The 57,671-nt window shown below is 35.8% G+C and carries 55 protein-coding genes (1 of these 55 running past the window's edge); 38 read left to right on the top strand and 17 right to left on the bottom strand.

Features of this window, described 5'->3' with window-relative positions; genetic code table 11:
* The first annotated feature begins 511 nt into the window (after positions 1-511).
* A complete protein-coding gene (locus RE409_RS17465; RefSeq protein WP_242485398.1) occupies positions 512-892 on the top strand; it encodes a hypothetical protein in 381 nt (126 codons plus the stop codon).
* On the top strand, positions 882-1,340 hold the full coding sequence (locus tag RE409_RS17460) for a hypothetical protein (protein ID WP_056524882.1): 459 nt from the start codon (positions 882-884) through the stop codon (positions 1,338-1,340). Before RE409_RS17465 ends, RE409_RS17460 begins: the two co-directional genes overlap by 11 nt.
* Before the next feature lie 167 nt (positions 1,341-1,507).
* On the opposite strand, the gene RE409_RS17455 is transcribed toward RE409_RS17460, so the two are convergent.
* Complete coding sequence (locus RE409_RS17455) at positions 1,508-2,866, bottom strand: IS1182 family transposase (protein WP_309557850.1); 1,359 nt, start codon at positions 2,864-2,866, stop codon at positions 1,508-1,510.
* A gap of 604 nt (positions 2,867-3,470) precedes the next feature.
* On the opposite strand from RE409_RS17455, the gene RE409_RS17450 reads away from it, so the two are divergent.
* Positions 3,471-3,854 carry a DinB family protein gene (locus RE409_RS17450; protein WP_242486914.1) on the top strand — a complete coding sequence of 128 codons (384 nt, stop codon included), beginning with the start codon at positions 3,471-3,473 and terminating at the stop codon, positions 3,852-3,854.
* A gap of 200 nt (positions 3,855-4,054) precedes the next feature.
* Here the strand turns inward: RE409_RS17450 and RE409_RS17445 are convergent, their stop codons facing one another.
* Entirely contained in the window at positions 4,055-4,258 is a 204-nt protein-coding gene (locus tag RE409_RS17445; protein WP_053346701.1) for a hypothetical protein, read from the bottom strand.
* Positions 4,259-4,948: 690 nt separating this feature from the next.
* Between RE409_RS17445 and RE409_RS17440 the strand changes: the two genes are divergently transcribed.
* Positions 4,949-5,413: a hypothetical protein gene (locus tag RE409_RS17440; protein ID WP_201185553.1), complete on the top strand. Its 465-nt coding sequence runs from the start codon at positions 4,949-4,951 to the stop codon at positions 5,411-5,413.
* A gap of 413 nt (positions 5,414-5,826) precedes the next feature.
* Here the strand turns inward: RE409_RS17440 and anmK are convergent, their stop codons facing one another.
* Positions 5,827-6,984: an anhydro-N-acetylmuramic acid kinase AnmK gene (gene anmK, locus RE409_RS17435; protein WP_201185551.1), complete on the bottom strand. Its 1,158-nt coding sequence runs from the start codon at positions 6,982-6,984 to the stop codon at positions 5,827-5,829.
* A gap of 210 nt (positions 6,985-7,194) precedes the next feature.
* Positions 7,195-8,805 carry a glycoside hydrolase family 10-like protein gene (locus tag RE409_RS17430; RefSeq protein ID WP_201185549.1) on the bottom strand — a complete coding sequence of 537 codons (1,611 nt, stop codon included), beginning with the start codon at positions 8,803-8,805 and terminating at the stop codon, positions 7,195-7,197.
* Between the two features lie 348 nt (positions 8,806-9,153).
* Between RE409_RS17430 and murQ the strand changes: the two genes are divergently transcribed.
* From murQ to RE409_RS17380, 10 genes are all read left to right on the top strand, one after another.
* Positions 9,154-10,038, top strand: a complete 885-nt coding sequence (gene murQ, locus RE409_RS17425; protein WP_309557849.1) for an N-acetylmuramic acid 6-phosphate etherase — start codon at positions 9,154-9,156, stop codon at positions 10,036-10,038.
* Positions 10,039-10,074: 36 nt separating this feature from the next.
* Entirely contained in the window at positions 10,075-10,383 is a 309-nt protein-coding gene (locus tag RE409_RS17420; RefSeq protein WP_056524858.1) for a PTS sugar transporter subunit IIB, read from the top strand.
* Between the two features lie 48 nt (positions 10,384-10,431).
* Positions 10,432-11,721 carry a PTS sugar transporter subunit IIC gene (locus tag RE409_RS17415; protein WP_201185545.1) on the top strand — a complete coding sequence of 430 codons (1,290 nt, stop codon included), beginning with the start codon at positions 10,432-10,434 and terminating at the stop codon, positions 11,719-11,721.
* Positions 11,722-11,795: 74 nt separating this feature from the next.
* Complete coding sequence (locus RE409_RS17410; protein WP_056524851.1) at positions 11,796-12,080, top strand: hypothetical protein; 285 nt, start codon at positions 11,796-11,798, stop codon at positions 12,078-12,080.
* A 57-nt stretch (positions 12,081-12,137) separates the two neighbouring features.
* Complete coding sequence (locus tag RE409_RS17405; RefSeq protein ID WP_309557848.1) at positions 12,138-13,481, top strand: 6-phospho-beta-glucosidase; 1,344 nt, start codon at positions 12,138-12,140, stop codon at positions 13,479-13,481.
* A 96-nt stretch (positions 13,482-13,577) separates the two neighbouring features.
* Positions 13,578-13,907 carry a PTS lactose/cellobiose transporter subunit IIA gene (locus RE409_RS17400; RefSeq protein ID WP_056524848.1) on the top strand — a complete coding sequence of 110 codons (330 nt, stop codon included), beginning with the start codon at positions 13,578-13,580 and terminating at the stop codon, positions 13,905-13,907.
* A gap of 21 nt (positions 13,908-13,928) precedes the next feature.
* Positions 13,929-15,014 (top strand): DUF871 domain-containing protein, encoded by a 1,086-nt coding sequence (locus RE409_RS17395; protein WP_201250724.1) that lies wholly within the window; start codon positions 13,929-13,931, stop codon positions 15,012-15,014.
* A gap of 68 nt (positions 15,015-15,082) precedes the next feature.
* A complete protein-coding gene (locus RE409_RS17390) occupies positions 15,083-15,979 on the top strand; it encodes an N-acetylglucosamine kinase (protein WP_201223839.1) in 897 nt (298 codons plus the stop codon).
* 24 nt (positions 15,980-16,003) lie between these two features.
* A complete protein-coding gene (locus RE409_RS17385) occupies positions 16,004-16,879 on the top strand; it encodes a MurR/RpiR family transcriptional regulator (protein WP_309557847.1) in 876 nt (291 codons plus the stop codon).
* 152 nt (positions 16,880-17,031) lie between these two features.
* The gene (locus RE409_RS17380; RefSeq protein ID WP_201223841.1) at positions 17,032-17,760 is read left to right on the top strand and encodes a GntR family transcriptional regulator; all 729 of its coding nucleotides are present in this window, start codon (positions 17,032-17,034) and stop codon (positions 17,758-17,760) included.
* 704 nt (positions 17,761-18,464) lie between these two features.
* Here the strand turns inward: RE409_RS17380 and RE409_RS17375 are convergent.
* Complete coding sequence (locus tag RE409_RS17375) at positions 18,465-18,695, bottom strand: hypothetical protein (RefSeq protein WP_242485400.1); 231 nt, start codon at positions 18,693-18,695, stop codon at positions 18,465-18,467.
* Positions 18,696-19,071: 376 nt separating this feature from the next.
* Between RE409_RS17375 and RE409_RS17370 the strand changes: the two genes are divergently transcribed.
* From RE409_RS17370 to RE409_RS17345, 6 genes are all read left to right on the top strand, one after another.
* Positions 19,072-20,520 carry a sensor histidine kinase gene (locus tag RE409_RS17370; protein ID WP_309557846.1) on the top strand — a complete coding sequence of 483 codons (1,449 nt, stop codon included), beginning with the start codon at positions 19,072-19,074 and terminating at the stop codon, positions 20,518-20,520.
* Entirely contained in the window at positions 20,517-21,203 is a 687-nt protein-coding gene (locus tag RE409_RS17365) for a response regulator transcription factor (RefSeq protein WP_309557845.1), read from the top strand. The genes RE409_RS17370 and RE409_RS17365 overlap by 4 nt, the downstream gene beginning before the upstream one ends.
* Positions 21,204-21,412: 209 nt before the next feature.
* Positions 21,413-21,655 (top strand): tRNA-specific adenosine deaminase, encoded by a 243-nt coding sequence (locus RE409_RS17360; protein ID WP_309559287.1) that lies wholly within the window; start codon positions 21,413-21,415, stop codon positions 21,653-21,655.
* An 87-nt stretch (positions 21,656-21,742) separates the two neighbouring features.
* Positions 21,743-22,441 carry an ankyrin repeat domain-containing protein gene (locus RE409_RS17355; RefSeq protein WP_309557844.1) on the top strand — a complete coding sequence of 233 codons (699 nt, stop codon included), beginning with the start codon at positions 21,743-21,745 and terminating at the stop codon, positions 22,439-22,441.
* A 199-nt stretch (positions 22,442-22,640) separates the two neighbouring features.
* Positions 22,641-22,865 (top strand): hypothetical protein, encoded by a 225-nt coding sequence (locus RE409_RS17350; protein WP_201253679.1) that lies wholly within the window; start codon positions 22,641-22,643, stop codon positions 22,863-22,865.
* Between the two features lie 203 nt (positions 22,866-23,068).
* Positions 23,069-24,151, top strand: a complete 1,083-nt coding sequence (locus tag RE409_RS17345; protein WP_309557843.1) for a hypothetical protein — start codon at positions 23,069-23,071, stop codon at positions 24,149-24,151.
* Between the two features lie 535 nt (positions 24,152-24,686).
* Here RE409_RS17345 and RE409_RS17340 read toward each other — a convergent pair.
* Complete coding sequence (locus RE409_RS17340) at positions 24,687-26,075, bottom strand: cytochrome P450 (protein ID WP_201223849.1); 1,389 nt, start codon at positions 26,073-26,075, stop codon at positions 24,687-24,689.
* A 1,614-nt stretch (positions 26,076-27,689) separates the two neighbouring features.
* On the opposite strand from RE409_RS17340, the gene RE409_RS17335 reads away from it, so the two are divergent.
* Both RE409_RS17335 and cdiI read left to right on the top strand, forming a co-directional pair.
* Positions 27,690-29,882 (top strand): PrsW family glutamic-type intramembrane protease, encoded by a 2,193-nt coding sequence (locus RE409_RS17335; protein ID WP_309557842.1) that lies wholly within the window; start codon positions 27,690-27,692, stop codon positions 29,880-29,882.
* A 22-nt stretch (positions 29,883-29,904) separates the two neighbouring features.
* A complete protein-coding gene (gene cdiI / locus RE409_RS17330) occupies positions 29,905-30,267 on the top strand; it encodes a ribonuclease toxin immunity protein CdiI (RefSeq protein WP_201223853.1) in 363 nt (120 codons plus the stop codon).
* A gap of 42 nt (positions 30,268-30,309) precedes the next feature.
* Here the strand turns inward: cdiI and RE409_RS30745 are convergent, their stop codons facing one another.
* A complete protein-coding gene (locus RE409_RS30745) occupies positions 30,310-30,399 on the bottom strand; it encodes a DUF2599 domain-containing protein (RefSeq protein ID WP_201225136.1) in 90 nt (29 codons plus the stop codon).
* Between the two features lie 431 nt (positions 30,400-30,830).
* Between RE409_RS30745 and RE409_RS17325 the strand changes: the two genes are divergently transcribed.
* Entirely contained in the window at positions 30,831-31,190 is a 360-nt protein-coding gene (locus RE409_RS17325; protein WP_201185523.1) for a winged helix-turn-helix transcriptional regulator, read from the top strand.
* Between the two features lie 72 nt (positions 31,191-31,262).
* On the opposite strand, the gene RE409_RS17320 is transcribed toward RE409_RS17325, so the two are convergent.
* Positions 31,263-31,793 carry an NAD(P)H-dependent oxidoreductase gene (locus RE409_RS17320; protein WP_201185521.1) on the bottom strand — a complete coding sequence of 177 codons (531 nt, stop codon included), beginning with the start codon at positions 31,791-31,793 and terminating at the stop codon, positions 31,263-31,265.
* Positions 31,794-32,304: 511 nt separating this feature from the next.
* Between RE409_RS17320 and RE409_RS17315 the strand changes: the two genes are divergently transcribed.
* Positions 32,305-32,763 carry a hypothetical protein gene (locus tag RE409_RS17315; RefSeq protein WP_201223855.1) on the top strand — a complete coding sequence of 153 codons (459 nt, stop codon included), beginning with the start codon at positions 32,305-32,307 and terminating at the stop codon, positions 32,761-32,763.
* 103 nt (positions 32,764-32,866) lie between these two features.
* Positions 32,867-33,307, top strand: a complete 441-nt coding sequence (locus tag RE409_RS17310; RefSeq protein WP_201223857.1) for an Imm44 family immunity protein — start codon at positions 32,867-32,869, stop codon at positions 33,305-33,307.
* Between the two features lie 311 nt (positions 33,308-33,618).
* On the opposite strand, the gene RE409_RS17305 is transcribed toward RE409_RS17310, so the two are convergent.
* Both RE409_RS17305 and RE409_RS17300 read right to left on the bottom strand, forming a co-directional pair.
* Complete coding sequence (locus tag RE409_RS17305) at positions 33,619-34,548, bottom strand: PhzF family phenazine biosynthesis protein (protein WP_201223858.1); 930 nt, start codon at positions 34,546-34,548, stop codon at positions 33,619-33,621.
* 507 nt (positions 34,549-35,055) lie between these two features.
* Positions 35,056-36,228: an MFS transporter gene (locus RE409_RS17300; RefSeq protein WP_309559285.1), complete on the bottom strand. Its 1,173-nt coding sequence runs from the start codon at positions 36,226-36,228 to the stop codon at positions 35,056-35,058.
* 302 nt (positions 36,229-36,530) lie between these two features.
* Between RE409_RS17300 and RE409_RS17295 the strand changes: the two genes are divergently transcribed.
* A complete protein-coding gene (locus RE409_RS17295) occupies positions 36,531-37,073 on the top strand; it encodes an ester cyclase (RefSeq protein WP_397444116.1) in 543 nt (180 codons plus the stop codon).
* A gap of 44 nt (positions 37,074-37,117) precedes the next feature.
* The gene (locus tag RE409_RS17290; protein ID WP_201223861.1) at positions 37,118-37,699 is read left to right on the top strand and encodes a TetR/AcrR family transcriptional regulator; all 582 of its coding nucleotides are present in this window, start codon (positions 37,118-37,120) and stop codon (positions 37,697-37,699) included.
* A 627-nt stretch (positions 37,700-38,326) separates the two neighbouring features.
* On the opposite strand, the gene RE409_RS17285 is transcribed toward RE409_RS17290, so the two are convergent.
* Positions 38,327-39,562, bottom strand: coding sequence for an IS110 family RNA-guided transposase (locus tag RE409_RS17285; RefSeq protein WP_309557757.1), 1,236 nt, complete (start codon positions 39,560-39,562; stop codon positions 38,327-38,329).
* A 367-nt stretch (positions 39,563-39,929) separates the two neighbouring features.
* Here RE409_RS17285 and RE409_RS17280 point away from each other — a divergent pair, with 367 nt between their 5' ends.
* The 7 genes from RE409_RS17280 to RE409_RS17250 all read left to right on the top strand — a co-directional run bounded on the left by RE409_RS17280 (position 39,930) and on the right by RE409_RS17250 (position 46,160).
* Entirely contained in the window at positions 39,930-40,118 is a 189-nt protein-coding gene (locus RE409_RS17280) for a hypothetical protein (protein ID WP_201223862.1), read from the top strand.
* Positions 40,119-40,294: 176 nt separating this feature from the next.
* Positions 40,295-40,843, top strand: a complete 549-nt coding sequence (lepB, locus tag RE409_RS17275; protein ID WP_201223864.1) for a signal peptidase I — start codon at positions 40,295-40,297, stop codon at positions 40,841-40,843.
* Between the two features lie 740 nt (positions 40,844-41,583).
* Positions 41,584-42,360, top strand: a complete 777-nt coding sequence (locus RE409_RS17270) for a CPBP family intramembrane glutamic endopeptidase (RefSeq protein WP_201253675.1) — start codon at positions 41,584-41,586, stop codon at positions 42,358-42,360.
* Positions 42,361-42,741: 381 nt separating this feature from the next.
* Entirely contained in the window at positions 42,742-43,128 is a 387-nt protein-coding gene (locus RE409_RS17265; protein WP_201223868.1) for a DUF192 domain-containing protein, read from the top strand.
* A 386-nt stretch (positions 43,129-43,514) separates the two neighbouring features.
* Positions 43,515-44,057, top strand: a complete 543-nt coding sequence (locus tag RE409_RS17260; protein WP_207196119.1) for a sigma-70 family RNA polymerase sigma factor — start codon at positions 43,515-43,517, stop codon at positions 44,055-44,057.
* Positions 44,050-45,465, top strand: a complete 1,416-nt coding sequence (locus RE409_RS17255; RefSeq protein WP_201223870.1) for a DUF4179 domain-containing protein — start codon at positions 44,050-44,052, stop codon at positions 45,463-45,465. Before RE409_RS17260 ends, RE409_RS17255 begins: the two co-directional genes overlap by 8 nt.
* A 320-nt stretch (positions 45,466-45,785) precedes the next feature.
* Positions 45,786-46,160, top strand: coding sequence for an STAS/SEC14 domain-containing protein (locus RE409_RS17250; protein WP_309557841.1), 375 nt, complete (start codon positions 45,786-45,788; stop codon positions 46,158-46,160).
* A 141-nt stretch (positions 46,161-46,301) separates the two neighbouring features.
* Here RE409_RS17250 and RE409_RS17245 read toward each other — a convergent pair whose 3' ends face one another.
* The 3 genes from RE409_RS17245 to RE409_RS17235 all read right to left on the bottom strand — a co-directional run bounded on the left by RE409_RS17245 (position 46,302) and on the right by RE409_RS17235 (position 48,629).
* Positions 46,302-46,403, bottom strand: a complete 102-nt coding sequence (locus RE409_RS17245; RefSeq protein WP_201223874.1) for a YjcZ family sporulation protein — start codon at positions 46,401-46,403, stop codon at positions 46,302-46,304.
* A gap of 457 nt (positions 46,404-46,860) precedes the next feature.
* Positions 46,861-47,346 (bottom strand): DUF2690 domain-containing protein, encoded by a 486-nt coding sequence (locus RE409_RS17240; RefSeq protein ID WP_309557840.1) that lies wholly within the window; start codon positions 47,344-47,346, stop codon positions 46,861-46,863.
* 671 nt (positions 47,347-48,017) lie between these two features.
* Positions 48,018-48,629, bottom strand: a complete 612-nt coding sequence (locus tag RE409_RS17235; protein ID WP_201253674.1) for a TetR/AcrR family transcriptional regulator — start codon at positions 48,627-48,629, stop codon at positions 48,018-48,020.
* A gap of 228 nt (positions 48,630-48,857) precedes the next feature.
* On the opposite strand from RE409_RS17235, the gene RE409_RS17230 reads away from it, so the two are divergent.
* The 3 genes from RE409_RS17230 (at position 48,858) to RE409_RS17220 (ending at position 50,845) form a co-directional block, all read left to right on the top strand.
* Positions 48,858-49,460 carry a hypothetical protein gene (locus RE409_RS17230; protein WP_201223878.1) on the top strand — a complete coding sequence of 201 codons (603 nt, stop codon included), beginning with the start codon at positions 48,858-48,860 and terminating at the stop codon, positions 49,458-49,460.
* A 326-nt stretch (positions 49,461-49,786) separates the two neighbouring features.
* On the top strand, positions 49,787-50,053 hold the full coding sequence (locus RE409_RS17225; protein WP_242489066.1) for a hypothetical protein: 267 nt from the start codon (positions 49,787-49,789) through the stop codon (positions 50,051-50,053).
* Between the two features lie 279 nt (positions 50,054-50,332).
* Positions 50,333-50,845, top strand: a complete 513-nt coding sequence (locus RE409_RS17220; RefSeq protein ID WP_309557839.1) for a hypothetical protein — start codon at positions 50,333-50,335, stop codon at positions 50,843-50,845.
* A gap of 310 nt (positions 50,846-51,155) precedes the next feature.
* Here RE409_RS17220 and RE409_RS17215 read toward each other — a convergent pair whose 3' ends face one another.
* Both RE409_RS17215 and RE409_RS17210 read right to left on the bottom strand, forming a co-directional pair.
* Positions 51,156-52,385 (bottom strand): IS110 family RNA-guided transposase, encoded by a 1,230-nt coding sequence (locus RE409_RS17215; protein ID WP_309557838.1) that lies wholly within the window; start codon positions 52,383-52,385, stop codon positions 51,156-51,158.
* Between the two features lie 615 nt (positions 52,386-53,000).
* The gene (locus RE409_RS17210; protein WP_201223882.1) at positions 53,001-54,794 is read right to left on the bottom strand and encodes a helix-turn-helix transcriptional regulator; all 1,794 of its coding nucleotides are present in this window, start codon (positions 54,792-54,794) and stop codon (positions 53,001-53,003) included.
* 297 nt (positions 54,795-55,091) lie between these two features.
* Here RE409_RS17210 and RE409_RS17205 point away from each other — a divergent pair, with 297 nt between their 5' ends.
* Positions 55,092-56,276: a serine hydrolase domain-containing protein gene (locus RE409_RS17205; RefSeq protein ID WP_309557837.1), complete on the top strand. Its 1,185-nt coding sequence runs from the start codon at positions 55,092-55,094 to the stop codon at positions 56,274-56,276.
* 645 nt (positions 56,277-56,921) lie between these two features.
* Here the strand turns inward: RE409_RS17205 and RE409_RS17200 are convergent.
* Positions 56,922-57,671, bottom strand: the 3' portion of a protein-coding gene (locus tag RE409_RS17200) for an IS110 family RNA-guided transposase (protein WP_309557836.1). Its footprint extends 486 nt past the window's final position; the window shows 750 of its 1,236 coding nt (coding positions 487-1,236); its start codon lies off the right edge, out of view; its stop codon occupies positions 56,922-56,924.

The following is a 57,671-nucleotide window of genomic DNA, read 5'->3' as shown; positions in this document are numbered from 1 at the left end:
CAGTGAATGGCTCCGGGAACGTGAGTGAAGTAAACTTTTTCACCAATTCCGTTAAGGCAATGTTAGCTTAAAAGGCGCAACGATACAGAAATGATTACCGTGTCCAAAAACAATATGAGGATTTAGATTACGGTGAATATCAAATTAATGAGCTCGTTCAAATACGTTTTCATCTTGATTAGCTGTTGCAAGTAGAGCTAATACAATTTGTTCTTTTTGTCAGAGTTTACCTCATATTAGAGTGGGCTAAAAACTAACATGATAAAAAATCTTCATCCTATTATTCTGATAGGCAACAAGTCTTTTTTTTATGGTAACATTGTCCTTATATGGTATGATAGATATGAGTGTGTTGGCTGTTGATAAACTTGGAAATAGGCTAATTATGTATTTTTCTGTATAAACTACGAGACTATTGTGGTGTTTTATTCATTTAAATCGAGTTTTCGTACGAATCAATATATAATTAGAAAGCGAGAAATTAGATTCAAAGATTAAGGAGGGACATAGAATGATGGAATGGGCGTTAGTCATTTTGTTTGGTGTAGCAGTTTTACTGTTCATTTTGTCGTTTATTAAAACGGATTCAATAAAAGTGGATAAACAATTAGAACAGTTTTCTAGTACTTTTGGAGATGAAGTAAATCAACTACAAGAAAAAATACGAAAAATCGAGATAGATGCTGAAATTACAGCACAAGAGACAGGCATTTTTGCAGGTTCTTCTGAACAGCGGCTCTTGTTACGTGAGGTTCTCGACTTACATAAGCGCGGGTATTCATTTGAAAGCATCGCATTGAAAACACAACAGTCAGAAAATGAGATAGAACGCTTGCTTACTCCTTACATAAAAACAAATAATGAAAGGAGTAATGTTGCCAATGACATCTAAATCAATGCGCAGCTTTGCAGGAGGTCTTATTGTTGCGGCGGGTTTGTGCGGTGCAGTATACTTCTTTGGTCCCAGTGAAGCGACCGGAACACAGACTTCAGAGAAGTTGTCAGAAGATGATATGAAAGATTTGCTATCTTCTGAAGGATATGTCATACATTCAGAAAAAGAGTGGGAAGATCAGATTGCTGAAACGAAATCCATTAAAGATAAAGCGAAAACAGAAACAACAGAAAAGGTCGTATACCGTACAGTTCTAAAAGTGTCTAAAGGTTCGACAAGTATTGACGTTGGTAAAACCCTTCAACGAGCAAAAGTCATTAAGAATGCAAAGGATTTTTCTGATGAAGTTGAAAAGAAAGGTAAGGCCAACGGATTACGTCCTGGAACATATGTGGTAGATAGTGAGATGACGACAGAAAAAATTATCTCTACCATTTTTAAATGAACAAATTTTAAATGCAATATTTTCACAAAAAACGACTATTTTATAAAGATAGTCGTTTCAGTTTGTAGACAAAAGGGGTTCGGAATGTTTTAATTCCGGACCCCTTTTGAAATTCCCTTTGAATTTTGCTCAAGATTAAGAGATTGGGCCTCTACGAGCCCACTTTATTAAGCCATTCTTGGACCTTGCCATGTCCAATTGGCTATCTTCTTTAAATTCATGGCAGCGAAAGTAAGCATCGCCTGCATCGACAATTTTTTAAGTCCCCTTAAAGTAGTCCAACGCATACCATGCTTTTCTTTTGCATCTGCGAATACACGCTCTATTGTTTCTTTACGTTTCGCATATATAGGTTTTACATCCTTGTGATGACGCAGATGATCTGCTTCTTCCATATAATTTTGCCAGATATGGCGTGTCACCACTTTTTGATGGTCTTTGCTTACTGTACACTGTGATAAAAATGAGCATGTCGCACAAGTGTGTTTGGGTGATTTGTACTCGCGATAGCCCTCTTTATTTGTTGTTGAGTACTTTAAAATCTCGCCCGATGGGCAGAGATAACAATCAAAATGTTCATCGTAAACATAGTCATGCTTGCGAAAGAACCCTTCTTTTGTTCGTGGACGTGTATAGGGTAAAGCTGGTGTGATTTCTTTCCCAAAAAGGTAGCTTGTAATGGCTGGTGTTTTGTAAGCTGCATCTGCGGCAACAGCTTCAGGTTTTCCAACTTTCTCAATCACTTGTTCAACAAGAGGCTCTAAGATATGACTATCATGCGTATTTCCCGGTGTTACAATCGTCCCCAGCACAAAACCGTTGCGGTCCGCAGCCGCATGAAATGAATAGGCAAACTGTTTTGTTCGTTCATCTTTTACATAGTAGCCACTCTCAGGGTCAGTTGTACTTTCTTTAATTTCTTTGGTTTCTTCTTTATCAAATTTATCCGGTGGAAAAGGCTTCTTTCCATTGTTTTCACGATCTTGATTTATTTCTTCTTGAAGGCGTCCTTGATATGCTCGTGTTTCCTTACGAACGATTTTCTTTTCGAATTTTCGCTTATTCGCACTGGCTTTCACATGTGTTGAATCAACGAATACGTGCTCTGCACTTATTAACTTTCTTTCTGAAGCTGTCATTAAGATACGATAAAAAATCCGTTCAAACAGGTCTGTATCTTTAAAGCGACGCTCATAATTTTTCCCGAACGTTGAGAAGTGAGGTACTTTATCATGGAAACCGTAACCTAAAAACCAACGGTAAGCCATATTCGTTTCAACTTCTTCAATCGTTTTACGCATCGAACGAATACCGAAGGTATATTGAATGAATGTCAATTTAACTAAAATAACTGGCTCAATACTTGGGCGCCCTATCTCTGAATACATATCTTTCACCAAGTCATAAATGAAAGTGAAGTCAATGGCTCCCTCAATTTTACGAACCAAATGGTTCGCTGGCACCAGTTGATCCAAAGTAATCATTTCAAGTTGATCTCGCTGAATAGAATTATGTTTCGAAAGCATCGTCATCACCTCAAGTTTTAATACTTCTATATTAAAACAAAAAGGACTGTAGGCAAAAGTGGCTATATCTAATTGTTAAAACAAAGTTGATTGGAACGGAAGGTGCGAGACTCCTGCGGGAAATGCGTGAAGGGAGACCCCACAGGCGCAAAGGCGCCGAGGAGGCTCCCTGACCGCCCGCAGAAAGCGAGTGCCTGGAGTGGAAATCAACGTCGAATTTTTACACCCCCTCAAAAAAACTGTAGACAAACTCGATTTTCATCGAGTTTGTCTACAGTCTGAAACGACTATTTTATAAAGATAGTCGTTTTTTATATTCCACTATAATAATATCCAGGTAAATAATTGGAATCAATATTAGGTATTTCCACTTGAATGCGAAAAGGGAGGTTGCTGCAGCACCCTTTATCTAGGGGATCTAATGGGTCAGGATACTTGAAGAAGGTAATGCATATATTCTGAATGATTTAAATGTTTATTCTTTTTATTAAAGAGGCTTGATAAAATGAAGAAATACTTTAAACAATGAGAGGAGAAAAATATGCAGAGCGTAGTTGATAAAATAAATAATTGGATAATTAAGGTCCCGAATGAGTTCAGTGGGATGTCTGAATTAGAGGTGTCACAAAGACCTATGCCAGATAAATGGTCAAAAAAAGAGATTTTGGGCCATTTATGTGATTCTGCTATTAATAATCTTGAAAGATTTATCAAAATTCAATATGAAGAACAACCATTTGCCCTTACCCCATATAATCAAGATCAGTGGGTGGATATACAGGATTATCAAGATATATCAATTGAAGAAATAATAAATCTATGGTGTGGCTTAAATAAAAAAATAATAAAAATTATTGCTAAGACGCCTTATGAAAAATTAGCGTATCAATGTGATATTGGTAATAATCAAATGAAGACTCTCGAGTGGCTTATTCAAGACTATCTTGAACATATGGAACACCATTTAAAAAATCAGGTTTTCAATTAAAGAACGATTCTTAATAATTCAACCTATATAGTTAACCCTCTTTGTAGGTGCAAGAGGGTTTTTTACGCAATAATTTGTTGTATTAAAGGGCGTGATAATTAAAGTACCGTTTTTTCTTATTCAAATAATGGAAGGATAATTGAATATAAAAGCATTAGGTGCTCCTTTAAAATAGGACATGTGTGACGACATTTCCTGCTCTAATATTCCCATTCTTCTTTCGATTCTAGAAAAGAATCGACTGATTCATCCAATAATCTTTCCCGATTTGGGTCTTCATTGACATCTGTATCCACTTCCATTGCTTGTTTAAGTATGTCGTATGTATCAATCTTTTTATTTAATCGATTAACTTGATTTTTATGTGGGACTGGATTAAGGCTATTATTTTCTTGATTTGGCATATATTCTCCTTTTTTAACAGGTATTTTATATTAGTATGAACAATTGATCCAAAATAAAATCCAATACTTTTTTAGATGGATTATATTTCATCTTCTTTCACGAACTAGTTCCTGAATCAATGAGAAAAGATTCATTAACAATCGGAGCTGTATATGTGGCAGCTTTTTCTTATTGTGCTAATTTGGCAGGTTAGCATTCCTATAGATCGTTATTTTTCGACTTTGAAAAAAATAGGGCTCCTAGTAAGGTATGAGTATAATCTAACTCAAAACTAAGGAGGAATTCTATGTAATTTTCCTGTTTATGAAGATGGCGAATTCTATTTTGTAAAAAAATAAGTGAACGTGGAAGAGGTACCAGCATCCGATCAATATTCAAAGGAAATCCGCGACCTTTTACAAAAAAATACACGGCAGGATGAAAGATTATAAGTTCATACCAAATATTCATCAAACGGGCAATAAAGCTCAATAAGACGTTTGTTAAAACTTTTTTTAAAGAATTGAATTTTTCATAAAGATATTACCTCCCTAATGAAGAGGTGTTTATAAAATGGGGAAGATGGAAATACCAACTGATGGAGAGGTTGCTATTGGCCCGCGTAAATCAAAATGGATTGAATGAAGGGTTCATTTTGTATACCGTTGTGGGAGGTACCTGTTATTTTACAGTATAAGGGAGGAAAAACATTGAAAATTTTTCGTTTATATGTAGTTGGATTCATTTTCGGAACGCTCTTTTTGGCTGGATGCAATAATACAGTCGAACCGGAAGAAACTGGGAGTACGCCAAAACAACAATTAGAGGAAGCAAATCCAGTTACTAATATGAAAGAAAATAATGGGACAAACAAGGCTATTAAAAATGGAGTCAATACTGTACTTAAATCGATAAGTACCTTGGATCAAGAAGTAAATGCGAGGGCTGACTCAGCTAAAATTCAGGAAATTGGCAAAGAAATTAGTTCTAGCTGGGATACGATTGAAAAGCAAGTAGAAGATCAGTACCCCGATTGGTATGAGAGAATTGAGAAAAACCTTTATCCTTTAATTGGTGAATCTGGAAACCCGGTTAAAAACGTAGAAAAAATCAAACAGTTCTCTAAAGCAACAAAAGCAGATTTGCAGTCCTTTATGGAAGACGTGAATAGGTAATTTCTAATATCAGGCTTATTTCCAAAGGAGAATTTATTTGCTATTTGGAAGTAAGTCCTTTTTTTATTGAAGGAATAAATATACGTAGTATATGAATAAGAAGGATGATCTTGTTCTCAATAGAAGTTCGGTATCCGGATAATGAGTTTTAAAGATTGTAGGTGGAGGACTGGATTATTTTAATCATTACTTTCTTTTTCTCCATTATCTTAGCGGGAATCATCAGATCATCATCTGGTGTATTCATAGTTCCGTCCATTCTTTGACCTTTGCAAAAAGTATCATAATAAAACGGTTATTTTCGATGTTTACTTATGGAAATCTTAATGAAAATTCCCCTAAGATATATCATCGAAGGGGAATATGAAACATCACATCTAACTATTTTACATTTTTTATAGGATGCTTTCTTCTTAATTCAATGATTTAGAAGGAGGGAAGGTTATGTTTCCAAGAATGACATCATTTTTAGCACCGGTAGCCTTAGGAACGTTACTAGGGTTACCATGAAAAGTCTCATTTGCAAGGAGAGCAAATGCCACAGCTTCTTTTGCTTCAGAAGAGTATCCCAATTCTTCTTGAGTCAAGACTTGAATAGAATTTCCAAGTAATGACTGGATCATTTCCAATAACGTTTTATTGTAGCTGCCACCACCACCAATAATTACTTCTTCTATTTTGGTTATTGGAAAGATGTAAGCGCGATAGTTCTCCACAATAGATTTTGCTGTAAACATCGTTACAGTTGCTAAAATATCTTGGCTGGGAAGTGATTCAAACATTTTTAATAGCTTTACTACATATTGCCTACCAAACAATTCTCTACCTGTTGATTTTGGTGGAGGGCTCATAATATATGGGTGGCTGAAACAATATGATAAAAGCTCTTCATTAATTAGTCCTTGTTTAGCGATTTTACCACCTTCATCATATCTTAAATTAAAAAGTTGGCGGCATACTTCATCAATAATCATATTTCCAGGTCCTGTATCAAAAGCATACATGTCATTCAGAGAAGCTTGCTTGGGTAAAACAGTTACATTTCCAATGCCTCCTATATTTTGAAGCAATCTTCCCTTCGTTTCACTTCTATAAAGAATATATTCAGTAAAAGGAACGAGAGGAGCTCCTTGTCCTCCTGCAGCCATGTCCATCGTACGAAAATTAGATATTACAATTGTGTTTGTATCGTGGGCAATTACTGCAGGTTCCCCAATTTGTAAAGTTGAAGGTACCCAGTTTTGTTCTTGCAAAGGCTGATGGTAAATAGTTTGTCCGTGGGATCCTATAAGATCCAACTGTTCAATAGGGAGTCCAGCTTTCTCGCAAACTTCCTTTGTTGCATCTGAAAATAATTTTCCTAGCTTAAAATTCAAACTACAAATTAACTGCACATTTGATGTTTCTACAGACAAAGACTGCATAATTTCTTTTTCAATATCTTTTGGAAAAGGATATGTTATGAACTCAATCATTTCTATTTCAGTTTTTAGTCCAGTATTATTCACACGAACAAGTGCTGCATCAATTCCATCTAATGATGTTCCAGACATTAATCCTACTATGTACATTGTCATTCCACCTACTTTTAATTGTCTATTAAAATCCTAGTTAATCAATAATTTTCAAGAATAAAATTATACTAAAGTTGAGGCCCCTTCTAGCATGGTTTTAAATGTATAAATTTCGTCTTTTGTAATGTCCTCAAGGATTTATACTTATTCTAAAACGCTTACAAGATTTTTTTTCATTTATTTCACACTTAAAATATATTTTGATGATTATTTTATTCTTATTTTAATCTGTTTTGTTTGTTTGCTTTCATTGTGAGTACGGTCTAAGGCAGTCACAACATATGTGTAAGTCTTTCCTTTTTGTACAGTGTGATCAATAAATAATTGACTTTTCTTTTCTTTATGAACTGTAGCCAGTAAGTTCGTTGAATCTTCTATGTTTCCTTTTTTCTTCCCATCAAAACGATAAATTGCATAATATGATGCATCTGAATGCTTGTGATCTTGAATTTCAAATTGGATTCCAGCACCTGTTTGTTTTGACCTGCTAACATTTGGAGCCTTTGGAGCATTATTATCTATCCAAGGCATTGGTGGAACTAATGCGGGATATTTATAAATGTCGTTGCTTAAACGATCTGCTACTCCAAGGGGATTTTTACGTAAATCTTTTGCACTGAAATGCATGCTTCCATCAAATTCTTTATATGTTCGATTTAATTTTAACTGGTTTGGCATTTCTTCTGGATTAAACCAGTTTTGTACACCGTTAGACTCTGTATTTATTTTATAATCAGCTTGTCCAATATAGAGCTGAACATTTTTACCTTTGACTTCTTTTGTCCACCAATTAAGTAGCTTTGCATAGTCAGCTACTGGCAATCCAATATTCCAATATAATTGTGGGGCAATATAATCAATGTATCCATTATTAATCCATGTTCTTGTATCCGCATATAAATCATCGTAATTTGTTTGTCCAGCAGCAGTGTCAGATCCAGTGGGATCTACTGCTTTGTTACGCCAAACTCCAAATGGACTAATACCAAACTTCACATATGATTTTTCTGCTTTGATTTCTTCATTAATATGCTTAACAAGATTGTTTACATTATCCCTCCGCCAATCTTCTACATTTGTAAATTTACTTGCACCATATTTTTTGTATGAAGCTTGATCAGGGAAAGGGACACCCTCAATTTTATAAGGGTAGAAATAATCGTCCATGTGAACTGCATCTATATCATAATTCTCAACAACTTCCATAATACCGTCAATCACAAATTGCTGTACCTCAGGAATACCCGGGTTAAAGTACAATTGTTGTCCATATGGTATGACCCAATCTGGGTGCTCTCTAGCAGGATGAGATTCTGGTAGTTTATCAAGGTCTGAGAGTTCAGCCGTTTTTCCTAAAGGCATAGTAATACGATACGGGTTGAACCAGGCGTGAAATTCCATATTTCGTTTGTGGGCTTCTTCAATCATGAATGAAAGAGGATTGTATCCTGGATTTTTCCCCTGAACTCCTGTTAAATATTGTGACCAAAGACCATATTCAGAAGGATAAAAAGCATCAGCAGTGGGTTTGATTTGCATAACGACAGCGTTCATACCCATTGCTTTTTGTTCATCCAAATATTTTATAAATTCTTCTTTCTGAGTTGAAACTGATAAACCGGGCTTTGAGGGCCAGTCAATGTTTAACACACTTGCAATCCAAGTTGCGCGCAGTTCCTGTTTTATATAAGCCGTTTGTTGAGGGATAGACTCGGATTCTGCACTTACAATCAAATTAGATGGCAGGAGAAGCGATCCCCCCACAAAAGCAGCTATTGCCAATGAACCTAATTTTCTCTTTGAAATTCTTTCATTCATCAATAGTACAACCTCATTTCTTAATATTTATTTATATATGATCATTTGTAAGCGGTAACAAATGATGAATATACTTACTTGTCATCTAAATGAATAGAGGATAATTTCTAAACTATAAAAAGGTCATTTAAAAATACAAAGGTTTGATTAATGAAATAGCTAGTAGCTTTTAGGATAGAACAACATATTTAGTAGAATATTAAAAATTATTAATTTATATTATGTTTATTTTAAAATTAATTTTTAGAAAAGTATACACATTATTGAAATTAATTTTTAATAGTGTTATATTCTCTATAGATTAAGAAATTTCGAAACTTTCACTAATGATAAAAAAGGATGATATGTATGCTAGAGCATTTAACGACAGAGTGTCGTAATGAAAAGACTATGTGCTTAGATGAAATGAAAACGATTGAATTTTTAGAGGTGATGAACGATGAAGACATAAAAGTTGCTCATTGTGTAAAAAAAGAACTTCCGCAAATTTCAAAAGCTGTGGAGATGATCGTTGCAGCAATGAATAAGAACGGAAGATTAATCTACATGGGTGCTGGAACAAGTGGACGAATTGGTTTATTGGATGCCGTAGAATGCCCGCCAACATTTAATACTGCTCCTAGTGAAGTAGTAGGTCTGATTGCTGGAGGAGAAAGCGCATTCATTAAGTCAGTTGAAGGTGCTGAAGACAGTTTTGAATTAGGTCCTGAAGATTTAAAGAAGATTCAATTAACAAACAAAGACGTTGTAGTAGGCATTGCGGCTAGTGGACGCACTCCATATGTTATTGCCGGTTTGGAATATGCCAATCAAGTTGGAGCAGGAACAGTATCGATAAGCTGCAACAAAGGTTCAGAGATAGGGAAAATTGCCAATGTTGCTATTGAAGTTGTAAACGGGCCTGAAGTACTGACTGGTTCTACACGGTTAAAAGCTGGAACATCGCAAAAGTTAGTATGCAACATGCTTTCTACAGCTTCAATGGTGGGAGTTGGAAAAGTTTATGGGAATTTAATGGTAGATTTACAACTGACTAATGAAAAGCTAGTTGAACGTGCAAAACGTATTATTATGGACGCTACTGACTGCAGTTATGAAGTTGCAAATAAATTTTTAGAAAAGGCACATTCCCAGCCCAAAATTGCAATTGTCATGATTTTAACGAATGTTTCATATGAAGAAGCATCAAATCGTTTAAAAATGGCACAAGGATTCATAAGAAAAGCTATTTAAAGCTTTTTTATAAAAAAATAATAGGAGGAACAAAAAATGAGAGTATTATTCGTATGTTCAGGTGGAATGTCAAGTGCAATTGTTGTAAACGCTTTAAAAAAAGAAGGGGAAAAACAGGGTGTAAATATAGATGTATTAGCAGTTGGCACTCAAGAATTTGATTCAGAGGTTCGAAACGGTTGGGATGTTGCAATGGTAGCTCCTCAAGTCAAACATCGTTTTGATGGCTTTAAGGCTTCTGCGGATGAAGCTGGAGTCCCATGTCAAGTCATTCCAGCTCAAGCATACAGTCCACTTGGTGGCCCTACGCTATTAAAACTAATAACCGAACTAGTAAAAAAATAATCTAACAAGTATGTCTTAACTATTAAAAATTAAAAGGGGATAACACGAATGGACAAGTTTGTTGCTTTTTTAGAAAACAATCTTTCAACACCCATGGCTAAATTGTCTGAACAAAAACATTTACGCGCAATTCGTGATGGTGTGGTTTCTGCTTTACCATTCATCATCTTTGGGAGTTTATTCCTTATCATTGCATTTCCACCAGTTGCAGCAGACACTGCATTAGGTGAATGGGCGGCAAAACATATAGCTGAAATTTTAATACCATATCGATTAACGATGTTTATTATGACGCTATATATTACTTTTGGTATAGGGTACAGTTTATCTCAAAGCTATAAATTGGATCCACTATCAGGAGGTTTACTGTCATTAGCGGCCTTTTTGTTCACAATAGGTGTAAAAATGATGGATGGTGTAGGGTTTGTTTTGCCAATGACAAATCTCGGAGGCCATGGCCTTTTTGTAGGAATGCTTGTATCCATTTTTGCTGTTGAAACTTTACGTCTATGTAAGACCAAAAATATTACAATAAAAATGCCGGATTCTGTTCCAACTTCAGTAGCCCGATCATTTGAAGCATTAATACCGGTTACAATTGTTCTGCTTGTTATGACCTTAATTACAGTCGTGTTTGCTGTTGATTTACATTCACTTGTTGATAAAGCGGTTGCACCACTTATTAGTGCAGGCGATACATTGCCAGGTGTATTAATCCCAGTGTTTTTGATTACATTCTTCTGGTCATTTGGTATTCATGGCGTATCAGTAGTAGGTGCCGTTGCTCGTCCAGTTTGGGAAGTTTACTTAGCTAATAACTCAGCAGCAGTCGCAGCTGGGACGGCAATTCCTCACGTAGCTCCTGAAACATTCTTCCAATGGTTTATTTGGATTGGTGGGTCTGGTGCAACCTTGGGGTTAGTAATTGCTATGCTCTTAACTGCAAAATCTACTTATAGTAAAGCCATGGGGAAAGCAACAATTGTTCCAAGCATTTTTAACATCAATGAACCAGTTATCTTTGGGATGCCAATTGTATTAAACCCAATATTGATTATTCCATTTATAATAACACCACTAATTGGTGCGACACTTGCATATATAGCAACGTCTATTGGGCTAGTAAACCCCACATATGTAATGGTTCCCTGGACATTACCAGCGCCAATAGGTGCCTATCTTTCAACAGGCGGTGATTGGAGAGCAATTATTCTCGTGCTGGTGAATTTAACAATCTCAGTTGTTATTTATCTGCCATTCTTTAAAATGTACGATAAAAAGCTTTTGGCACAGGAAAACATGGTAGAAACAACAGATAATAAAAATATCGCTTTATAAGGAATATCTGAAAGGGAGTTTGGGACTAAAAGCTCCAAACTCCTTTTAATATAATAGAGAGAGGGAGAATAAACATGAATTCAACAACCAGAATTCACTTTTTTAGTTACAAAAGTGCCTTTCTATTTTTTAGTTTTATTCTTGTTTTTAATTTTATCTTTAACACATTAATGAATGCCTTTGGGATAGATAAACAATTATCACTGTACTTAGGAAATACCTTTGCCATAAGCGCAGGATTGACGATTGTTATTATTTTGGTTGAAGGTAAGTTTAAAAACAAGAAACAAGCGACACTTTTGTTCTTGTCTTTATTAGCAGTAAGCGCACTGGTTTGTTATGCAATTATCTATGCGTAAATGAAAAATTGCAGGCTTTTTTTGTTAAATAAATGCTTACTATGAGGTGTTAGGAAAATGGAAATGAAAAAAGGATTAAAAATTGCCACAATTGGAGGCGGCTCTAGTTATACACCAGAATTAATAGAAGGTTTTATTAAACGTTTTGATGAGTTACCTATTAGAGAACTTTGGTTAGTGGATATCGAAGCAGGAAGAGAAAAACTTGAGATTGTAGGAACCTTAGCAAGGAGAATGGTAGAAAAAGCAGGAGTTCCAATGGAAATTCATCTAACATTAGACCGCCGTCAAGCATTGCATAATGCTGATTTTGTCACAACGCAAATGAGAATTGGTTTACTTGATGCACGAGTCAAAGACGAGCGTATCCCATTGGAATTAGGATTAATTGGTCAAGAAACCAATGGTGCAGGAGGTTTGTTTAAGGCACTACGAACCATACCTGTTCTTCTAGAAATCGCAGAAGAAATGCAAGAGCTTTGCCCCAATGCATGGTTAATTAACTTCACAAACCCAGCTGGAATGGTAACGGAAGCTCTTCTCCGTTACAGCAAGCATAAAAAGATCATTGGGGTATGCAATGTCCCATTTAATATGCATATGTCTATTTCTAAAATGTTGGGTGTTGAAATGGAGAGAGTACACATAGATTTCGCTGGGTTAAACCATATGGTATTCGGGATTCATGTGTTCGTTGATGATCAAGAAGTAACAGATAAAGTGCTTGAAATGCTGGGTAATCCAGAAATTCAGATGACGATGAAGAATATTGCTCCTCTGGCTTGGAACCGAAGATTTTTGAAATCATTAGGAGTTGTACCTTGTCCTTACCATCGCTATTATTACAAAACACAAACTATTTTAGATGATGAGTTAGAAGCATTCAAATCAGGAGAAACTCGAGCTGAAATTGTGAAAAAATTAGAAGTAGGTTTGTTTGACCTATACAAAGATGAAACTCTTGACATCAAGCCTCCACAATTAGAGCAACGCGGCGGTGCTTACTATAGCGATGCAGCGTGTAATGTAATTTCTTCTATTTATAATGATAAAAAAGACATTCAAGTTTTAAATGTACAAAACAAAGGATCGCTTACTGAAATTGATTATGATTCAGCAGTCGAAGTAAGCTGTATCGTCACCAAAAATGGACCAATTCCTATGACAATGGGTAAATTACCCGTACAAGTACATGGCTTAATTCAACAAATTAAATCATTTGAAAGAATAGGTGCAGAAGCAGCAGTTACAGGTTCTTATGATAAAGCATTATTAGCTTTAACTATTAACCCCCTTATTCCAAGTGATGATCTAGCTGAATTGGTTTTACAAAAACTGTTAAAAGCGCATGAAGAATACTTACCACAATTCTTCAATCAAAATGGTCTGCCTAACATTTAGTAAATTTTCTCCAGTAATTCAAACTGGAATACTATAATCCAATCTTTTTAATGAGAATATTACTTTCATAATATATTTAAATAGGAGTGTAATTATATGTCATCTGAAATTAACAATAACGAAATGGAAATTTTTGAAATAATATCACATAGTGGAAATGCGAGAGGATTAGCATTTGAAGCATTGGCAGAAGCGGAAGAATTTAATTTTGAAAAAGCTGTAGACCTAATTAAACAAGCTGAGGAAGAATTAAATTTGGCCCATAAGACACAAACCAAGTTAATTCAAGCTGAATTGAATGGAGTTCCCAGTGAAAAAACTTTATTAATGATTCATGCTCAGGATCACTTAATGACGGCAATGAGTGAACAAAAACTAATTGAACATATGATTCGTATTATAAAAAAACTAGCCCCACAACAGTAAAAAAATAGAGGTGATTAAACTATGGGGAAACTTGGTATTTCTATCTATCCAGAACATTCAACCGTTGATAAAGACATAGAATACATTGCGCTTGCACACAAATATGGATTCAGAAAAATTTTTACTTGCTTGCTTTCAGTTGAAGGCGATAAAGAGAAGATTTTAAAAGAATTTAAAGAAACGATTTTGTTTGCAAATCAATTGAATATGGAAGTGATGGTCGATATTGCTCCTCGAGTATTTGGGGCGCTAGGTATATCTTATAATGATTTATCATTCTTTGCAGAGTTAGGTGCGTATGGAATTAGGCTAGACATGGGTTTTACAGGAAATGAAGAGTCCATTATGACACATAATCCATATGATTTAAAAATTGAAATAAACATGAGCAATGCAACAAAATATTTAGAAAATATCATGGATTACAAACCTAAAAAAGAAAATTTAGTTGGATCACATAACTTCTATCCTCATCGCTATGCAGGATTGAGCTATCCACATTTTATAAAATGCTGTGAACAATTCAAAAAGCATAATATTCACACGGCAGCTTTCATTAGCTCACATGCAGCGACGTATGGACCTTGGCCTATAACTGAAGGATTATGTACATTAGAAATGCACCGGGAATTACCCATTACTACACAAGCGAAGCACTTATTTGCAACTGGATTAATTGATGATGTAATTATTGCAAATGCCTACGCATCTGAAGATGAATTAAAACATCTTAGTATGTTAAACAGTGGCTTGATAACATTTAATGTTAATCTTCACGACACTATAACAGATTTAGAGAAAAAAATAGTATTGGAAGAATTTCATTTTTACCGTGGAGACGTATCTGATTATCTTATTCGCTCCACACAATCACGCGTAAAATATAAGAATGAAGATTTTAAACCAACATTCACCCCTGATATTAGACGTGGTGATATTTTAATTGAAAATGAGCTCTATGGACAATATAAAGGTGAATTGCAGATTGCATTGAAAGAAATGAAGAACTCAGGGAAAACAAATGTAGTTGGCCGATTAGCAGAAGAGGAAATTTTTCTGCTAGATCATTTGGAACCATGGGGGAAATTCCAATTCAATATTAATTAGAATCTTCAAAGAAGATAAAGGGAAGGAACAGTGATACTCCTTCCTTTTTTACTGAATAGGAGAATGATATGAGTTATATTATCGGTGTTGACGGTGGTGGCTCTAAAACCGAAGCAGTTGCTTATGATTTAGAGGGTAATAAATTAAGTGAAGGCAAATCGGGTTATGGAAATTTGCTTATAAATGAAAAACAAGCCATTGCTAACATTATTCAGGCAATTGAACAATGCGTAGCTCCTATTAATAATGGAAATTGTCACTACATTTGCTTAGGATTAGCAGGGTATGGAGGAGTTGAAAATCCACAGGGGATAAAAAGTGCATTAAGCAAGGCATTTAATACCCCATTTACAATTGTAAATGATGGAATTATTGCTCATGCTGCTTTACTAAAAGGAAAAGATGGCATTTTGACAATTTCAGGAACAGGTTCTGTAAGTATTGGAATTCATAATAGTATTGAGAAATTGGCTGGTGGCTGGGGACACATTCTTGGGGATGAAGGAAGCGGCTATTGGATTGCCATGCAGACTTTTATAAAAATGACGAAAGAAGAAGATGAGGGATTAAATTATAGCCATTTAACTAAGTTAATACTTACAAAACTTGGCTATCACAGTGTATTAGAACTGAAGAAATTTATTTATACCGCAACGAAAGCCGAGATTGCTGCATTTGTTCCACTAATTGTCCAACATGCAGAAACTGGCGATGATTTCTCGCAAAATATTCTTAGACAGGCAGGATATCACCTTTCTAAGAATAGCCTTGATGTTTGCAAGAAGTTGAATTTTAGTGAGAATGTTACAATTGCAATTAAAGGTAGTATATTGGCTAATATACCATTGGTGCAAAGCTCTTTTATTAATCATATTAAACTTGAAAAACCGGAAGTAAAACTAGTTTTAGAAGACGTATCTTCTACATTAGGTTGTTATTACATAGCATTGAAGCATATAAGTTAATTAAAGATCAAGGGAGAAAATAATATGCACGTTGAAAATGTTTTATTAAGAATTGAAAGTTTATTAAATCAATTGCCTAAATCAGAAAGAAAAATTGCACAATATATCTTAGAAAATCCAAAGGATATTATAAGAATGACTATACATGAATTAGCTTCTCAAGCCAATGCCAGCAGTTCGGCTGTAACAAGATTTTGTCATTCTATAAAAGTTAACAGCTTTTCAGAACTAAAGGTATCTTTATCATCTCTTATTTCGCAACCAGAGAAAAAAGGTTTCTATGACATTGAACCTAATGAAACAATAGCGTCCATTAAAGATAAAATAGTTTCTAACTCTGTACAAGCTATACAAGAAACCGCACATTATTTGGATGAAGCCGTTCTAGACAATATAATTGAAACCATGAAAAGTGCAGATGTAATTTACGTCTATGGAATAGGAGCTTCATGGCTCATTGCTGAAGATATTACACAGAAATGGTTACGGTTAGGAAAGATTGTAAGTGCAAATCAAGACCCTCATATTACTGCCACAGCGCTTGCTGCATCATCAAAGAATACCGTTTTTTTCTGTATATCTAATAGTGGAGAAACTGAAGAAGTTCTGCAACTTGTTGATATTGCTAAAGCATATGGTATTAAAACAATTGGTTTATCGCGATTGGGGAACAATGGATTAACTAAAAAAGTCGATATGTCTTTACACCATGTACGTGCACCAGAGGCTAAATTTCGAAGCGCAGCAACAAGTTCCCTGTTTGCACAATTTCTAACGGTTAGTATTATTTTCTATGCGTATGTTTCAAAGTTCTATAATGAGAATAAAAATGAAATTGAACGTTCAAGAGAATCTGTATTAAAATTCACAAAAAGAAATCTAGATACTTTAGAAAAGTGAATCTAATCTGCCGAAATTTTTTATCGTGTGTTTTTTACTTTCAAAAAGCATTGGTAGGATCAGGAATGATTTTACGCTATTTTAGCTTGAGATGATCCCGATCAGGATGCCTTTTCAAAATTACATCACGATGAAAGGAAGATGTACGCTAAATGATCCAAAAGAATTCTCCGCTTCCGATTTATTATCAACTTGAAGAGGCGATTAAAGAAGCGATTCAAAACCATGAATTAGAGCCAGGCGAGATGATACCTTCAGAAAGAGAATACACTGAAAAATATGAAATAAGCAGGATGACGGTGAGACAAGCCATTTCTAATCTTGTGAATGAGGGTTATTTATACAGGCAGCGCGGAAAAGGAACATTCGTTGCCCACAATAAAATCGAGCAACCCCTGCAAGGATTAACAAGCTTTTCAGAGGATATGCGTTCAAGAGGACTTGAACCAAGTACACGTGTTATCAGTTTTACAGAGGTCAACGCAGATCATGATCTCGCTGCAAAGCTTGAGGTTGAAGCAGGAACTCCTATTTTCGAGCTGAAACGTGTAAGGCTTGCTGATCAGCAGCCGATGGCATATGAGATGCTATATATTTCAAAAGATCTTGCCCTGGGTCTAACGAAAGAAATAGCCGTAACCTCCATTTATAGCTATGTAGAAAAAACGTTTGGCCTGAAAATTCAGCATGGCAGACAGGTGATTGAAGCATCAATTGCTCAAAAAAAAGAGGCGGAAATGCTAGAGATAGCTGAAGGGGCCCCGGTATTGCTAATTGAACGAATAAGCACGCTTGATACAAAAAAACCACTTGAGGTTGTAAGATCCGTCTACCGTGCAGATCGATATAAATTCACAATGAATATGGAGCGACTATCATAATTAGTAAAAGGCGATAGAAGCAAAAAGTGAGAGGACTACGATATTAACAGGTATGTTGTCTTCACCTCTAATTGGGTACATTTAAATCCACGCTAATTCTTTTTAGTATTAAAAAGGATGATATGGACTCTAAGTAGTTATCCTAAAACGTACTTCTCAAAAAATAGTGTTAATTTGTTTTGGGGAAGTTTGGGAGTGAAAATACGACGAATTAAGTAGTTTGATAGTCAATCATATAACTTCCTATAACAACCAATTAAGGGGATACCCTTAATTATCAAAGGTGCCAGCTATAGAATAAACTCGTTGACGATAATCGCTTAATTATTTTCTCAAGCCTAATAAAAATTGTTAGTGAAAAATGAATAGGTACAATAATTTGTAAGTGATATATTTGATTCCTGAAAATCAAATATAAAGAGGGCGATTCTATATTAAGAAGGATCGCCTTTTCGTGTGTCAGCATGTTAGTAATGATTGTTAAATAACCCGATCTGAGTGGACAGAAAAGTTAGAAAAACCGTAGTGTTTTCGTATTTCTTCCATATCATCTTGTGTAAGGGTATAGTCGTATGCTGATTCTCAATTGCTTAAAGTAGAAGGGATTGTCAAGAAATCCTTTCTTTTATCAGTTGCAAGTAGTTCCGTTGCTCTTATGTCCACAGGATAATCCCTCTATTCTAACCCCAAGGTTAAATTTTTTCCTAATCTCGATATAATACTAATCTACTAACACCCGTCATATCCGTAATTTCTTTGATGTTATATTGATGAGAAGTATGTAGTTTTAAAGCACCTTCTACCATCTTATGGTCTTTGGAAGGTCTTCTTCTATATCGACCCATTCTTGCAGAGTGTAATCCTGATAGGGTAAGCTCACTGATAATATCCCGTTTTTTAGAAAATTTTAGAGAAGTGGCATTTACCTGACTCATCCTATTCATCCTTTTTAATTCCCTGAAAAAATACTTCTGCCTTTTCATGAAAAAATAAGAAGACCTAGCGCAGTCAATCGGTTGGAATTATCCCATTTTGAAATCGACCAAGTTCGGTCTGATGTGATATTTCAACAAAATATTTTAAGATGTTTAGGGATATTTCATACATATTTTAGAAAGTTTTAAGGTTTGTATGTTATTGTTCTTTTAGTTTCTTTGTAAATGGTAAATCTCCATGTTAAGCACAAGCTAGTGATAAGGTGTTTAATACACCATACTGAATAAAAAACAAAAATTCTAAGGAAAATGGTTTATATGGTGCCAAATATACTTTTAAGAAGCAGAGTGAAAAGTAAGTACTGAGGTGATTAACATGTCAATTAAAACGAGATTTCTGTTGTCTTACGTTGGAGTGATAATTTTTTCTATCACTTTATTGTTAGCGGCTGGGTTTTTAATTATTATTGCGATAACGGGCGATATAAAATCTATAGAGTATTTTTACAAAAAATCTTATGTCCAAAAACCATTGACTACAATAGAAGAAAGTGCGTTTCTCGATTTAAAGCTATTGGCTAAAAATAATCCTACACAGCTTCTAAACGAAGAGCAGCTGAAGAAAATTGAACAGAAGGATATCGAGATTGTCGTTAGAAAAGATACGAACATCGAGTATGCTTCCCCCTCTTTGGATAAGCAGGTATTGGTTAAGTCGCTTCCTGGATTTGAAGAAACAAACATCAATACGCGAGATACGATTAAAATCGAAGACTTTTTTTTCACGTATGTGAAGTTTGATTTTTATTTTTTGGATAAAAGCAAAGGAAGTATTTTTGTATTGAGAAAGGCGAGTTCCTATGCCGAGTTGGCTCGAGAGTTGTTTCCAATTTTATTTGGTCTATTGCTATTTTTGTTTATTATGATTATTGGGCTTTTAAACTATTTAGTTTCACGAAGCATCATCAAGCCCATCTCAGTTCTTAAAGAAGGTGCCAAACGAATAAAATCAGGAGATTTAAACTTTGAAATCAAAGCTACTTCGAATGATGAAATCGGACAATTAAATAGAACGTTTGATGAAATGAGAATAAAATTAAAAGAGTCCGTTACTATCCAGCTTCAGTATGAGGAAAATCGAAAAGAACTTCTATCAAATATTTCACATGATTTGAAAACGCCAATTACTTCGATTATTGGATATGTTGAGGGTATAAAAGACGGTGTAGCAAACACCCCGCAGAAAATGGAAAAGTATTTATCAACTGTATACTTAAAAGCTAAAGATATGGATTCATTGATAGATGAACTGTTCTTATTTTCTAAGCTGGATTTAAAAAAAGAACCATTCACTTTTGAAACTGTCGAACTGGATAAATATATGAGAGACTACGTAGACGAGCTTCATTTGGATTTACTTCAACAAGGGATCCAGATTGAACTTCATATTATGTATAAACTGATAAACGTGACAGCAGATAGAGAGAAATTAAAACGCGTATTGGCTAACCTGATCAGTAATTGTGTGAAGTATACGAATAAAGAAAAAAAGAACATTGCCATTTCTCTGCATGAAGGACCATATGATGTAGTCGTTCAAGTAGCAGATAACGGGCAAGGAATAGAACCATCTGCTTTACCTTACATTTTTGATCGCTTTTACCGTGCAGAACAATCAAGAAATTCTCAGACAGGCGGAAGTGGCTTAGGACTTGCGATTGCAAAACAAATTATTCACGAGCATGGAGGGGATATTTGGGCTACTAGCGAAATAGGAAAAGGCACAAGTGTCTTCTTTTCCCTAAAGAAAGGTGAGGAAATATGAAAAAAATATTACTTATTGAAGACGATGTTAGCATTGCAGAATTGCAGAGAGATTATTTAGAAATTAATGATTTTAGTGTCAATGTTCAACATACAGGTGATGCTGGACTTCAACAGGCACTTCAAGAAAATAATGATTTAATTATTCTAGATATCATGCTTCCAGGAGTAAATGGATTTGAGATATGCAAACAAATACGTGCTGTCAAAGACATTCCAATTTTGCTTGTGTCCGCCAAAAATGAAGATATTGATAAAATTCGAGGTCTTGGTTTAGGGGCAGACGATTATATTACAAAGCCTTTTAGTCCAAATGAACTGGTTGCTAGAGTGAAAGCGCATTTAGCCCGTTATGAACGTTTAGCAGGAAGTCAAGCCAAAACAAATACAGTTTTCGTTCATGGAATTTCGATCGATAAGTCGGCGCGAAAAGTTCATGTTAATGGAGAGGAAATTCCGTTTACTACAAAGGAATTCGATTTGTTACTGTTTCTTGTGATGCACCCGAACCAAGTGTTGAGCAAAGAGCAACTTTATGAAAGAATTTGGGGGATGGAGTCAGCTGCGGATGTTTCAACTGTGACCGTCCATATCAGAAAATTACGTGAAAAAATCGAAAGAGATCCTGCACATCCAAAATTCTTGGAAACCGTTTGGGGAGCCGGATATCGCTTTAATGTTTAAATAATGTGTTTTGACCCGTCACATAGGTGGCGGGTATTTTTTATAAACATTAATAAATTTTATTAATAAGTTTATCTTTTTTTAAGAAATTGTTTAGAGGGAGTTTAGGATTAAGTACTAACATAATTTAAGACGGAATAAAAAAGTTTAACTGAAAATTTATAAGGGAGGAATATTTCATGGAACCTCAATAATTACTAGAATAAGACATTTTTCAGGCACATCAGAATGTACCTGAAAAAGGAGAACTTCCCTTTGGGGCTGTTATTGTACAAAACGGGAAAATCATTGCTATTGGTATTAATGATGCATTGGAAACAAGGAAACCGACAATTCACACCGAAATGAAAGCAATTCGGGAAGCGAATTTCTCTCCGTTTGAGAGATTTAAGCCAGTGGTGAACCTTGCCGTATGTGTCTTGGAGAGATTAGAAAGAAGGACGCTTTCATAATATTGAGATGAAAAGTGCATCTAGGCCTTTGATTTATGGGTCAAGAAAAACAGTGATAATAACAAATTTTAAAGGAACGTGTATTTTATGTGGAAGTGGCTGGCAGTAATCATAGGATGCATTCTCTTGCTTCAAGGGTGTGTCTCAGATGACAAGGAAGACCTGAAAATACAGGGAAAGGAGAGAGAAGGAGTGAATGAACAACTAATTCAAGCAGCAGAACGGAAAGAAACAGAAACGATAAGCAGGTTGATTGAGGTAGGTGCAGATATTAATACACAGGACTCCGAAGGGCGAACTGCCACTATGATTGCGACTTATAACAATGATGTTGAGACTGCAAAAATCCTAATTACAGCAGGTGCAGATGTTAATATCCAAGATGACATGAAAAACAATCCCTTCCTATATGCGGGTGCAGAAGGTTACCTTGAAATCCTGAAGCTTACAATTAATGCAGGTGTGGATCCCAAGATTACCAATCGTTATGGAGGAACTGCTTTGATCCCTGCTTCGGAACATGGCTATGTGAATGTGATAAAAGAACTTCTTACCAATACTGATATTGATATAAATCATGCTAATAACCTAGGTTGGACGGCTCTAATGGAGGCAATTATATTGAGTAATGGAGATGAAAAACAGCAGCAAACAGTACAATTACTGATAGATCATGGGGCAGATGTGAACATAGCTGATCATAATAATGTGACTCCTTTGCAACATGCCCGCGAGAAAGGCTTTAAAGAGATTGAACAGATTTTGACAAAAGAAGGGGCAAAATAACCAGATGTTCTAAGCCTTCCTACTGGTGAAATCAAACTGTTGCGTTTACCAGTAGGTCAAAATTTAACATCTTATACGACATATACCGTAATGTTTGATTGGGCAAAAATCAAAAATCCACGCTTTATTACTGAAGCGATTGCCTCACCTCCACTCAAGTCTGCAGAAGCAATCGACAACAAATCGTTCCAGATAACTTTTGATAAAGATCTCTGGGTATGGAGCTATTTCCGGTCGTAAAGTGGAATTAAAGGGTGATGACTGCAGAAATATAGAAGCTCAATACCGCTTCTCCCCCTGCAAAGGACCATATGGAATCGTTGATGTGTTAAACGATAATACATTTCAATCAGGCGTCAAATACTCAGTAGTAACTATGGGTAACTGGGCAAGCCCAGATACAGTCACTTTAACAGCAAAATAAGAAGAGAATCTATAAGAACTCAATAATATATCAAGTTGAAAAGAGGGATCCTATTCGTCCAGAGTTCCCTATTTTATGTAGTTTTCATAGTAAAAGAAATTAATAAATTTAATATTTTATTAAGAATTTTTTTATAGCCAGTTTAGATGTTACTTGTATTATAAATTTTATAACAAATAACAAAATAAAGGAGATAGAGAAAAATGAATATAAAAAAACGTATAGTACCAGCTGTATTAGTTGTATCTGTAATATCGTCTGGAATAGCGACATATAACCAAACATTAAACGTAGAGGCTTCAAGTAACCACCTAGTAGAACAAGAGAAGAAACAACAAGAAGCAAGGATTACGAACATAAACGTATTGAATACGATGACTTTACAGGTCACTTTTAATAAACCGTTAGTTGCAGAAGATGTGGATCCAAACAATTTGGAGAATATTAAGAAACAATTCGAATTTAATCATGGCATGAGCATAGTCAATGTACCACGTTTGAAAACAGGAGCAAAAAGCACATACATCGTGCCAGTTGAAATTCAAAAGGATGACACCAAATACTCAATAAGCTACAAAGGGCAACGAGTAAAAACCTTTGAAGGAACAGATGAGAAAATAAATATTCGTAACACCCAACAAGTAACAAATGACACATTTGAATTGGAATCATTTTTAGAAGATGGTGTAACAGACTACGCAAATATTATCGAAGCGTATCGGGCAGGTCGAGGTGATTTAGCATTTGAATTAGATAACAGAAACAAAGACGAAAATGGGAAACGTTTCGAAATTATTTCGTCCTTACGTGATCGTGTTGTAACGATTACAGGCAGAAACGGAGAACGTTTTGTTGCGAATTACGTTCCTTTTACACAAGCAACAGATGGAAGACAAGCTCCAAAATTTCGATTACCAGCAGGACAACAATTGAAACCAGGTGTAACCTATACAGTGAAATCAAAATGGGCAGATCTTGAAAATAAAAGGTTTAAGGCACAATACATCGCTCCACTTAAACTTCAATCGGCAGAAGCTATTGATAACAAGACTATTAAAATTGTATTAGATAAAGACCCAGGCATGGAGTTATTTGCAGGCAGAAGCATACAATTGCAAGGCGAAGATGGAAGCACGGTACAAGCACAATATCGTTTCTCTTCTCGTAAAGGTTCGGTTGGTATTTTCGATGTTACAAATAACACATTGAAGACTGGTGTAAAATATAAAGTAGTACCCATGAACAATGGGGCAACTGCAGATTATATACCTTTAATAGTTAAGTGAAATTTAGTAAAAAGGAAGAGAGACAATTAATGTTCTCTCTCTTTTTCTTGTAAGGGAATTGGCTTTTATTGACATAAAATGTCGTAGCCTAGGTTTTATGTCAAAATGTTGGCGGAACCCCATGCAATTAAGCTAACAACATAATTTACTAGATTCGAAATGATCCTTGTTTCAAAACCAGCAAGTGTAAAAAATAGCCATACAATCTTTCATGCCGGTGATATAAATTCATGTGTCCAATAATTTAATAGCTATCCTGAAGCTTTAAATATATGTATCTATCATTTTGGCATAATGCCTAGAAACATGAAAAGACCGCAATGCTTTCTTGAAGAAGAACATTGCAGCCTTTTGTTTCTTTGTTTCAGAGGTGAAAATAAATAGTGTTTTCTTAGAAATCTATAACGTGATATTATGTCTCCTACGAAAAATCTGCTAAAAATGGTTACTGAAAGAATAGGATCTTCTAAAATGGCCAACACACCCAAATACTTCAAAGTCAAATGGCCGCCTCAAGTCATTTAAATCTATATTACTATTCATCAACTAAGGGTTCACGAAAAGACTCTTTTCTATCTTCGACTATCATGCGCAATCCACGCCTTGGTCTAAGTGTAATAGACGGAAGTGGTTTTACTTCATGATGGTCCGGCGCAAGCCTTATCCGATATCGTTGAGCAATGCACGCTAGGACAAGCACAGCTTCCATCATTGCGAAATGATTACCGATACAAACTCTCGCACCTCCGCCAAACGGAAAGTAAGCGAACTGAGGTAGAGTTTTCACAAAGTTGTTTTCAAATCGCTCAGGATTAAAAGAATCTGGATTATCAAAATACTCAGGCTTGTGGTGCATAACATACTGACTTATCAAGATCATATCGCCTTTTTTAAAATGATATCCTCCTATTACTACATCCTCCTCCGCTTTCCGTGATACGATATAGCCAGGCGGGTATATACGCATTGATTCCATGATAATATTTTGTGTGTACGTTAATTTCATATAATCGCCAGGTGTAGGGTTACGATTACCGATTACGCTATCTATTTCATTGAAAAGTTTAGTTTCCACATCAGGATGTTGTGAAAGCAAGTATAAGGTCCAGGAAAGTACGTTTGCAGTTGTTTCGTGACCGGCAAGGAAAATGGTCATTAGCTCATCACGTACCTGCTGGTTTGTCATAGCTAAACCATCCTCATCATCTCGAGCATCCATTAGAATCCCAAGCATATCCTCATGTCTCTCTGCATCTGCCCTACGTTTTTCAATAAAGTTATAAATCACTGTATCAAGTCTGTGTATCGAATTTTTAAATTCACGGTTATTTTTAGTTGGAACCCATAGTGGCAATTGAAGAAGTGTTCTCATCCTTTTAACAGCAATTCTCATAGATGATTCTATAGGTTCCCCGAGCTCGTCATATCCTTCCTTGAGGTTCATACTGAACATGGTCTTGCTGATAATACCGAGAGCAAGGCTCATCATATCCTCCGTCATAATCCGTTCTTCCCTGTTTTTCCAAGTGGAAATATAGTTCATTGTTATATCAATCATATCCTGTGCATAATTGCTAATATGAGACTTTTTGAAAGCAGGTTGAATAAGCCTTCTTTGGCGCATGTGAATTTCTTTTTCACTTGTAAGAAGGCCTTCTCCAAGTAATGGTTTTAAAGCATGGAAGTCCTTAGATTTCAAGAAGGATTTTTGTTTTGTTACAAGTACCTGCTTAATTAAATCTGGATTTGAAATGAAGTAAACATTTTGGAAAGGTCCAAAACGAATTTTAGCAACATCTCCATATTCTTTTGCTAAGTGGGTAAGAAAGCCAAGTGTATCTGAAATAAACTCCTTTGAATGGCCAGTAATTAGTCTTCCTTTTGGGCCCTTGGGAGAATCATGTAATAAATCTGTGTCACTCAATGGTTTGTTTCCTCCATTTCGATATAAGTACTTTTAATCATTCTATGAGGAAAGTATTAATTGGTTTGGACAGGTTGTTAAAAAGAAGACTAACAAATATTTTTTTTAAAAAAAAGTTTAAACAAATTGAATGAAATTACAAATGTGGATAATGGAATACAGTTTAAAACCGAGGCTAAAATGTTTAAGAAATTGTAAAGTAAAACACAATGGAAGATAAATTTATTTTAATAAACGAGTGGTATTGGGTAAATTGCTTAATCTCCTTTCTTATTCAGCTAACTTCAATAAAGTTTTTTCGATAAGTTAAACATAGAAAATAACAATTTTTAGAAAAGATAAGAGAGTTAATCAATTTTGTAGAATGATAATTGGAGTTAGTATAGTTTCATGGGCACATTTTAGTTAAGTTGATCGTCATGGAACGAAAGAATACAGGTGAAAAATATAATAATAAATTCAAGAAAATCATAGTAAATCTTGATCACTCGGGTAATTCGGTACGAGAACTAAGCAGCGAATAGGGTATATCAGAAGTTCCTATTAATATATGGGTTAAAGAATTTACTTCTATGCGAGAGCTTGTGCAGACTGGGTTGTGGTATGAATGCATCAAGAGCGTATAGTATTTTATAGAAACAAAGGCGCGTGTCGGATGTATTTACAGCTGGCAGGATTCAGACGCATACCCTCGCTTTGAGCTCAAGTCTGAACTGTTTTAGGAAGTGTTTGCTGACTTCAAGATGGATGGAAAGAAATATCAAGGAAAGTGGAAGTTGAACAGCGATTTCTAGAATCAAGACAAAAGAAACTGCTGATAAAATAGCCGCCTTTTCAAGGGGAAAGAAGCTGAAATACTAAGAATTATTCATATATAAAAAGCTGATTGGCAACTAACACCAATCAGCTTTTTTGAAATATTACATCTTTCTAAATGTTTTATAGCCTGTAATTGCATTAAAGCCTCTTTCTAAAAAAAACTACATCCTTGAACAGCAAGGATCGTAGGCTTTTTAGTTATTATTTAAATTCACTTTTCACAACGCCATTTCCTTCTATAAATTCTTTATTCAGTGCATAGTAAACTTTTACCTCATCTATATTCCATAGTTTAGAATTTTCATTATAAGTTAAAAACGATGTACCAATTGAGAAATGGTTCTATTTAGAGTAATCAAAGTGGAAATATCTATAAAAATCCAAAAGTTATAAGACTGTTATTTGGGCTGGTGTTATTGGATGTATGATGATAGTTGGATTCTTAGGTGTATAAATAAGGGGTGAAGAAACTGGTTAATACTGTTTACGAACTAGGTACTTGTAAAAAGGGCTATGGTATCCATTCTTGTCACAACCAAGGTATCTATCAACAAATAATTTATTCATAGCTCAGGTTTTTATCCGCTAAAACCCTGATGTTGTTGCCTTTAGGTTTTTTGAGTTCCTATTCTTACCATCCAATTATGTATATGTCCTTTTCTAGATATTAACATAGGAATAATGAATTAAAAATATTTGTAAAATTCGACCTATTCCAATTTTTAGTAAATTAGAGTATAGTATGAAATCGTAAGAAGCGGTTATCATCATAAATTTTATTTAAATCATGTAGGAATGAAAATAACTGCATCGGAGTGGTGCAATATGACGAGTCAGGTTGAAAAGTTTAGAGTTACTTTAAGGGAGAAGCTCGAGTCTATCTTTCACCTTTGGAATGTATGGACTCAGAACCATCCATACATTTTAAGAATCTTTACGATTTTTTCTTGGATATCGCTATGTGCCTTGGTATTAAGCTTAATTTTTATGGAAGACTCCCGAAAAATGTTCGTCCAGTTTTTGTGGTCATTTTACGTCATTTTGCAATTTTGGTTTTTATGTCGTAGTAAAACTTTAACATGGAAGAAGTACACCTATTTCTTTTTGGTGGGGGCATGGATAATCGTACCGTTGAATTCTTTTATCGTTAGTTTCATTACAGCTATTTTCGGTGGGATGGAACAAGATGTATGGAGTCAAGCATTTATAACCCCGATTGCTGAAGAAGTTTTAAAACTGATCCCCATTGGAGTTTATCTATTTTTGTCACGACGTGCATCCAGTTTAAGTTTAAGCGATTATGCCCTTATTGGTGCGGCAACGGGAGCTGGTTTTCAATTTTTGGAGGAAACCACACGTCGATTGGTTTCTGGAGGTATTTTCGATTATGGTGTGACACTATTTGGGGGGAAAGTGCTCCATTGGGATTTATTCACACTATTTCCTGGCTACTTTGAGGAGGGCTTTTTACCTGACAAAATGTCTGCTGGGCATTCGTTGCTAACCGCTATGGTAACGTTAGGAATCGGGTTAGCAGTGAGGTTTAAAAGTAAATTAAAGAGATCTTCTTATATTTTTCCTGTTATCCTTTTAGTTTGGGCCATTTTTGATCACTCAATATGGAATGCTAGTTATCGAGCTCCGGATTGGTTAACCGGAATTCATGATTTATTAGGAAGCGGCTATGCCGCAAAACCGGTGTTTTTAATGATGCTCGGTGCTGCGGTAATCATCGATTATTGGGAATTGAACCGAGTAAGAGAGAAGATTCTTCTGCTGGATGGGGAAACCATTATCAATCCTGTTTCTGAATTGTGGAATCTATTCAGAAGTGTTTTTGAGGAAAGACAGCGTTTTGGATACTTGCTACTATTTTATCGAGAACGGAGAGAACTAGGATTTACACTGTTACACGGTAAAACAGAAGCCAAGGTACTTTTATCAGGCTTAGAAGCCAATATTCAGAAGTACTACAAAGCTTTAATCGTTGTGTTTGTAGCATTATTCACATCTATGTTTCTATCTAACTGGGGAGTTACAGCCAATGGCCCCGAGGCTTGTATTGCCTGTTTATTTGATAATCTGCAAAACTGGTGGGATGGTTTATCTGCTTGGGAAAAAGGGTTGATTGTACTTGGAGCATTTGCCTTAACGTTCCCGTTATTAGGATTCTGGTCGGCAATAGGTGCTGTATCGACTGGAATCGGAATTGCTGCAGGTGGTCGGCAGACTGCAGACATCATCCGCAATCCTAAAAAATTACTTACGCCAGAAACGGCTCTTGCACTGGGAATTAGTGCACTGGTAAGTCGAATTCCGTTTGGGAAAGCCCTTGTAAAACTAGGTGACTCCGTTTCACCGAGAATAAAACCCTATCTAAAAAGGATCTTGGAATCGTTCACTGGAAAGAAAAGTAATAGTAACAAACAACACCATGACCAGAATTCCTCTGGGAAAAAAGCTCACCAGGAAGAAGATCCTCAGAATAAGAACGATAATAGTAAAGACGATTCTAAAGAAACTAAGGAACTGAATAAAAATATTACGTTTAAACCAGGATATGAAAAACATTTAGCGCAAGTAGTAGATATTGTTAGGAAAAAAGGCAAGGGTGTAGTTGGAGGACATAATCTCAATAATTTCGAAAAGGCATTTAAAGAGAAGGGGTGGGATTTAGAGGAATGTATCATATCAAAAAGAAAGCACCCATCTATAGAGGGAGTATATGAAATAGAATATGGCTTACCTAAACTAGACATGGAGGGGAAGTTAATACCTGGAGAGCTTAAGAAAGTTTCCCATCCAAAAACAGTTTACGATCCTAACATAATATCAGACAAACAGATACTAAAATGGGGAGAAGAAGCTATGAAAAATGGGAAGATCGTTGGGAGAGAGATAACAGGTGTTTCCCCTAACGGACTACAATTTAGAGGATTTATTAATGAATCCGGAGAAATATCAAATTTCTTCCCTACACTAGATTAATTATTAAGGAGTTGGAAGCATCGTGGAAGATAAAAAGAGAAAATTGATAAGGTACTTCTATCACCATATGGGAGACGGTAAATTTTTAAGAATCTTAAGAAGTTATGCGGATGGTGAAGGATATGGAACCGAATATGCAAGGTTTGTGTTTGCCGACTATTATGAAGAGTGGGAAGAAGATTATTTTGGTAAAGAAGGAATAGCCTATTACATTGATCGTCCTGCAGTAGAGGAAGACGAAGAAATTATTTTAGATTATCTGACATTCTATAGATATCTAAGAGAAGATTGCGTTAGTTATCTTGGAGACTATCCCCAAGATAAATCAGAAGTAGAAGAACAATTAGAAAGGATTAAAGAAAGATTTAATATACAAGAACCTTGATTAGCTTTATCCTACTACTAAAAAAGAAAGTTAGGTCAAGATTTAAAATGGAGGATTACATGCGCAACCAAGTGTTGTCGCATAACTTACATTATTTCTAGCAGGTTCTAAATTCCAAGGGTTTTTCTTTATATCTGATGGTAAAAGTTTTTATCGTACATTCTAACTAAAAAAAATCCAATGGTATTATGTCGCTTGTTGAACTAACAGGTGCGTTAGTTCATTAAGGATCACTAAAAATAATCAAACTTTTTTATAAAAAATGTATAATAATTTACAAGAAAAGACTCCATTTAGATCAATCTTTTTTCAAAATGGAGTCTTTTTATTTACGCTAATATGGGGGACAGGAGGACCTTTTGATCCCTCTTTATTTCAAAGCTACAACAGATGCTTTAGCACGATAAGAGAAGATGAAAAAAGTCAATTCCTAACGTGAACTGACCCCATATAGCAAAGTTTTATAGAGATCTTATTTTACATCCTTTCAATAAGATTGATAATGATCTATTGTAAAGTATGAACATTTATTTCATATACTTATCTAAAGGAGAGTGTAACTTATGCGCGAAACCTGTGTTCCGACTGGCGTGAAACTAAATGACACTGGCTTTGGATATACGTTGTCCTTAATAGGCGGTAAATATAAAATGATCATTATGTATTGGCTGTCTGAAAATAAGGTTATGCGGCATAATCAGCTGAAGCGAAGTATCGGTACCATTTCCTTTAAAACGCTAAGCATTATGTTAAAAGAGCTGGAGGCAGACGGCCTTATTATACGCAAGGAATTTCCCCAAATACCTCCAAAAGTAGAATATTCATTAACTGAACGAGGTCTTTCTCTCATTCCATTGTTAAATATGATGTGCGATTGGGGAGAGAAAAACAGTTTGCCGGCTCAGGAGGCTGTACAGCCGTAGGCGTAGCTATTTTGTTTAAATCAAAAGAAGTATCTCCTAAACAAGGAAATACTTCTTTAATAAAGCCATCTATTACAGGTTGTCAACAAAATTCAAATAATCTTGTGCGCTTTTTTCCAATTCGCTTGCAGACGACTTATTTTCTGTACCATAAAACGCAAAGAATGAACGATAATCTGCATTGCAGTATAGGAAGGTAGTTTCAAAGGGAGATAATAAATGTTCAAGTGTATAGCGATATCTTCCCTCTTTACTATAATCTTCTTTTTTAATTCCGGCAGATACAGCTAAAGCAGCTTTGCGATTCTTTAATTTATCACCTCCATTTGAACCATAAGCCCAACCATAAGCAAAAACATCGTCAAGCCATTTTTTTAGGAGAGGCGGACAATTAAACCAATAAACAGGGAACTGTAAAACAAGATTACTATGCGATTCAATTAATAACTGTTCTTTTTCCACATCAATGTTTCCGTCAGGGTAAACCTTATTCAATTCGTGTACAGTATACTTTTCCGGGTATTTCTTGAGTTCTTCTACCCATCGCTTATTTAAGACGGATGTTTCTAGACTTGGGTGTGTTACGATAACAAGAGTTTTCAAAGATTTGTCCTCCTTAAGTATAATTTATCTTAAGTATAAAGTGCACACTGCAAATATGTAAGTATGCACTTTTAGTATAGGTACTTACCTAAAGGAGAGTGTTAAATCAGGCAAAAAATATCTTGTCTATATTAAATTATGCGTGATACTATACGCCACGATATAATACGTACCAGCACTCATCAATGATGGTGTAAAGAACCGAATCGGTCAACTGAGCTGGGGGTTGTTCCAATATAAAAACACCATTTTCCTTATCCTAATAGGACCGTCACGTATATGAATTAAATTGTATAGATGATTTCATAGAGCAACCGGACACTCTCTTCTTTATTTCTCCAAGACAAGGATACATTTGTTGAAAAGATATAAAAGGATCATAGGCCAGGTCTGTTAGTTGAGATCCGGGGCTGCCATTTGGTGGTCTTTTTGCTTAATGAATTAAAGGGACAGGTTAGTGCAATAAGAATGTCGAAATCTATATAAACGCTTTTGGATGGGAGGGAAAAGAATGTTTGATAAATTTAAAAGGTACTATAAGAAAGATAAAAAAGAAGAAATTGATGATAAATATCTTTTCATTCCAAAAGATGAAATAAACGAAGGGTTAAAAAGAAATATAATCAAGCTAGAAAGGTTAGGAAACGAATTAAGTAAGGTTCTTCAAGTAGAGTATTCAAATGAATTTGAAAGACAAGGAAAATCAAATCTTAAAATATGGGTATGTAGGGATATTGATGGAGATGAAATAAACGAATTAACTTCTGATAGTTGTCTAGAATTGGAGTATCGTTCTCAAATAGCAATAGACTATGAAGGTCCAAAAAATGACGAGGATTTTTATGCGGATGCACTTCCGTTATGGAGTTACGGTTGTTGTAAAGCTTCAGGAACTTTATATGATATCTCAAAAGATGACCTAGAAACTTATATTGAAGAAACTTTAATAGAGTTACTTGAATTTAAATAGAATCCAGTTTCTTATTTCACTAAAGGAGCAGTTTAGTTGAACAAGGAACAGTAGTTTATAACGTCGAATTATTACAAAGTTTTTAAAAAAAGTAGGTCGATTAATGGAAAAGGACGATAACTCTTATATATCTTTTGGTGCTGAAATGGGAGATGTAAATACAGATAAAGCAGTTGCACCGCATCTCAGAAAATTAAGGAGATTACTGGATAAGTTTTGTAATAAAATTTACTGTAAAGAAGTAGATGAATTTGCTCCAATTCTGCGAGTAGACGGAGTTTTAGGGTACTGGGAGTTTGAGGGCTGTGAAAAATTAAGACTTAGCAAAAAATATCGATATATTACAATTGATGTAGGTATGCCACGTTCAAGGTGGGAAGGTATCACTGCAATAGATATTAGAAAATATCTTATTAATCAGCTTAATAATGCACTAGAGTTCATTTTATCGCTGCTAGAATTTTTTAAGCGTATCCAGTTATTCTTTTCCTCAACCATTTTTAATATTGGGCTAGCGAGGAAAGATAGTAAAATTGTGAAGTAACATACTTAAACTAACGGGTGCGTTAGTAGTATAAGAAAGCCACCAATTTGGTGGCTTTTGTAGGTTTGGAATAAAGTTTGATTAAAAGTATCGTGAAAAGCCTTACTTAGAAACAAATAAAAACGAACCGGTTTGGAAAAATTCGAGAAAAACCTTTTATGATTTTCGGATAATAACATTTCTGTTTGTAAAAAAGTTTAATCATTTCGGTAGACGAATCTTCCATTTTCGCCTCAAAGGAAAATAAAAAAAGCGTAGATATCATCTAACCTATACCTTATCTACGCCAGTTATATCATGTTTAAATTTGCTTATACTTCGTCATGTAAATAAATTTGACCCGAACCGATGATTATTGCTGGCCCGCCAACCTTAATTTGTTGAATTGTATTTTGAGTTTTTTGAATGGTCATGTCGATATAGCTTCGGCGTCCCATTTCAAATCCTTGCTCACCGCGAATATGGTATACTCCTTCTTCTGTACTAGGTATAACACCATATTCTATTAAATAAGCACCTAATGGTCCACTTGCTCCACCTGTTGCTGGATCTTCTGCAATTCCCATGGCAGGTGCAAACATACGGCTATGTACATGCGAGGTTTTCTCAACTGTTTCTGTCGTAAAAGTAAAAATATGCTGGCGTTCTAGATTTGCGCTAAAATGCTCTTTCCAAATATCCGTGCGGAAGCGAATTTTTTCCATTGCCTCTAAAGAACAAATTGGGATAAGTAAAAATGGGACACCCGTCGAAACCGTTTGTATAGGTAGTGTTGTATCAATATCATCAGTATGGAGTGATAATAGCTGTGCGACCACTTCTGCATCCAAAAACTTTTCGCCAAACTCCGCAAGGGGCTGTTCCATTTCAATTTTTTTAATAACATCCTTCTCTTTATGTACAGTTAGTGGAATATCGCCTACTCCTTCTTCAAAAATCCATTCATTGCGACCTTCTTCTGTAGCAACGATTCCCTTTGCTGCTAATACGGTGGCTGTTCCTATTGTCGGATGCCCTGCCATTGGAAGTTCTAACTTCGGTGTAAAAATGCGCACCTTTTTCGTCTTGTGCGGTTCACTTGCTGAAAATACAAAGGCAGTCTCAGATAAATTCAATTCATTTGCAAGTACTTGCATCATTTCTGTAGTAAGACCTTCTGCATCTTCAAAAACGGCAAGTTGATTGCCTCCGAATGATTCAGTCGTAAATACATCGACCAATGTATACTCGTATTTTTTCATAAGCCTTTCTCCTTGTCTAATACTACTGTCCGAATAATAAATATCTAAATATTCAATATTCTTATTTTAACTGTAACATAAATAACAAAAAAGACACTATTTCTAGTATCGGATCTCATATTTTATTGAACCTACAGCGAGAAAACGGCCGAAATTTTTTATAAACCTCGCGAATTTATAACAGTAGCCACAACATGAAAAATACCTTATATTACTGTTGTTAAATGGAAATAAAGATGTTTAAACCAGTAAATAAAGTTGCTGCATTTATTAATGTTGTTTAAAAACGTTAGTTATGTTATTCCATTAAAGGGCCATTTAAATGAATAAGTGTATATTGAAATAAAGCTGCACTGCTTTGAAAAAACTCTGTATATAAACGTGCATTTGTTGAACAAGAAGTAAAAGGGTGATACATATTATACATGACTAAAATGTATCACCCTTTTTTGTAACTTTGTATGATTTTAGGTCTTGAAAAACTTCAAACCAACATAAAAATCGGTATTATTTCTCTCTAATCTGCTCCGTTAGACGGTAGGTTATTACCCAATACAAAAGGGCCAAAGCGCTGACAGAGGCACCAAATAGACATACTCCGATCCATCCATAGTTTGCGTATATATTGGTTGAAACAATTGAACCCATGGCACTGCCGATGGAATAAAAAATCATGTAAGCAGCAGTAAGTCGGCTTCTCGCCTCAGGACGCACTGTGAAAATCATACTCTGATTGGTGACATGTACTGCTTGCACAGCCAGGTCAAGAAAGATAACGCCAATAACTAATGCGATCAGTGAGTGTTCGGTAAAGCTGATTAGGAACCATGATGCTAGCGATAAAACTAGGGCTATGCAGGTTGTTCGCTGCCCTAAACCTCGATCAGCCAGACCCCCAGCACGAGCAGCAGCTAATGCTCCGGCAACTCCAGCGAGACCAAACGCTCCAATAGCGGTATGTGAAAGAGAGTATGGTGGAGCACTGAGAGGTAGCACCAGCGAAGTCCACAATGTACTAAACGCGGTAAAAATCAGCAGAGCCAGTACTCCGCGGATGCGTAGGATTCGTTCTTGCATGAACAATGTGAGCACCGAACGAAGCAGCTGCGGATAGGATAGTGACTCTCTTTCGCTTTCATCACGCGGGAGTACTCGGAACAACACGCCAGTCATGATGAGCATCATCGCGGCAGAAACTAGATAGACCGAACGCCAACCGGCGAGATCGGTTAGTACACCAGCGAATGTTCGTGCGAGCAGAATGCCGATCACGACTCCGCTTTGCACCAAGCCGACTATACGTCCACGATCGGCTGGGGTAGCCAAAGTCGATGCGAACGCTACGAGCACCTGAGTCACCACGGCAAGCAGTCCGACCGCAGCTAACCCCGTGAACAGCACTGTGATGATGGGGGCGATGCCAACCACAATCAGGGACAACACGGATAAAAGCATCTGACCGACGATTAGCCGACGTCGATTCAGTAGATCACCGAGCGGTACCAGCAGTAGCAGTCCTAGCGCGTAACAAAGCTGAGTAATGGTAATGACAATGCCGATGGATGAATGGGCGATACCGAACTCGGTCGCCAGTGAGTCTAGCAACGGTTGTGCATAGTATATGTTGGCGACAGCCATCCCACAGGCTGTTGCAAACAATAGTGCCGTATAGCGAGTCATGGTTGATCCGGATACTATTTGTAACTGATCCGTTGTCGTATCATGATCTTCAACTATAATTGTTGTTTTTTCTTTAACCTTTACCATTACTTACATCCCCTTTTTGTACTTAACAGTATAATATATCGTTCGGTATAAAATAATTCCTAATAAGGATAACCAACAAAACGTTTTGATGTCAAGTAAGTTATGCAGTTATTTGAATACTCTTCTTGAAAGAATCATCACAATTTGACAATAGTACTTTAATTAAATAAAATCATAATATACCGATTGGTAATTAAAAGGAGGATTAATTTTCCATGAATCGAATTCGGCAACTTGATAAGGAAAGGACATTAGATGAATTGAATCAATTACCGGGGAATATCGGAATAACTGAAATATCTGGGGGCGATTCACCATCTCCAAAATTCCTACAAACAAACGAACAGATTATAAAAAGCTTCTTTGAAGTTGTCAGATCAGGTTGCACTCCCGAACAAGCTAAGGTTTTTATGGCTAAAGAGGTAAGAGCACATCAAGTGAATTCAGAAAGCATGGTGACAATTATAAGGTCACCTGAGAATTATGCCGATCATATAAGAGAAATGATAGATTCATGGGGGAAATTTAAAATAGAAATTCAAGAATTAATTTCTCAAAATCAAAAAGTTCATGTCAGATGGAAGCAGACAGGAATGCATATTGGAGAGTATGAGGATTATCTGCCTACAAATAAAGAGGTTATTGAAATAGGTAGTGCCGTATACCGATTAGAGGATCGAAAAATAGTGGAATACTGGATTCAAGTGGACAGATTCGGAATCATTGAGCAAATAAAAAAGAATCAAGAACAAGATTAATTATCTAGTGAAGAAATTTTGTTTTTTGAAATGAGGGATTTATTATGGTTCGACAACGTGAATTTGATGAGGAAAAAGCGTTGGATGATGCTATGTGGCTTTTTTGGGAAAAGGGGTACAAGGCTACTTCGCTAAGCGATTTGACTGCCAAAATGGGGATACAACGACCAAGCTTATACTCAGCTTTTGGAGACAAAGAGGAATTGTTTGAAGCTGCATTACGCAAATATACAAAGCTACATGCTTCCCATGTTCGAACAAAACTTCAAAACAATCTATCTGTAAAGGAAGCATTTCACACATTTTTTGAAGATTTGGTGGAAGAGGAATATAAAGAAAGTACGAACAAGGGATGTTTTTGCATTAATACAATGGTGGAACTTGCCCCTCACGATGAAAAATTTGAAATCCTTACAAGGGAGCATCAGATGTATCTTTCGATCATATTTCAAGAAACGATTGTCCGAGGTATTCGCTCAGGTGAGCTCGAAAGCAGCCTTAATGCTAAAGTTTTAGCACAGACACTAGTCGTTTCATTAATCGGACTTACTGTGTTAATGAAATCTCGTCCAGAGCGTTCATTTGTAGATAATTCTGTAGCGATGATATTATCATTATTAAAATAAATTTATCAATATTCCAGTTTTATCAATCATGTCAGTCTCCGTGAATAAAGGGGTTTGTATAAAGCCCAATCTATAAAATCAATTGCAGCTGTAATTCTAATTTTTATTAATCAAGTTACGGCAAGTTTTTTTAATAAAAGAATGATTCATTGATTATATTAAAAGCGTATTTTGATCAATCTTTTTTCAAAACACGCTTTTTCTTTTTGTTCGTTTATCAAGGTTATTAGTATCAATTTGATCAAACTTTATTTAAAGCAACAATGCCATTGAGTTTTCACCTGATATTTTTGCAATTAGTTAGCGGCAATACTAACTAATATTAGTAAAGTATTCTTCAATTAAAGGGCGCAATTGGTGAATAATTCCCAATTTCTCATTTATATCACTGAGAGATTGGGATTTTTTAATACTGGAATATCTTTAACGTTATAAATCCGCGGTTTGCTGGCGGTACCCCATTAAGAAGGATTGCTTTTTCTTATGCAACTAAACCAGCTAATAGTTAGTCAACATTTTTCAATGAAAACTTAAAATATTTCATGCTATACTAAATTTGTGCATGCTAAATAACCTTCCAATGAACTATATTTGGAAAGTTTTGTGCTATTTAGTTATACTTTTAAACTAGGTTAGATCTTGGAAAGTCGAGTTATTTTGTAATAGTGCATAAATCCATTGTAGAAGCTTATTGGCACATGCTATCACAGCTACTTTAAAGGGCTTTCCTTCTTCACGTTTCTTATCATAGAACTCTCGTAATCTTTTGTTCCGAGGGATGATTTCATCTGTCGTTTTCTTCTTGCGACAATCACGAATGGCACAACGAACTGCCATATATAAGGCATGGCGTAGTCTACCAGAACCTCTTTTGGTAATCCGATTTACTGAGCCTTTAAATTTACCTGATTCAAAGATACTTGGATCAATTCCGGCAAATGCCACTAGTTTTTTAGGGTGATTAAACCGATCAATCTCTCCAATTTCAGAAATAATCGTTGTAGCGATTTTTTCACCGATACCAGGGATGGATTGGATAATCTTATATTCTTCAATTTCTTTTGCCAAAGCATTTATCTCTTCTTCCAATTTGGATAGGTGCTTTTGGTATTCTAGAAGCATTTTTATATACATCTCTAGGCTTAAAATGTGACTCTGATATAAAGTTCTCTGAAAAGGATTTCGAGCTGAGGCAGCCATAAGTTTCTCTGCCTGTGTATTCGCCCACTTTCTAGAACGACTTGGACAAAGTTCATTAATCCTATTTGCTACAGTTTCTTCATCGACTGCTGATATGTCTTCAGAAGTAGGGAATTCTAATAGAGTAAGCAAAGAAACAACCGAATACAAATCTCCAAAAACCCCTCTATATTCAGGAAATACTTGATCAAGAACAGCCTGAAACTGTAGTTTTGTTTGTACATAGATACCTGTTATATTTGCATGTTGTCTTGAAAGATTACGAAGATTTAAGAGTTGTATCCCTCGTTTTTTATAAGGCTCTAAATCCTCTTTATAGTACAGCTCGCAGAGGTGACGTGCATCGATTAAATCTGTCTTTACTTTCCGTAAACTAGAGCTCTTCGCACGATAAGAAATGAGTGGGTTAACGATAATTAATAAGTAACCTCTCTCCTCAAAATACTGTACAACGGGCGTATGATAATGCCCAGTAGACTCTAAAACGACCGGAGGTCGAATTCCTGTTACGTTTTCTATCTCTCTAAGATATTGGTGTAAGCTCTCTAGTCCTTCAATGGTATGTGCTACTTTAAAACTTCTTTTATAAGGCTTCTTCTTCTCCAAGAATGCTTGAACCTGACTTTCACCTTTCGCTACATCCAGACCAACTACTGGATTCATTTATTATCTCCTCCTAAAGAATATTGCCGGTACCCCTAAATCCTTCTTGTAGTATCATAGCTTCGCTTGTTATACGAGATCTAGTCCCAACCAGCCAAATCATGTTTCTACAAGTAGGGGGCGAACTGTTTAGTTGACGGGGTCCAAGCCCCACGGGCAGGAACGTTCTACCCCGGCTACCGTTATCATATATCGATAAAAAAATTGTTCAACCAGAAATAACTGGCTGACCTTTATAATACGATAGGGGCAGGATAGTTCAATAAGATAACCCCAATAATCAGCAAAGACTGGATGGTGATTATTTGTTACAATCCCCTAAATAGAGACGCTTGACTACTAAATAGCAGTTGTAAGAGGTGTATTCATGAGTACTTCAAGTCTTATATTCTTAGCAATTTATTGGGTTGGAATAATTATTTGGTCACTAAAAAATAAGGAAAAGGCTAAAAAAGAATTACTTCAAATAAAAAACAATTGGAAGACAGGAGTAATAGTATTTTTACTTGTTTTTTCCCCATTTTTAATTGTGGCTCTTATGGCATTTGTACTGTAATTTATTGTACCTTATTAATCTAACAGTGTTTTACTTCAATAACAGGTGGTTGCTCTTTTACTATGGACTAACGGGGCAGGTTAGTTGTATAAGAACGGTGAACCAAATTTTGTTAATATTCCTTGATGTAGGATAGAATTAATATATTAAAACAAGATAATATTAGGAGGGAAACCATGAAAGAAAGTACAAAAAAAGAAATTTATTCTTGGGTAAAATCAATTGCCTTTGCTTTCATCATCGCTTTTATTTGTAGACAATTTCTTTTTACACCTACAACTGTATTGGGAGCATCAATGTCACCTACCTTTCAAGACCAAGATAGAGTAGTAGTAAGTAAAACGACTGAAATTCAACGATCTGATGTGATTGTATTCGATGCACCAGATATTGATGATAAAGACTATATTAAGAGGGTAATAGGTCTTCCAGGAGATAGTATTGATATGAAAGATGATGTGCTCTATATTAATGGAAAAGCCGTAGAAGAACCGTATTTAATTGCAAATAAAGAAGATAATCCATTTAATAAACTGACAGAGGACTTTTCATTGCAAGAAAAAACTGGAGAATCCAAAGTACCTAAAAACATGTTATTTGTGATGGGGGATAATCGTTTAAATAGTAAGGATAGCAGGATTTTCGGATTTATTTCCTACGACTCGATTGTTGGAGAAGTGAAATTTCGATTTTATCCATTACAAGAAATCGGCATACCTAAATAATAGTACAAGTAGAAGAAATGATAATTCCAATAAAGTGGTGATTTAGCACAAAAAGCATCATCAAAATCATCAAATTTTTTAAAAATCGCTATAGCAATTTGTAAGTAATGAATCTATTTTGTTCAATCTTTTTTTCAAAATGGATTCTTTTTATTTATCGTTAAATTTGGTTTTGCGAGGTATTTTTGATCAAACTTTATTCCAATGCTACAGCTTTCTTCAATTAAGGAGGATTGCCAAGGTAATCTTTTCTTAATGAACTAACGGGTGCGTTAGCTGAAAATCGGAGCTGCCTTAGGGAAGCTTTTTCTTTATGCAACTAACAGGGCAGGTTAGTTGCATAAGAACTGGTATAATTTAGAGAAAAGTAGAGTGTAGAGGTGAATTATGGCTTTCCTTATATTAGCAATCTTATTAATATTTTTATTTGACTTCACAAAAATGAGAAATCAAAATCAAACAATAATTAAACAGAATGAAAGGGTTATCTTTCTGTTGGAAGAGATTAAAAATAAAAAAGCGTAGTTCTTAACCTAACAGGTGCAATAAGGGAGTTGCTTTGGCACATCTTTGTCTTATGGCACTAACGGGGCAGTTAAGTTCAATAAAAAAATATTGTATAGAAATATCCATGAATTTAAATTTAGAGGACTCGCCAATGAAAAATATATTGAAATTGATAGCTGTCTATGTTTAGATAACATTAGTAAATATTCCCTTTTGTTAGTGAGGGTTTCCTAATGTTAATTTTATTGCAGCTACTCGTTTTCGGAATAACAGGTTGTTTAGTATACTGTGGTGTTTACTATGGAACACCTCTGTTAATTAAAAAAGGAGTCCCATTAATTTATGCTTTTTGGTTTTTTCTATGGTTTCCTGTAATGAGTTTATTTCCATTATCATTGATATTGTATCATTTAGAGGGAAATGTTTGGACATGGAAAAATATATTGGAAAGGTTTTGTTTTAATCCTTTAACAGAAAACGATTGGTATTGGGTTGTGGGTGCAATTTTTTTTACAATAATCTTCGACCAATTTCTTGAACCTTTAGGTAAGTTTTTTGCAAAGTTTCCAATACTAGCCCCACCAAGTTATCTTCCAGCTCCATTTAATCCGTTAAAAAGAATGGAATTACCTCCATCAGAATTTTTTGGTGTTTCGCTTTATGGAAATTGGAAAATGATTATTTTATTTATTCCTTTGCATCTTTTTGCTATGTTTAGTGAGGAACTAATGTGGAGAGGTTTTTTTCTTCCTATCCAGCAAGAAATTTTCGGTGATTGGGCTTGGGTAATAAACGGGTTTCTTTGGGCATGGGTCGTCCATGCTTGTCTGAAGTGGCATTTTATTAATATGCTTCCCAGTATGCTTATTGCCCCATGGATTGCTCAATTTACTAACTCAACATGGGCTTCTTTTGCAGTTCATTCTATTGGAAACAGTTTAATTTGGATTTTGTTATTAGTAGGAATCATAAAAAATATGAATAAACCTCAAAATATAAAATCAATTTAATTATCGTTTAGTTATGAGTTTGTGAAAAAATACACTTAAACTAATGGGAGCTTTAGTTCAATAACAGGGGTTGCTGCGGCAGCCTTTTTCTTATGGCACTAACGGGGCAGTTTAGTTGAACAAATCTTTTTATATATTGTTGCTGTGATTATTGAAAACAAAGTATTAAATTTAAAACCATAGAATAAGTATTAGAAGTGAAAAGGAGCTTGCCTAGTTATTTTTTTATTCTTGTTTTCGTTTTATCTCCAACTTTCTTCCTTTTTATTATTAGGGGAAAAGACGTTTTTTCGAAAAAAGGAAATTTCAATCTCATGAACTTCTTTTAAAAAGACATCAAATTTCTTTCCTGCTTATAATTATACTCGAAGGTGAGTGAACATGAAAAATAGAATAAAAGTAAAAATGATAAAAATACTCAGTGGAAACAGGGAAACTAGATTAACTGTTCAAGTTGCAGATACTCAAAGAAAAAGAGAAAAGGGCCTAATGTTTGTTGGAGAATTACCCGAAAATGAGGGGATGTTATTTGTGTTTTCAGAAAAAATATATGGTGGATTTTGGATGAAAAACACATTAATTCCTTTATCTATTGCTTTTCTTGATTCAGATGGGGAAATTCTAAAAATACTTGATATGGAGCCTTGTAAAGAGGATAAATGTCCTACCTATGATCCAGAACTTTCTTATCATTATGCAATTGAAGTGAATCTTGGATGGTTTGAAAAGAATCAAATCAAAGAAGGGGATTATGTAAAGTTTGATTGAATTCATCTCACCTCTAGTTCTTAGAGGTGAGATGATTGTTTAATGGATATTTATGTTAATATTACTGAAAAGATTGTGAAGAAATGTACTTAAACTAACGGGTGCTTTACTTCAATAAGGAAGGTTGCTGAGGCAGCCTTTTTCTTATGGTACTAACGGGGCAGGTTAGTTCAATAAGAAGTGCTTTTATATGATGTCGTAGCACACACTAAAAGAATTGTAAAGATTTCAAGAAAAATAGAAAGCGGAAACCAAAAATGGTTTCCGTTTATTTATTTTGAACTTAGGATTTTAATTGCATGATATGCTTTTCTTGGAAAATACTTAAACTTTTTGAAACTTTCTTGTTTATAGATTCCACTAATTAGTAAAGGGGGTCAAATAAGATGGAAATAGAAAGCCACCGGCTAGTTAAAAAAGCAATCAAAGGTAATAAAAGCGCCTTTGAAAAGTTAGTTCAACAACATTATGAAAGAATCTACCGTACTGCCTATCTTTATGTACATAACGAAGAAGATGCGTTGGATGTTGTCCAAGAAGCAACCTATCAGGCCTTTACATCTATCCATTCGTTAAAAAATCCGGAGTATTTTATGACCTGGCTCACCAGGATTGTCATACGATGTTCGGGACATGTCCTAAAGAGAAAAAGCAATGTTGTTCCTTTGAGTGATGAGATATTGTCAAACCTGCCGGGTCAGGTAAATCCAAACATTGAAGAATCAATACTGCTGCTTAATGCAATTCAGCAGCTGAGAGAGAATTACCGTACTGTTATTATTCTATTTTACTATTACGATTACTCGATAAAAACGATTAGCAGTGTCATGGGAATTCCAGAGAATACCGTAAAAACTTATTTAAGCAGAGGGAAAGCGGAGTTAAAAAAGTCCTATAAAAATGAGGAGGAGGACAAATGCCATGGATAACAAGGAACTCAAAGAAGCAATAGAACAAATAGCTGTACCGAAAGAAAAAGTATTTAGTGCCATTTCCAAAGGGATAAACAAGGAAGGCAATAGGGGAAGGGCAAAGAAAAAAAAGGTTCTTGCAGGTGTGGCGACTGCTGCTGCTCTTCTTGGAATCACCGTTGCCTCAGGATTTGTTAATCCTACAATGAATAGAGTATTAGCTAATACCCCTTTAATAGGCGGGATTTTTCAAGAATTTAATGATTCAACAGGCGTGGAATTAGCTAACCAGGATGCAGTTACAGAATTAAACCAATCAATTACAAAAAATGGGGTAACTGTAAAACTGACCAGCGCTTACTTTGATGGCAATGTAGTATCAATTACAGGATTTGTAGATGAAGATGTTGAAAAGGGGCATAACGAAAAAGGAGAAGTAAGCTTTGATGTAAACTTTGAACACAATAAAGGGGATCATGACCCTTGGCTAAATGGAAAGTCAAATGACATTAAGAAAGTGGAAAATGGATATAACTTTCAATGGAAAATGGTATATCCTTATAAATCATTTAAGGAGAATTCTACTCTTCCCATAACGATTCATAATATCAACGGGATAAAAGGTGAATGGAATTTTGATATTCCAATTCAACAAGAAAAAAATCGTACATTTGCTATTAATCAAGAGCAAGGATACCCGGACGATGAGGTCAAAATCCGTATTAAAGAGATTCTTACCGCAAAAGCGTCATCTTCGCTTGTTTATGAGACCGTGGAGAAATACAAGGGTGATGACATTATTATATTAAAAGCTGTTGATGATAAAGGAAATGTGTATAGGTTTGGAAACCAAACAGTTCTCGAGGATTCTGAACAAGAAGATGGATATCATAGTACCGTTCGGACAGAGATGACCAAGCTGAATTCTACTATTACTTCCCTTACTTTTTATCCGCAGATAAATGTCGCAGATCCAAAAGTACAACAGCTTTTGAATATTAAATCTTTCACCTTAAAAAGCACACGGTTCAATTTAGGCCTGCAGGTAAATGATGTTACTCAAAAAGGTGGGAAATTGGTAATAGATTATCAACTTACAGGGCTTCCGAAGAATTTGAGTAAAGGTAAACTTGAAATAATTAACCATAATTTGAAATACCTTTTCTGGTTGGTTGATAAGGAATATTTAACTAAGATCGACCCGGAAAATCCATGGCCTCCTAAAAACCACGGTATTCCCTTTAATAAAGTAAAAATGATTGATAAGGCAACAGCGCACTTCCAATCTACTTTTAACTTAAACGGAGAAGAAAGGATTGAGAATTTTAAGCTGGAAAATGCAATGTTGCTATTTGATTTTTCAAGCTTTGTCCCAGCTAAGGAATTAAAACCATTTACTGTTGTACTTCCAGTGGGGAATGAATAAACAATTAAAGTAGCTCATTTTAGGGACCATATAGTTGACGAGTGGAATTCTACTAGTGCATTGAATAATTAGTAATATCGGGGCGATGACTTATGTAAGTCACCGTCTTTTTTTTATTAGTTAGAAGTTTGTGAAATATTGTACTTAAACTATAGGGTGCGTTAGCTGAAGATCGGAGTTGTCTTTAAGGCAGCTTTTTCTTTATGCAACTATCGGGCAGTTTAGTTCAACAAGCGTAGTGTCTTCGAACTGTGCAACATTAAAATTTATTCTCCCTTCCATTATTTAGTTTATAATAATAGTAAGGAGTTGTTTTTTTATTGAATGTTAAAAATATAAGTACATCCATTTCTGAAGATATTATTATTACTAATTTGACAGGTTACATAACCCTTGCTGATGTAAACACCTGGTTTAGTTCATTTGAGAAAACGTGTTATTCATTTATTAGACAAGGAAAAAAGTATAAGTTGTTAGTTAATCGTAAAGGTTATACTCCAGAACATTTTTCTGTACAAAAATTGTGGAAAGACAAATTTTTCTCTAATAATATATTAGAGAACACCATTGCAGTCGCTTTTTTATTAGAAGAAGGGGATATTCTAATTCACCTTGAACAGTCTAATACCAAAGACAATGCAATGTTCTCAAGTAACTATGACCAATTAATTGACTGGCTTACTAAATATAAATAATGAATTTCTACTCCTAAGTTGCTGAAAGGTAACTTTTTTTATTTCACAGTTTGTGTCAACTCAACAATATGTTATAGAACTAACGGGGCAGATTAGTTGAAGAAACCGACCAATAAAGGTCGGCTATTTTTCATACTATTTTTAGCAGCCACCAACAAAGCTGGCTCCAACAATGATTAAGAGTATAAACAAAACGACTATAAAGGCGAAACCTCCACCAAATCCAAAACCGCCATCTGACATACAGAAACATCTCCTTAGTTGTTTTTAAGGAGGAACTTATTGTGGGTTATATCACCTTATGCTCTAATTAGGAAAATGACACAATAGTCTACATCTCTGCTCATAGGATAAAGTGTCGGAGGTACCTCTTATTGAGCTAACGGGTGCGTTAGTTCATTAAGAAGAAGAAAAAAAAGTCGATTCCTTAACGTCTTTTACAAACTTTTTTGATTGTTACTTCTTTAAAATAGACTCTGTTAAACAATGCTTTTGATTTTTCTTCTTCAACTAACGAAAAAACGATAGTTCACATAATCACCCTTATAGGCATGAAAAAAGGATCTTCGGCTGGAAGATCCTTTTAGCTGTTTGTTTAATTAAAGCGGCCGATTATGCAACAAAACAAAATATATATGGATTATCAGAGTTATAATTTCTAAATCTCATTTTGCTGAAGGACGCAAAATTTCTTCGCAGATTAGTACCAACCAGTCGTTCCACTGGCTATACCCCAATTGATATACCCTCTAGCATAAGCTTTATACCCAGCACCATTATACACTTGAGCGGTATAACAGGAGGTTTGACCTTTCATTATCACCCCGTTACCACCACCATCAGCACAATTATATCTCTTTCTGTAAGTACCACTACTAGTGTAACTAAACACCGTTGCATTCGCATAGTAAGCACCGTTATCGTACGGAGCGGCACGATAAAGCGTTATTTTACCCCAAGATGTTCGACACTTCGCACTCCATTTTAGCTCCACTATTCCATAAAAATTATCGTCTCTGTCAACAATACCACTACGGGATTTGGTGACTGCATCTTTTGCACAACCTGTTGAAACAGGGTTTGAACCATCATAAGATAGGGCAAATGCTTTATTTATTGGTGTAATTGCAAAAAAGAGACCAACGACAAGAGTAGCTATCATCACAATATTCAATAATTTTTTCATTATAACACCTCTCCTTTTTTCTAAACTTTACCATGTAAAAATTTGCGAGTACCAACTAGTCGGTACTTATGTAATTATTATATGATGGTAATATATTACAGGCAATATAAATATACAAAATTTTCTAAATATATAATTGTTAGAAATAATCAAAAGACATTTTTTTAATAATTTGAACAAGATCTTAAAGTATTAAAAGAAAAAGGTAAAACAAAAAAAGCCTTTTCCAAGGCTTTAGGGATGATGAACTACTTTGCGGTCTATGACAGGAACCCTGGCACTGCCCCATATAAGAAGAAGGAAGCTTAATCGTTTTCATCCGCAAACGTTCGTAAATAGAAAACGAAATTTCACGAACGCTCTATATAGTATAATTCAATTTAAAAACAAATCGTTCGCAAACGTTTACTTTTACGAACCTACAGCTTTCATAATTAGATAAATAAAGATGAAATAGAAAAAGCTCTAGTGGTTAATCTAGGGCTTTTTATTGATCATCTAGCAAACCCTTGCTACATCATGGTTGTATAAAATCCTGAATAAACGATAAAAAACGACTAAGAACCAAACCCCTGATACACATGGGTTTGGCTTTTTTAGCTGCAAAATTGATTTTATGTAAACTAAAATTGTATAGAGTATTCAAAAACCATCATTCAGACATAATACTCTTATTCATCTTTTTTATTAGGTTCTTGTATTTGAAGCAATTCAACAAAAACATTTAACATGTCCTGTATTTGAATTCGATTATCAACAAAATGTTGCAGATTAAATCCATTAAAAAGAGCCATGCTAGCCGTCGCTAAAGTTCTAGCATCCAATGAACTTCCGACAATACCTTCGTCCTTCATTTTCTGAAATAAATGTGTAAGGAATGACCTCCATTCCTCCATCTGGAGAATAAGCTTTTCTTTTATCTGAGGTAATTCATTCGAAACCATACATCCTTGGAGAAGCATAGGAGAAGACCCCTTTTCATAAGCCTCATTCACTAAACGCATAGAATATTCTTTAAATGTATTTAGTAAATCACAATCTTTTTGAGTAAGAGCTTCCTTTAAATCCTCAAAATAGAAATCAATACCTTCTTTTATCAACCTCAGTAAGAACTCCTCTTTGGTGGAAAAATGAGCATAGAAAGCACCTTTAGAGTAACCAGCATGTTTTACAATTTGATCAATGCTTGTACTAGAATAGCCTTGCTTAGAAAACAATTCAATTCCTGATCGCATTAATTTGTTGATGGTTTCTTCTGATTGTTTTTGATGATGATTTAACATAAAAAACCCCCTTTTTAAAAAACTGAATATTTCATTAATAGTAACACATTACTAATCATATAATAAATTGATTAATACCGACTAGTTGGTATTAAAAAAATAACACGTATAAAGGAGTTGGTTGTTAATGACATTAACTAGTCAGATTAATTATTTCGAACCTTAAAAGAAAAAATGAATTCGACTATATTTAACTGGTGTGTAATTTATAAATAGGGAGTGGTTGAAGTGAAAACGATTTACAGTCTCATGTTTACGGTTGCTGTTACCTTTTTAGCGATGTTCTCCTTTTCTAATGTATCTTTTGCGGCCGGGGAAAGTCAGTACGATTTAATTGATGGGAAACAGGTATCGACAAATGCAACTGATCCCAATGTCAAACATATTTACTATACAGGGGACGAACAGGGGAATGAAGTTCGTTTAGGGTTTACAACACAGCAAAAAGTAGATGATTATATCAAAAATGAAAAGAAAGTAGAGAAAGAATCGAGTGTATCCAGTAACTTTGAAACTTTGGGATCTGGTACTTGTTGTACTGATTTTTATACGGGTGCAAATAAATCTGGATCGGTCCATGCTCTCAGGGTAGGATATATTATCGGTAGTATTACTACTGAGTGGGCAAGATCTTGGGATGACGCTATATCCTCAATCAGTACAGCTAGTCAAGGATCAACTACCTTGTATCAACATGAGTATAGAAGTGGAGGCTATATTAGGTTTAACAACGCTTACTACTGGGGAAAAACAATAAACTTATCAAACTACAAATTTAGTAATGGTGTTTCGGCAAATAATAATGCATCTTCCCTGTACGTTTTAAAATGACTTTATTGTTGTTTATTTTGATAAAAATGGGTATAGGATAGAGAAAATTAAACAACTATTATTTCAACACCACACCATTTTAAAACAGTGTTATCTGTGTTTAACAAAAGGATCTTCAATTAGAGGATCCTTTTTCATTACCTATAAGCGTGATTATATTAACGAGTATTTATTTAATATGATAGTAAAATTTTCAAGACTAATTTTACTGCACATAATAATAGTGGGGTGAAAAGAATTGAAGATTAATCAAATGAAATGGGCTGGTTATGCGGCATGTATCTGGTCACATCCACATTTATTGGGCATTGGGAGAAACGACATTAATGCCTGGAGTTTGGAAAGTTGAGGCAAAGTGGGCAGCAGTAAACTGGGGAGCATCTGTAGTGTTGTTAGCATCAGCAATATTTGCACTATTACTGGTTCATCCTTGGGGACAAAAGATCCCAAGATATTTAATGCTTGCTATGGGCTGGTTTGCTTGCATATTGCCAATCACGAATGCTGTCTATGGATATATTACTAAGGGGCTTTTTCTAGCTGGTGTTATTCCTTTAGAATTTTTTGATTTCTCTGCATGGGCAAAGCACTAGGTCTTACGGTTCTGCAGTATCAAAGAAGATCTCGTATAACGAGTGAAGAAGTTAATAAATCCATATTTATAGACAACTAAGTGAGTAATGGTATTTACAAAACAAATTTTTTGTTAAATATGCAGGGAAAACAATAGGTTTTTTTGTTAATAATCGGGCGCTTATCCGAAATAAGGGTAAGCGTCTTCCTTGTAGAAAAAAAAAGATTGAGTTAGATTGCTTATTTTGAAATAATTGGTATTAAGTAATCGGGCAGTTTTCTTGAATAAGGAGGACTTGATGAAGAAGAAGGTTGAAAAGAAACTATATAACTTAATGTTTGGTGAATTTTCAGCGTTAATAATGTTTGCTTTTATTTGGGTTATATATATCTATATATTGGATAAATTTGATCATTATTTAACTTCTATGCAAAATATTTATGCATTTATTTTGCTCGAATTTATTCTTTTACAGGGTAGTATCTATTGGTACTTAAAATGGAGAAAGGTCAAGGATAACAAAAGTTACAATTTATCCGATAGCCAATTATATATTTTCCTGTGGTTAAGAAGAATCAATGTCTTTTTATTATGTTTAGGATTTATTATATTCTTGAAAAATACTAATTACTCTCCAATTAATTTTAACGGGTTTTATTTGTTTTTGTATTGCTTTGCATTAATAGAATACATTAACTATTATCATCTTCGCCTTTCCTATCAAACTCCACAAGAGATAAAAGAATTTTTACGACAAAAAGGATTAAGGCGTTCCATTTTAGCAAGAGAACTGAGTAATATAGGTAAATGAAAAATTCTATATAATGGGGCGATTTTTGAAAAGCTATCTAATATGCTTATTTCAAGCAAGTTATTCCAGAAAAGGGCGCGATTCTTTAATAAGAATCGCTTTTCTTAATGAACTAGCGGGTGCTTTAGCTGAAGATCGGAGCTGTCTTTAAGGCAGCTTTTTCTTTATGCAACTAAACCAGCTAATAGTTAGTCAACATTTTTCAATGAAAACTTAAAATATTTCATGCTATACTAAATTTGTGCATGCTAAATAACCTTCCAATGAACTATATTTGGAAAGTTTTGTGCTATTTAGTTATACTTTTAAACTAGGTTAGATCTTGGAAAGTCGAGTTATTTTGTAATAGTGCATAAATCCATTGTAGAAGCTTATTGGCACATGCTATCACAGCTACTTTAAAGGGCTTTCCTTCTTCACGTTTCTTATCATAGAACTCTCGTAATCTCTTGTTCCGAGGGATGATTTCATCTGTCGTTTTCTTCTTGCGACAATCACGAATGGCACAACGAACTGCCATATATAAGGCATGTCGTAGTCTACCAGAACCTCTTTTGGTTTTTACTGAGCCTTTAAATTTACCTGATTCAAAGATACTTGGATCAATTCCGGCAAATGCCACTAGTTTTTTAGGGTGATTAAACCGATCAATCTCTCCAATTTCAGAAATAATCGTTGTAGCGATTTTTTCACCGATACCAGGGATGGATTGGATAATCTTATATTCTTCAATTTCTTTTGCCAAAGCATTTATCTCTTCTTCAAATTTGGATAAGTGCTTTTGGTATTCTAGAAGCATTTTTATATACATCTCTAGGCTTAAAATGTGACTCTGATATAAAGTTCTCTGAAAAGGATTTCGAGCTGAGGCAGCCATAAGTTTCTCTGCCTGTGTATTCGCCCACTTTCTAGAACGACTTGGACAAAGTTCATTAATCCTATTTGCTACAGTTTCTTCATCGACTGCTGATATGTCTTCAGAAGTAGGGAATTCTAATAGAGTAAGCAAAGAAACAACCGAATACAAATCTCCAAAAACCCCTCTATATTCAGGAAATACTTGATCAAGAACAGCCTGAAACTGTAGTTTTGTTTGTACATAGATACCTGTTATATTTGCATGTTGTCTTGAAAGATTACGAAGATTTAAGAGTTGTATCCCTCGTTTTTTATAAGGCTCTAAATCCTCTTTATAGTACAGCTCGCAGAGGTGACGTGCATCGATTAAATCTGTCTTTACTTTCCGTAAACTAGAGCTCTTCGCACGATAAGAAATGAGTGGGTTAACGATAATTAATAAGTAACCTCTCTCCTCAAAATACTGTACAACGGGCGTATGATAATGCCCAGTAGACTCTAAAACGACCGGAGGTCGAATTCCTGTTACGTTTTCTATCTCTCTAAGATATTGGTGTAAGCTCTCTAGTCCTTCAATGGTATGTGCTACTTTAAAACTTCTTTTATAAGGCTTCTTTTTATCCAAGAACGCTTGAACCTGACTTTCACCTTTAGCTACATCCAGACCAACCACTGGATTCATTTTTTATCTCCTCCAAAAACATAATATTGCCGGTAACCCCTAATCCTTCTTGCAGTATCATAGCTTCGCTTGTTATACGAGATCTTGGTCCCAACCAGCCAAATCATGTTTAAGCAAGTAGGGGGCGAACTGTTTAGTTGACGGGGTCCAAGCCCCACGGGCAGGAACGTTCTACCCCGGCTACCGTTATCATATATCGATATAAAAATTGTTCAACCAGAAATAACTGGCTGACCTTTATAATACGATCGGGGCAGGATAGTTGAAGAGTGCTGTTTGATCTTTATTCAACAATTGGGCCATTTAATGGAGTAACACTTCTTATGAGATGGATATTTAAATTGTATGGTGAAGAAATGTAATTAAACAACTGGAGCTGAATAAGAAACGTGTTAAAAATAAAAAAACATACAAGGCGCTTATAAATTTAACTAGTGTGTTGATCCAAGGAGGATTAATGCGCTTTTTTGTTGAAAAACAGTTTAAATTTCTATAATGGTTCAAACTACTATTATATGACTTTAACTTGTTAAGATTGCATGATAAACGATTTGAATATTACGGGGAAGAAGCATTTGAAAAAAACAAGAGAAAAATCGGAAAGTTCTCCAGCGCCTACACTATATTCTCCGTTCGCGCCATTTCTATTGCTTCTTCGCGGTTGTTGACGTCGAGCTTCGAGTAGAGATTCGAGCAGTAATTTCGGATCGTTCCCTCCGATAAAAATAGCTTGGCGGCGATCGACTTGTAGCGCAACCCGTTTGACAGATGCTCCAGAATCTCCATCTCGCGTTTCGTAAGCCCGTACGGGTAGTTTTCCTTACTTGAGCCGATCTTCTCCAACTGCTCGCGTTGACGCCTCATCTCTTCGAAAACACGCGTAGCGACCGATTGGTCGATCCAGGTTCCTCCGTTATAAATAAGTTTCAAGGCTTCCTTCATCTCCCGCGGATGAATCGACTTCAGCATGTAGCCTTCCGCCCCGCGCTCCAATGCAGTTGCTGCCTGCAAGGTATCCTCAAACGTTGACATGAGCACAATCTTCATATCAGGCCATCGTTGTTTCATCTCAAGTAAAGCTTCAAGCCCGTCCATTTCCTGCATGCGAATATCCATTAGCACGATATCCGGCTGCGACCGCTCACAATGTTCTAATGCTTCGCACCCGTCCCCGGCCTTACCAACGACGGTAAAATCAGCATGCTGATCCAAAAGTTGCTCCAAACTGTCGGTAATGATCGCTTGGTCATCAACGATCAGCAGGCGGATCGTGTCATGTACTGGCTCTGTCTGCAACAGAATATTACATATGACGAAAGTTCCTTGCCCAGACCCGGAATGAACGGACAGCGTGCCGTGAAATAGTTCAAGCCGTTCCTTCACCCCATTGAGCCCGAATCCGAATTGGATTTCTTCCATTCCGATGCCGTTATCTTCGATCTGTAACCGGAGCTGCTGACTATCGAAATGCAGTTGAACGGATATCACGCTCGCCTGGCCGTGCCGAACCGCGTTGGTTAGAGACTCTTGAAGGCAGCGATACAGACAAAATTTTATTTTTTGCATAACGAGAGTCTCATTGCCGATCACACGAAATTTGACCGTTATACCTGTCGACTTCATAAACTTTTCGGTTAATTGCCGCAGCGATTCACTTAACGAATGGCTTAACGGAGTATGAGAAAGCTGGTGCAGATGCTTTCGGATATCATCCAGACTGTGCTGGGCAATACCGACAAGCGAATCGATCCTCTCGATCTGCGAATCCGGCACGGACGATCGTAGCGATTCGACGCCAACGATGAGCGAGGTAAGCGCATGGCCAATCGTGTCATGCAGCTCATGTGAAAGCCGGCTGCGCTCCTCTATCAGTGTAAGCTCCTCAATCCGCTTAATATGCTGCTCCAGCAACAGCTTCTGCTCTTGAATAATTCGGGCTTGCTTATGGGACTGAATTAATATATTAAACGCGATGCCGATGGCAAAACCAAGGCTGCAGCTAACGATAAACTCATACGGGAGACGATCAGCGATCCAACCGTTCAATGCAGGGAATACGATTCCACAGAGGACACCTGTCCACATATAGGTTTTTCGACTGCTCTCCAACCCGATAATCATCACGAGTAAAACGAAAGACCAAAGCAATCCCGGCGCTGCGTAGGCTAAATAAAGATGAAAAAAGCCCGCTGCCGTGACATCGACTGCAAGATACCGGTCTTCTTTCCTATAGCGGACGATTAATGGAACGAGGTAAACGACAAAAGCAAGAGAAAGAACAATCCAAAGCGACGCATCGATTAATGACGGATTGATAAAATCAGCGCTTGTGATTATGACCAGCCAAAGCGTTCGTATGGCCACAAATATCCAATCATACCAGAACCATTTTTTCATTATGGAGAACACGGATTATGAACACCTACTTGTATTTTTTTTCAAACCAATTTCCGAATGATTCAGAGCTATCATGCACCATAACTTCCCGATCCGTCAAGCGAAAGAGGGGGGGGGAATGGTTAGAATTTAGCTTAGAAAGTACGTCATATATGACAGTTGACAGTTTGTCATGCGTTATAAGTGACAGGTCCAAATAAGATGTCATCAAAAGCTTAGCGGTTTTATCACTGTTCGATTTTACAATTACGGAGGTAAGATGAGGGGGTAAATCAGAACAACATTCTAAAATAATAGGAGCGATGCATTATGAAATCATTCACCATTCAAAAAGGAGTTGCACTTACTTTAACAGCTATATTGGCGGGTCCACTGGCTTTCCATGCTTATGGAACTGTCCACGCAAAAGATCAGACGGCAACCTATCAAGCTATCGATAAAGTTGGCAATAACGAGAAAGAAAAGAAAAGAAAGCATCGGGAAGAAGTCAAACGCGTCATGGATCAAGTAGTTACCACCAAAGGAGTCCCAAGTGTCATAGCTGGCGGGCTACAGGACGGGAAAAGCTGGTCTTACGCTACAGGTACAGCAAGTTACGAAGTACCACGCCCGGTGGAGTCCGATTTCTCATTCCGTATTGGAAGCATTTCGAAGACGTTCACCGCCTCCGTTGTATTGCAGTTGGCTGACGAGAAAAAATTGAATCTGGATGATTCGGTCGAAAAATGGCTGCCAGGGGTCATAAAAGGTAAAGGGTATGACGGCAATAAAATTACGATTCGTCAGTTATTGAATCATACAAGTGGGCTTGCTAGCTATACAGATTTGGATTTCCGAGATATTACTTTGCCTCAAAATCCGTACCGTTACTATTCCGTCGATGAGCTTATCGGCATGGGACTTTCAAAGCCGCCTGTATTTGCGCCAGGGAAGGGCTGGAACTATTCCAACATAAATACTGTACTAGCCGGTCAAATTATTCAGAAGGTAACAGGAGAAACGTATGCGGAGCAGATCAGGAAACGTTTCATCATACCTCTTGGGATGACAGGAACATTTGTGATGGGAAATAGTCACGAAATTCCGGGTAAGCATGCCACAGGATATAATATGGACAGATCGGGTCATTTGTATGATTTTACAGAAATGAATCAATCATGGGCAAATGCAGCCGGAGATATAGTCTCAACAACCATAGATTTGACTACCTTCTTCAGTGCGCTGTTGAGCGGGGAGCTTCTATCTCAAGAGATGATGGACCAGATGCACACAACAGTAGATGGACCTTTTGGTAAAGTCGGACTAGGAATTTATGAATTTAAAACAGCGGACGGGCAATCCTACTGGGGGCATGCCGGCGGTACTTTCGGATATGAATCGAGAGCCGTTGGATCTCTAGACGGGAAGCATATTTTGATAACGGCCATCAACGCGGTAGGCCCGGTAGTGTCGCCGGCTCACGATAAAATAATCAATAAGGAGTTTGGCCGTTAAGTTTAAAGCCGACATCGCTCCCTTTATTTGAGAGCGGTGTCGGTTTTCTTGCTGAGATTGCAGTCTCTTCATGTAAGGGGTACTGCCAACATTTCGGGAATTTTGTAAAGTAAGCAAATTTAACCTTAAAAAAAGCCGTTAAGGAATCAACCTTTTATTTTTCTTGTTGTTACAAACGTTAAGTTGAATGGTTCTCAAAAAAACAAATTATATGTTTTTATACAATTACCAATGAGTAAAAAGAATGTTCATTGTGAAAGTAGCTCTTACAAGGAACAGTCATTAAATTATCGTTGTTAATTTTTGATATCTATTAGATTTCATTAAGATACTTCATTCACTAACAGGTGCGTTCAAAAAAGACTGATCCATCTGATACAATTGTACGAAGTTTGATATTCCACAATCGGGCGCGATTCTAGAAGAAGTTTCGCTTTTCTTATAGAACTAACGGGTGCTTTAGCTGAAGATCGGAGCTGTCTTTAAGGCAGCTTTTTCTTTATGCAACTAAACCAGCTAATAGTTTGTCAACATTTATCAATAAAAACTAAAAATATTTCATGCTATACTAAAAATATGCATACCAAATAGCCCCCCTACGAACAGCGTTTGGAAAGTTTTGTGATATTTAGTTGCACTTTCAAACTAGTCTAGATCTTGGAAAGTCGAGTTGTTTTGTAATAGTGCATAAATCCATTGTAGAAGCTTATTAGCACATGCTATAACAGCTACTTTATAGGGCTTTCCTTCTTTCCGTTTCTTATCATAGAACTCACGTAATCTCTTATTACGAGGGATGACTTCATCAGTCGTTTTCTTTTTGCGACAATCACGAATGGCACATCGAACAGCCATATATAGGGCATGCCGTAATCTACTCGAACCTCTTTTGGTTATTTTGTTTACGGATCCCTTGAATCTACCAGATTCAAAGATACTAGGATCAATTCCTGCAAATGCTACGAGTTTTTTAGGGTGATTAAACCGATCAATCTCACCAATTTCAGAAATAATCGTTGCCGCGATTTTTTCACCGATACCAGGGATTGATTGGATTATCTTATATTCTTCAATTTCTTTAGCCAAAGCACCTATCTCTTCATCCAACTTTGATAGGTGCTTTTGGTATTCCATAAGCATTTTGATATACATTTCTAAGCTCATTATGTGACTTTGATACAGTGTTGTCTGAAAGGGATTTTTAGCTGCTGCAGCTATAAGTTTCTTTGCCTTTGTATTTGCCCACTTTCTTGAACGACTTGTACATAATTCATCGATTTTATTACCTAATGCTTCTTCATCGACTACCAAAACATCTTTAGATGTAGGAAATTCTAATAAGGTTAGTAAAGAGACAACTGAATATAAGTCCCCAAAAACCCCATGATACTCAGG

Origin of the sequence: Peribacillus sp. R9-11 (assembly GCF_031345095.1) — a bacterium.
GTDB lineage: Bacteria > Bacillota > Bacilli > Bacillales > DSM-1321 > Peribacillus > Peribacillus butanolivorans.
Note: the sequence above shows the minus strand (reverse complement) of the source record. Positions and strands in the feature narration are given on the sequence as shown.

What these genes read in the sequence shown, in the direction of transcription:
- RE409_RS17375 (WP_242485400.1), bottom strand. Translation starts at nt 18,695, where the DNA reads ATGAGTCAGGTAAATGCCACTTCTCTAAAATTTTCTAAAAAACGGGAT.
- RE409_RS17260 (WP_207196119.1), top strand. Translation starts at nt 43,515, where the DNA reads ATGGAAATAGAAAGCCACCGGCTAGTTAAAAAAGCAATCAAAGGTAAT.
- RE409_RS17285 (WP_309557757.1), bottom strand. Translation starts at nt 39,562, where the DNA reads ATGAATCCAGTAGTTGGTCTGGATGTAGCGAAAGGTGAAAGTCAGGTT.
- RE409_RS17400 (WP_056524848.1), top strand. Translation starts at nt 13,578, where the DNA reads ATGTCATCTGAAATTAACAATAACGAAATGGAAATTTTTGAAATAATA.
- RE409_RS17225 (WP_242489066.1), top strand. Translation starts at nt 49,787, where the DNA reads ATGCCTGGAGTTTGGAAAGTTGAGGCAAAGTGGGCAGCAGTAAACTGG.
- RE409_RS17410 (WP_056524851.1), top strand. Translation starts at nt 11,796, where the DNA reads ATGAATTCAACAACCAGAATTCACTTTTTTAGTTACAAAAGTGCCTTT.
- RE409_RS17365 (WP_309557845.1), top strand. Translation starts at nt 20,517, where the DNA reads ATGAAAAAAATATTACTTATTGAAGACGATGTTAGCATTGCAGAATTG.
- RE409_RS17405 (WP_309557848.1), top strand. Translation starts at nt 12,138, where the DNA reads ATGGAAATGAAAAAAGGATTAAAAATTGCCACAATTGGAGGCGGCTCT.
- RE409_RS17310 (WP_201223857.1), top strand. Translation starts at nt 32,867, where the DNA reads ATGGAAAAGGACGATAACTCTTATATATCTTTTGGTGCTGAAATGGGA.
- RE409_RS17265 (WP_201223868.1), top strand. Translation starts at nt 42,742, where the DNA reads ATGAAAAATAGAATAAAAGTAAAAATGATAAAAATACTCAGTGGAAAC.
- RE409_RS17390 (WP_201223839.1), top strand. Translation starts at nt 15,083, where the DNA reads ATGAGTTATATTATCGGTGTTGACGGTGGTGGCTCTAAAACCGAAGCA.
- murQ (WP_309557849.1), top strand. Translation starts at nt 9,154, where the DNA reads ATGCTAGAGCATTTAACGACAGAGTGTCGTAATGAAAAGACTATGTGC.
- RE409_RS17455 (WP_309557850.1), bottom strand. Translation starts at nt 2,866, where the DNA reads ATGCTTTCGAAACATAATTCTATTCAGCGAGATCAACTTGAAATGATT.
- RE409_RS17315 (WP_201223855.1), top strand. Translation starts at nt 32,305, where the DNA reads ATGTTTGATAAATTTAAAAGGTACTATAAGAAAGATAAAAAAGAAGAA.
- RE409_RS17290 (WP_201223861.1), top strand. Translation starts at nt 37,118, where the DNA reads ATGGTTCGACAACGTGAATTTGATGAGGAAAAAGCGTTGGATGATGCT.
- RE409_RS17395 (WP_201250724.1), top strand. Translation starts at nt 13,929, where the DNA reads ATGGGGAAACTTGGTATTTCTATCTATCCAGAACATTCAACCGTTGAT.
- RE409_RS17380 (WP_201223841.1), top strand. Translation starts at nt 17,032, where the DNA reads ATGATCCAAAAGAATTCTCCGCTTCCGATTTATTATCAACTTGAAGAG.
- lepB (WP_201223864.1), top strand. Translation starts at nt 40,295, where the DNA reads ATGAAAGAAAGTACAAAAAAAGAAATTTATTCTTGGGTAAAATCAATT.
- RE409_RS17295 (WP_397444116.1), top strand. Translation starts at nt 36,531, where the DNA reads ATGAATCGAATTCGGCAACTTGATAAGGAAAGGACATTAGATGAATTG.
- RE409_RS17345 (WP_309557843.1), top strand. Translation starts at nt 23,069, where the DNA reads ATGAATATAAAAAAACGTATAGTACCAGCTGTATTAGTTGTATCTGTA.
- RE409_RS17220 (WP_309557839.1), top strand. Translation starts at nt 50,333, where the DNA reads ATGAAGAAGAAGGTTGAAAAGAAACTATATAACTTAATGTTTGGTGAA.
- RE409_RS17385 (WP_309557847.1), top strand. Translation starts at nt 16,004, where the DNA reads ATGCACGTTGAAAATGTTTTATTAAGAATTGAAAGTTTATTAAATCAA.
- RE409_RS17420 (WP_056524858.1), top strand. Translation starts at nt 10,075, where the DNA reads ATGAGAGTATTATTCGTATGTTCAGGTGGAATGTCAAGTGCAATTGTT.
- RE409_RS17430 (WP_201185549.1), bottom strand. Translation starts at nt 8,805, where the DNA reads ATGAATGAAAGAATTTCAAAGAGAAAATTAGGTTCATTGGCAATAGCT.
- RE409_RS17370 (WP_309557846.1), top strand. Translation starts at nt 19,072, where the DNA reads ATGTCAATTAAAACGAGATTTCTGTTGTCTTACGTTGGAGTGATAATT.
- RE409_RS17460 (WP_056524882.1), top strand. Translation starts at nt 882, where the DNA reads ATGACATCTAAATCAATGCGCAGCTTTGCAGGAGGTCTTATTGTTGCG.
- RE409_RS17415 (WP_201185545.1), top strand. Translation starts at nt 10,432, where the DNA reads ATGGACAAGTTTGTTGCTTTTTTAGAAAACAATCTTTCAACACCCATG.
- RE409_RS17445 (WP_053346701.1), bottom strand. Translation starts at nt 4,258, where the DNA reads ATGCCAAATCAAGAAAATAATAGCCTTAATCCAGTCCCACATAAAAAT.
- RE409_RS17450 (WP_242486914.1), top strand. Translation starts at nt 3,471, where the DNA reads ATGTCTGAATTAGAGGTGTCACAAAGACCTATGCCAGATAAATGGTCA.
- RE409_RS17355 (WP_309557844.1), top strand. Translation starts at nt 21,743, where the DNA reads ATGTGGAAGTGGCTGGCAGTAATCATAGGATGCATTCTCTTGCTTCAA.
- RE409_RS17235 (WP_201253674.1), bottom strand. Translation starts at nt 48,629, where the DNA reads ATGTTAAATCATCATCAAAAACAATCAGAAGAAACCATCAACAAATTA.
- RE409_RS17280 (WP_201223862.1), top strand. Translation starts at nt 39,930, where the DNA reads ATGAGTACTTCAAGTCTTATATTCTTAGCAATTTATTGGGTTGGAATA.
- RE409_RS17300 (WP_309559285.1), bottom strand. Translation starts at nt 36,228, where the DNA reads ATGACTCGCTATACGGCACTATTGTTTGCAACAGCCTGTGGGATGGCT.
- RE409_RS17245 (WP_201223874.1), bottom strand. Translation starts at nt 46,403, where the DNA reads ATGTCAGATGGCGGTTTTGGATTTGGTGGAGGTTTCGCCTTTATAGTC.
- RE409_RS17240 (WP_309557840.1), bottom strand. Translation starts at nt 47,346, where the DNA reads ATGAAAAAATTATTGAATATTGTGATGATAGCTACTCTTGTCGTTGGT.
- RE409_RS17205 (WP_309557837.1), top strand. Translation starts at nt 55,092, where the DNA reads ATGAAATCATTCACCATTCAAAAAGGAGTTGCACTTACTTTAACAGCT.
- RE409_RS17465 (WP_242485398.1), top strand. Translation starts at nt 512, where the DNA reads ATGATGGAATGGGCGTTAGTCATTTTGTTTGGTGTAGCAGTTTTACTG.
- anmK (WP_201185551.1), bottom strand. Translation starts at nt 6,984, where the DNA reads ATGTACATAGTAGGATTAATGTCTGGAACATCATTAGATGGAATTGAT.
- RE409_RS17270 (WP_201253675.1), top strand. Translation starts at nt 41,584, where the DNA reads ATGTTAATTTTATTGCAGCTACTCGTTTTCGGAATAACAGGTTGTTTA.
- RE409_RS17215 (WP_309557838.1), bottom strand. Translation starts at nt 52,385, where the DNA reads ATGAATCCAGTGGTTGGTCTGGATGTAGCTAAAGGTGAAAGTCAGGTT.
- RE409_RS17325 (WP_201185523.1), top strand. Translation starts at nt 30,831, where the DNA reads ATGCGCGAAACCTGTGTTCCGACTGGCGTGAAACTAAATGACACTGGC.
- RE409_RS17305 (WP_201223858.1), bottom strand. Translation starts at nt 34,548, where the DNA reads ATGAAAAAATACGAGTATACATTGGTCGATGTATTTACGACTGAATCA.
- RE409_RS17255 (WP_201223870.1), top strand. Translation starts at nt 44,050, where the DNA reads ATGGATAACAAGGAACTCAAAGAAGCAATAGAACAAATAGCTGTACCG.
- RE409_RS17335 (WP_309557842.1), top strand. Translation starts at nt 27,690, where the DNA reads ATGAAAATAACTGCATCGGAGTGGTGCAATATGACGAGTCAGGTTGAA.